The organism is Photorhabdus luminescens subsp. luminescens, assembly GCF_001083805.1.
In the GTDB taxonomy this organism is placed as follows: domain Bacteria; phylum Pseudomonadota; class Gammaproteobacteria; order Enterobacterales; family Enterobacteriaceae; genus Photorhabdus; species Photorhabdus luminescens.
On the sequence record NZ_JXSK01000014.1, the window covers coordinates 1 to 57,671 of the forward strand.

Here is a 57,671-nt window from a genome sequence, read left to right on the forward strand (position 1 = left end):
GACATCATTCCGTCCTCTGTCTTCTGAAATCTGTCCTCTGAATGCCGCAGCTTCGGCGCATGGTTTAGCCCCGTTACATCTTCCGCGCAGGCCGACTCGACCAGTGAGCTATTACGCTTTCTTTCAATGATGGCTGCTTCTAAGCCAACATCCTGGCTGTCTGGGCCTTCCCACATCGTTTCCCACTTAACCATGACTTCGGGACCTTAGCTGGCGGTCTGGGTTGTTTCCCTCTTCACGACGGACGTTAGCACCCGCCGTGTGTCTCCCGTGATGACATTCTTCGGTATTCGCAGTTTGCATCGGGTTGGTAAGCCGGATGGCCCCTAGCCGAAACAGTGCTCTACCCCCGAAGATGAACTCACGAGGCGCTACCTAAATAGCTTTCGGGGAGAACCAGCTATCTCCCGGTTTGATTGGCCTTTCACCCCAGCCACAAGTCATCCGCTAATTTTTCAACATTAGTCGGTTCGGTCCTCCAGTTAGTGTTACCCAACCTTCAACCTGCCCATGGCTAGCTCACCGGGTTTCGGGTCTATACCCTGCAACTCATTTCGCCCAGTTAAGACTCGGTTTCCCTGCGGCTCCCCTATGCGGTTAACCTTGCTACAGAATATAAGTCGCTGACCCATTATACAAAAGGTACGCAGTCACCCCACCCCAAAACGCTCCACTGCTTGATGATTGTGTTGGGCGTCGCTGTCGCTCCGCCAACCGCGCATCAGTGATGTCGTTACGCATTTTGTGCGCCACGCAAAGCGAAACGCTTTGGTGGTGGGGCTCCCACTGCTTGTACGTACACGGTTTCAGGTTCTCTTTCACTCCCCTCGCCGGGGTTCTTTTCGCCTTTCCCTCACGGTACTGGTTCACTATCGGTCAGTCAGGAGTATTTAGCCTTGGAGGATGGTCCCCCCTTCTTCAGACAGGATTTCTCGTGTCCCGCCTTACTCGTCGAACTCACAACCACGCCATCTTCGAGTACGGGGCTGTCACCCTCTCTCGCCGGCCTTTCCAGACCGTTCCTCTGATGCTGTGGCTGATGCAGGTTCTGGGCTCCTCCCCGTTCGCTCGCCGCTACTGGGGGAATCTCGGTTGATTTCTTTTCCTCGGGGTACTGAGATGTTTCAGTTCCCCCGGTTCGCCTCATTAACCTATGGATTCAGTTAATGATAGTGCAACGTATTGCACTGGGTTTCCCCATTCGGACATCGCCGGCTATAACGCTTCATATCAGCTCACCGACGCTTTTCGCAGATTAGCGCGTCCTTCATCGCCTCTGACTGCCTAGGCATCCACCGTGTACGCTTAATTGCTTAACCTCACAACCCGAAACTGTCTCGGATTGCTCAGCTTGAGAGACTCGTCAATAATACCTCGGCGATATTATCGACTGTTTCAATTTTTCAGCTTGTTCCAGATTGTTAAAGAGCAAAATCATTCGCAGCATACTGTCGCCAATATACTCTGAATGACTTTTAGTATGGTGGAGCTAAGCGGGATCGAACCGCTGACCTCCTGCGTGCAAGGCAGGCGCTCTCCCAGCTGAGCTATAGCCCCATACAGAATCTTCCGCTATCACACGGTGTTATCCAAACCTTTTCATCACCGCCAGTTTCAACGCGAATCACGCAGTGTGCGCAAGCACATGAGTAATGCAGCGTTTAAAATGGCAAAGAGGAAAAGCGTTTGGTAGGCCTGAGTGGACTTGAACCACCGACCTCACCCTTATCAGGGGTGCGCTCTAACCACCTGAGCTACAAGCCTATCGCGATAACGTCATTCTCTTCTTTCATCAGACAATCTGTGTGAGCACTGCACTCAACGCATCTCAGGTAAGGAGGTGATCCAACCGCAGGTTCCCCTACGGTTACCTTGTTACGACTTCACCCCAGTCATGAGCCACAAAGTGGTCAGCGCCCTCCTTGCGGTTAAGCTACCGACTTCTTTTGCAACCCACTCCCATGGTGTGACGGGCGGTGTGTACAAGGCCCGGGAACGTATTCACCGTAGCATGCTGATCTACGATTACTAGCGATTCCGACTTCATGGAGTCGAGTTGCAGACTCCAATCCGGACTACGACAGACTTTGTGTGTTCCGCTTGCTCTCGCGAGGTCGCTTCACTTTGTATCCGCCATTGTAGCACGTGTGTAGCCCTACTCGTCAGGGCCATGATGACTTGACGTCATCCCCACCTTCCTCCGGTTTATCACCGGCAGTCTCCTTTGAGTTCCCGCCATTACGCGCTGGCAACAAAGGATAAGGGTTGCGCTCGTTGCGGGACTTAACCCAACATTTCACAACACGAGCTGACGACAGCCATGCAGCACCTGTCTCAGAGCTCCCGAAGGCGCAACCTCATCTCTGAGGTCTTCTCTGGATGTCAAGAGTAGGTAAGGTTCTTCGCGTTGCATCGAATTAAACCACATGCTCCACCGCTTGTGCGGGCCCCCGTCAATTCATTTGAGTTTTAACCTTGCGGCCGTACTCCCCAGGCGGTCGATTTAACGCGTTAGCTTCGGAAGCCACAGCTCAAGGCCACAACCTCCAAATCGACATCGTTTACAGCGTGGACTACCAGGGTATCTAATCCTGTTTGCTCCCCACGCTTTCGCACCTGAGCGTCAGTCTTCGTCCAGGGGGCCGCCTTCGCCACCGGTATTCCTCCACATCTCTACGCATTTCACCGCTACACATGGAATTCTACCCCCCTCTACGAGACTCCAGCCAACCAGTCTTAGATGCCATTCCCAGGTTGAGCCCGGGGATTTCACATCTAACTTAATTGACCGCCTGCGTGCGCTTTACGCCCAGTCATTCCGATTAACGCTTGCACCCTCCGTATTACCGCGGCTGCTGGCACGGAGTTAGCCGGTGCTTCTTCTGCGGGTAACGTCAAAATCCAGCTCTGTTCAAGCTGAACCCTTCCTCCCCGCTGAAAGTACTTTACAACCCGAAGGCCTTCTTCATACACGCGGCATGGCTGCATCAGGCTTGCGCCCATTGTGCAATATTCCCCACTGCTGCCTCCCGTAGGAGTCTGGGCCGTGTCTCAGTCCCAGTGTGGCTGGTCATCCTCTCAGACCAGCTAGGGATCGTCGCCTAGGTAAGCCGTTACCCTACCTACTAGCTAATCCCATCTGGGTTCATCCGACGGCGTGAGGCCCTTTCAGGTCCCCCACTTTGGTCTCGCGACATTATGCGGTATTAGCCACCGTTTCCAGTGGTTATCCCCCGCCCTCGGGCAGATCCCCAGACATTACTCACCCGTCCGCCGCTCGTCAGCAAAAGCGCAAGCGCTTTCCTGTTACCGCTCGACTTGCATGTGTTAGGCCTGCCGCCAGCGTTCAATCTGAGCCATGATCAAACTCTTCAATTGAAAGCTTGATGCTCAAAGAAACTGACTGTTAGTTCGTAATGAATTAACTGTTGTTCACTCTTCAAGACTTTAAAACGTATTTTTTTGTGATACGGTCTTGTGAGTGCCACACAGATTGTCTGATTAATTGTTAAAGAGCAGGCCGAATCAAAAATTAACATTCTCGTTCAGCCGGGCTGCGTATACTACGCTGTTCGCCCGCAGAGTCAAGTATTTATTGGCTTTTCTCTGCCTGGCCTGACAACGTTTATCAGCGTTGTGTCGGTCAGTGGTGGCGCATTATAGGGAATTCTTTGGTGCTGGCAATAATTATTTTGAAAAAAATTGATCGTTTGATTAATCCCACAGCAAAGCTCTACTTTATACCCACTTACCAACAGATTTATCCACATATGGCTAGTTGAATGAAAATTTATCGAGCATCACGCAAACGTTTTCGTTACAATTCGGTGGTTAAAATCATCAAGTGATTTTATCTGACTATATTGAAATGTTATTGCAGTGCCCATTTTTTATGTCCTGATTATAGTGGGTTCTTCCCAATGACATGTTACTGCCTGACAAAATCCAAGGGATCAAATCAATGCAACAGCTTCGTCCAATCCGTCGTGCCCTGCTTAGCGTTTCCGATAAATCAGGGATTGTTGAATTTGCAAAAGCCTTATCTCAACGCGGTGTCGAATTGCTTTCTACTGGCGGCACAGCTCGTTTACTCGCTGAATCAGATCTAAAGGTTACTGAGGTTTCAGATTACACCGGCTTTCCTGAAATGATGGATGGCCGTGTTAAGACGTTGCATCCTAAAGTGCATGGCGGAATCCTTGGCCGCCGTGGACAAGATGATGAAATCATGGCGCAGCATCAAATCTCACTGATCGATATGGTGGTTGTGAATCTATATCCATTCGCTCAGACCGTCGCCAAACCGGATTGTACTTTGGCAGATGCCGTTGAAAACATTGATATCGGCGGTCCAACTATGGTTCGCTCTGCGGCTAAGAACCATAAAGATGTCGCAATTGTGGTTAATAGTAATGATTACGAAAAAATCATTGAAGAGATGGATAACAATCAGGGGTCACTAACACAACCGACTCGCTTCGATTTAGCCATTAAGGCTTTTGAACACACTGCTGCTTATGACAGCATGATTGCTAACTATTTTGGCAAACTGGTTGCTCCTTATTATGGTGATACAACTCAACCATCAGGACGTTTCCCTCGTACTCTGAATTTGAATTTCATTAAAAAGCAGGATATGCGTTACGGTGAGAACAGCCATCAGGACGCTGCTTTCTATATAGAAGAGAATCTCTCTGAATCATCTATTGCAACTGCAACTCAGTTACAAGGCAAGGCTCTTTCCTATAACAACATTGCCGATACCGATGCAGCGCTAGAATGCGTTAAGGAATTCGCGGAGCCTGCATGCGTTATTGTTAAGCACGCTAACCCATGCGGCGTAGCAATTGGGAAAGATATCCACGAAGCTTATGATCGCGCATTCAAAACAGATCCAACCTCCGCTTTCGGCGGTATTATTGCTTTCAACCGCGAACTTGATATTAAAACTGCACAAGCGATTATCGACCGCCAATTCGTCGAAGTCATTATCGCCCCCTCAGTGAATAAAGATGTATTACCGGTGCTGGCTACCAAGCAAAATGTCCGCGTTCTGGTATGTGGTGAATGGCAAACCCGAATTGCTGGTCTTGATTTTAAACGAGTTAATGGCGGTCTACTGGTACAAGATCGCGATCTTGGTATGGTAGCAGCAACTAACTTACGTGTGGTTTCCAAACGTCAACCCACAGAGCAAGAAATGAAAGATGCTCTGTTCTGCTGGAAGGTTGCTAAGTTTGTCAAATCCAATGCCATTGTTTACGCAAAAAATGATATGACCATCGGTATTGGCGCAGGCCAAATGAGCCGTGTCTATTCCGCAAAAATTGCAGGGATCAAAGCAGCCGATGAAGGTTTGGAAGTTCAGGGATGCGCAATGGCGTCTGACGCCTTTTTCCCATTCCGTGACGGCATTGATGCCGCCGCGGCTGTCGGCGTGAGTTGCATTATCCAACCCGGCGGTTCAATCCGTGACGACGAGGTGATTACCGCGGCTGATGAACACGGTATTGCTATGATTTTCACCGGCATGCGCCATTTTCGCCACTAATCAATAGCAGGAGTTAATCTGATGAATATTTTAATTGTTGGTAGCGGTGGACGCGAACATGCTCTGGCATGGAAAGCAGCTCAATCTCCTTTAGCTGGTAAAATCTATGTCGCTCCAGGAAATGCAGGAACTGCTCTGGAAAGTAATCTCGAAAATGTTGACATCTCAGCGACAGATATCAACGGTTTGTTAGTATTTGCTCAAAGCCATGATATTGGACTAACTATCGTTGGCCCCGAAGCGCCATTGGTGATGGGTATCGTCGATGCATTCCAAAAAGCCGGATTGACTATTTTTGGTCCAACTCAAGCTGCCGCTCAATTAGAAGGTTCAAAAGCCTTTACCAAAGATTTTCTGGCACGCCATCAAATCCCAACGGCGGCTTATCAGAATTTTACCGAAATCGAACCCGCTCTTGCCTACCTGGATAAAGTCGGCGTTCCTATTGTTATAAAAGCTGACGGGCTGGCTGCGGGTAAAGGTGTGATTGTTGCAACAACACTGGAAGAAGCCCAATCCGCGATAAAAGATATGCTAGCCGGAAATGCATTTGGCGATGCAGGCCACCGTATTGTTATTGAAGAGTTTTTAGCCGGTGAAGAAGCTAGTTTTATCGTTATGGTCGATGGCAAGAATGTTATTCCAATGGCAACCAGTCAGGATCATAAGCGCGTAGGTGACGGCGACACGGGCCCAAATACCGGCGGTATGGGAGCCTATTCTCCCGCTCCAGTCGTCACCGATGAAATCCACCAGCGTATTATGGAAGAGATTATTTATCCTACCGTTAATGGTATGGCTATTGAGGGCCATGTCTATACTGGTTTTCTTTATGCCGGTTTGATGATCAACCAGAATGGCGAACCGAAAGTGATTGAATTTAATTGTCGCTTTGGTGATCCGGAAACGCAACCCATCATGATGCGTATGCGTTCTGATCTTGTTGAACTCTGTCTGGCCGGAGCAAAAGGCGAGCTTGCTGGTAAAACTTCTCATTGGGATGAGCGCCCTGCTCTGGGTGTGGTACTCGCTGCCGGCGGGTACCCTGCTGATTATCGCAAAGGGGATATTATTCATGGCTTGCCCCAACAAGAAAATGAAAGTAGCAAGGTTTTCCATGCAGGTACGGCAATGCAAGGCAATGACGTGGTTACCGCCGGTGGGCGCGTTCTATGCGTTACAGCATTGGGCGAAACTATTATAGATGCACAGAAAAATGCTTACCAACAAGCAGAAGAGATTGAATGGAATAGCTGTTTTTACCGCAAGGATATCGGATATCGGGCAATTAACCGCTTGAAGTAATCATAAAACTGACGAAGGTCAGAGGCTGTCCTTCGTCGGTTCCCAACGACAAAAGTCATTATTAGCCACCAATAATAATTCACGGCCGACAGGCGCTTCCAACCAGGCAATGGTTAATTGGCCGTAGCTGCTTTTTTCGCGCTGCTCAAGCCATGACCTCGCGTAAGGCTCAAACTCAACAGAAATCGTTTCACCTGCACAAGTAGTGACTTTACCGTTATTCCAGTGCCCTTGCATCAAACGCACATTTCCCACGATCAAAGCATCGCTTAATTCAAGCGTTCGTTTAGCGTCAAACTGCATACGAACAATATCATCGCTGGAAAGTAGTTCACGTCGCGTTTTCGACTGTTTTTGCATAAAAATCACATCACCGGATTTATCCAAACGAAGCTGTTCAGACAGTGGATTTTTATCATTCAAAATCTCACGACGAATTTGGCGCAAATCGCCCTGCTTATATTCATAAAAAGTCACGACAGTATTGTTATTACGGTAAGGGCTGTAAACACTCATTAGCACCCGAGGTTTACTATTCTGATCGTTGAGACGCCACAAGCGGACAACGCCATCATCTGCAATGAATCCACTTGCGCTGAAAGAAGGTTCTTTAGGTTGATTGGTACAGGCGCTGAGCGCGAAGACGAATCCTAGTGTCATCAGCCCCTGACGAACCAACAAAAGGGGATAAATCATACCCCTTCTATTTTTTCTTTTTTGCAATGAAATTATTTAACTGCGTCTTTCAGAGCCTTACCAGCAGAAAATGCAGGTACGTTTGCAGCCGCGATTGTAATTTCTTTACCGGTTTGCGGGTTACGCCCAGTACGTTCTGCACGGTGGTTAACTTTGAAAGTACCAAAACCGACCAGTTGTACTGAATCGCCCGCTTTCAGGGATTCGGTGATTGCATTCAAAGTTGATTCCAGAGCAGCTTTTGCCTGAGCTTTAGTCAGGTCTGTGCTTTCTGCGATTGCATCAACTAATTCAGTCTTATTCATAGATTATCCTTACAGTGTGTTTATCGTTTGCAAAGCATCGAGTGCGACGGATATGCCGAATGACAGCACCCCTGCATACACGCACCGATAGCCACTTCTTTTCACCCCCCAAATGTAGAACAGAGTGGGGGCAAAAGTGAAGCCTTTGGACATGGCATTTAAAGCATTAAATCACGTTTTTTCACTTTACTGCGTTAAATTTATGCCAATGTTACTCGTTCCTGACTCCCGGAGGTCAGCTTTCAATCCTTTAATCAACTCAATATCCCGCTCTTCGCAGCTAACCAATAAGCGATAAATTTCCCATTGGATATCCCACTCTTGTTCAATAGCAGGTAACATTTTCAGTTCTTCATCGGTCATTTCTTTCCCAGCCTGAGTCATTTCAAGCATAGCGACAGTGCGGATTGAAATTTCACTCACTGCAATTGCATGCTCCAATGTTTCACCACTCAGACGAGCATGAATAGTTTCCCCTAATGCAATACATGCATCAATTGCCGGGTACACACCGTAAATATTGTAATCATCCGCTGCGGGAATAACTTGTTCCAACTTTTCCAGCTGATTATCAAAATTCACCTTGGCATCTTTTACAACTAATATTTCCCACACCAAATCCAGAATACGGCGGTAAAGAGCAGGTTCTGCAAACGCTGTCTGGCGACAGAACATCTGGTAATTTGGATACATCCGCTCGCACAGACTTGCCATAAAGGTCAGATGCTGCCAGCCTTCAAGTTTTTCCAGCCGTAAATGTATCGGGTTTCGTAACATTAGTTTTTACTCATTATGCACAATTTGCTCCGCAGTTTACCTGAAATTCAAGAATATCCACACGCTTACACCGAATTTAAGGATTTTTCTGTATCATTTGTTCAAAAAATGGCCTATTTGAGGCTACGCCATCTGCCCAACGGGTTGTTTCAGGCAAGCGATAACCTTTCATACAACGTTCCACCCATAGCAATGCACTATCAAGACTGACTCGGTGCCCTGTAGAAATATACAATGGATTACAACGTTTTTTACTTCGCCATACCCAACCAATCTGTTCCTCTTTATCAAACAAAGGTTGGCAACTGCCGGGCTGTTCTCCCAATGGCTCACTTTCACCACATAAACGACGTTTCGCCACACCAATGGTAGGTACATTCGCCAATAAACCAAAATGGCTGGCAACACCTAAACGGCGTGGATGAGCAATGCCATGACCATCCACCATCACCAGATCAGGTATGTGTTTCAACAACTGCCAGGCAGCCATCAATGCTGGGTATTCACGGAAAGAGAGTAAACCGGGGATATAAGGCAGCGTAGTATCAATGCGGGCTACCTGATATTCCACCAGTTCAAGGGTAGGATAAGAAAGAACCGCTATCGCTGCGCGAGTAATCGCCCCCTGTTGTTCGAAACCCACATCAGCGCCAGCAATCAATTTAGGTGGGGAAAAATCATCATAACGGATAACTTGTTGAGCTTTTTCTATTTGTTCCTGACGTAGCGCTTTCGTATTAATCATATTTTTACTGATGATATTTAGCTGAAAGTTTATGTACCGCTTCGACAAATACACCCGCGTGTTCCGGCAGCACATCCTGATGGATACCATGACCAAGGTTAAAGACATGACCAGAACCCGCGCCAAAACCTTGCAAAATTGTCGAAACTTCCTGCTCAATCCGCTCTGGAGAAGCGTATAACATAGATGGGTCCATATTACCCTGCAAAGCGACTTTATTCCCCACACGACGGCGCACATCGGCAATATCTGTCGTCCAGTCCAAACCAAGCGCATCACAACCGGTTTCAGCCATTGCTTCCAGCCATTGCCCGCCACCTTTAGTAAACAATGTCACCGGCACACGACGACCTTCATTTTCACGGATCAGGCCATCAACAATTTTGTGCATATAATGCAAGGAAAACTCCCGATAATCCTGCCCCGTCAGTACCCCGCCCCAAGTATCAAAAACCATCACAGACTGAGCGCCTGCTTTAATCTGAGCATTGAGATAAAGAATAACGCTGTCTGCCAGCTTATCCAGCAACAAATGCATTACGGCAGGTTCGGCATACATCATTTTTTTAATTTTAGTGAATGCCTTACTGCTGCCCCCTTCCACCATATAAGTCGCCAGTGTCCACGGACTACCGGAAAAGCCAATCAAAGGAACCTGACCCGCCAACGCCTTACGAATCGCGCGTACTGCATCCATCACATAACCCAACTCCATTTCCGGATCAGGCACCGACAGTTTTTCCACATCAGCACGGCTGGAAACAGGAGATTTAAAACGCGGGCCTTCACCTGCTTCAAAATAGAGTCCCAGTCCCATAGCATCAGGAATGGTGAGAATATCAGAGAAGAGAATTGCCGCATCCAGCGGATAACGCCGCAAAGGTTGTAAAGTCACTTCACAAGCGAGTTCAGTGTTTTTACACAAAGCAATAAAATCACCGGCTTCAGCACGAGTAGCTTGATACTCAGGTAAATAGCGGCCAGCCTGGCGCATCATCCAAACAGGTGTAACATCAACGGGTTGACGTAGTAAAGCTCGCAAATAACGGTCGTTTTTCAGCTCATTCATGACAGGCTCCATCTATTTATTGGCCGCAATATAATCTGACTACAATGATTAGACGCCATTGTAACATGATAGGTAGATCTCTCCCGTTGAATTGCGCAACTGTACATTATGTATTTCGGCACAGAACAATCGTATCTTCAATCAACCGACGGGCAATAGTATTATGTGGCGGAATCAATGGCAGTTGATCATAATGATACCAACCTGCGCTAATTAGCTCTTTCGGATCATGACGGATCTCACCACCATCATAATCAGCCAGAAATGCCATCATCAATGAATGAGGAAAAGGCCACGGTTGAGAAGCCACATAACGTAAGTTGCGAATTTTAATATTACTCTCTTCCATCACTTCTCGGGCCACAGCTTCTTCGAGTGTTTCACCGACTTCAACAAATCCCGCCAGTACGGTGTAAATACCTCCACGATGACGCTGATGTTGAGCCAACAAAATATGATCATCCCGACGAATACCGACAATAATACAGGGTGCAATTTGCGGATAATAACGTTCATGGCAGTGATGACACAAACAAGCCCATTCATTAATACTATGGCGCATTTCACTACCGCAATAACCACAATATTGATGAGAGCGATAAAATTCCGCCAATTGCACTCCCCGGCCAGCTAATTGAAATAAACCGCGCTCACTTGAAATAATGTTTCGTAAAGAAACCATATTTGCAGCCATTTTCTGACGAATAAGCCAAACTTTCTCACCTTGCCACTCACCAATAAGCAAGGCTATTTTTTCTTGCAGTGACCATTGAGTTGCCATTCCAAAAGGTAATTCGCCTTTAGGGAGCCAAATACGATTTTCATCGCTGATAACCCACCAGCCACTTTCTGTACCTGTAATTTGTTGTTGCATCATCACTATGACATCTTAATTTTAATATCTGTATAAATCATACTCTTTTTAATCAAAAAAGCGTGCTTTATTACTATTGCCATATACCATATTGCTCGATTTAACTGTAATAAGCATTATTCTCAACTATTAATATACTTTGACCCGAGGAACATAACACCATGTCACAATTGCTTGCCGTGTTTGATCTAGATGACACCTTAATTTCCGGGGATTCCAGCACTATCTGGACAGAATTTTTATGGGAAAAAGGCATCATTACTGATCCAAGTTTTATCGAGGCAGATAAAAAAATGATGGCTGATTACAGCGCAGGCTCATTGGATATGAGTGGTTATCTGGCATTTAGCCTGCAAACACTGCATCAAATTCCACAAGAACAAGTTGATCTTTGGCTGACTGAATTTATTAACGAAAAAATCAAACCTCGATTTTATCCGCAAGCCAAAGCGCTTATTACTGAGTATCAACAACAGCAAGTCCCAGTTATTATCATCTCAGCCACAGTCTCTTTTATTGTGAAAAAGATTGCCATCGAATTAGGTATTCACACTGCTCTGGGCATTGATATGGTGGTGGAAAATGGCTGTTATACCGGTCAAATAGACGGTATTGCGACTTTTCGTGAAGGGAAAGTTAAACGAATAAAACAGTGGCTGGAACAACAAAATAATTATCCTGAAATTATTCGTTTTTACAGTGATTCAATTAATGATCTACCAATGTGTCAATTCGCCGACGAAGTCATTACGGTCAATGCCGATACCCGTTTAAAAGCCCAAGCACAACAACATGACTGGAAACAATTAACCTGGTCACTGTAAATACTTTCAATCAGTAAGGGTTGTAGTTTTCACAATCCCTTCTATACTACTGCTTACTTTCTTGTCGGAGTGCCTAGCGTAAGCTGTCTTATCGCAGCATACACAGGCTGAGACCGTTAATTCGGGATCCGCGGAACCTGATCGGGTTAATACCTGCGAAGGGAACAAGAGTAATCAACCGCTGTCAGCCCACCCAATTTTTCACGGGTCTGTCCAGCCATCAATTATTACTCCTGCGAGCTCCAGACAAGCAACTTTCCCAATAACACAGTTAGGAATTTGCTATGTCTCACAACACTATTATCCCTGCAACTGATATTTCACCCAAACTCCCGCCTGCACGCCCACGTAAAGCACAACGCGATGCCGCTCAAGAATTTATTAATTCTATTCAAGGAGTGACATTCCCAAATTCACGACGAATTTATCTTCAAGGTTCCCGTGACGATATCCAAGTTCCAATGCGTGAAATCCAATTATCGCCCACGTTAATTGGCGGCACCAAAGAAGAACCTCAGTATGAAGAAAACGAAGCCATCCCGGTTTATGATACTTCCGGCGCTTATGGCGATCCTGATGCCAAACTGGATGTACATGTTGGGTTAACCAAACTACGCCAACCGTGGATCGATGAACGCCAAAATACTGAACCTGTTGCTACCCTCAGCTCTGATTTTACGCAGCAACGCCTGACGGATGCCGGTCTCGATCATTTACGTTTCAACCATCGCCCCCATCCATTAAAAGCCCGTAAAGGCAAATGCGTTACTCAACTGCATTACGCCCGTAAAGGCATCATCACACCAGAAATGGAATTTATCGCACTACGGGAAAATATGGGACGAGAGCGTATCCGCGGTGATGTGTTACGCCAACAACATGCTGGACAAAGTTTTGGCGCTCAGTTGCCGGAAAATATCACGCCAGAATTTGTCCGTCAGGAAGTCGCGGCTGGTCGAGCAATTATTCCCGCCAATATTAATCACCCTGAATCAGAACCGATGATTATTGGTCGCAATTTTCTGGTGAAGGTTAACGCTAATATCGGTAACTCTTCTGTCACCTCTTCTATTGAAGAAGAAGTAGAAAAATTAATTTGGTCTACTCGTTGGGGCGCAGATACGGTAATGGATCTCTCTACTGGCCGTTATATCCACGAAACCCGCGAATGGATCTTACGTAATAGTCCAGTTCCCATCGGTACAGTCCCTATTTATCAGGCACTGGAGAAAGTCAATGGCGTAGCGGAAAATCTCACCTGGGAAATGTTCCGTGATACCTTGCTGGAACAAGCAGAGCAAGGGGTAGATTACTTCACCATTCATGCCGGTGTATTACTGCGCTATGTACCGATGACAGCCAAACGCCTCACTGGAATTGTCTCCCGCGGTGGTTCCATTATGGCGAAATGGTGTCTGTCTCATCATCAAGAAAACTTCCTTTACCAACATTTCCGTGAAATTTGTGAAATCTGCGCTGCTTATGATGTTTCCCTCTCATTGGGGGACGGTTTACGTCCCGGCTCTATTCAAGATGCTAATGATGAAGCGCAGTTTGCAGAACTGCACACATTAGGTGAACTGACTAAAATTGCCTGGGAATATGATGTTCAGGTGATGATCGAAGGCCCCGGACATATTCCTATGCAGATGATCCGCCGTAATATGACGGAAGAATTGGAACATTGCCACGAAGCCCCTTTCTATACCCTTGGCCCACTCACAACAGATATTGCACCCGGTTATGACCATTTCACTTCCGGTATCGGCGCAGCCATGATCGGCTGGTTTGGCTGCGCCATGCTCTGTTATGTAACGCCGAAAGAGCATCTCGGCTTGCCAAACAAAGATGATGTTAAACAAGGGCTGATTACCTACAAAATCGCTGCTCATGCCGCCGATCTCGCTAAAGGCCATCCGGGCGCACAAATCCGCGATAACGCCATGTCTAAAGCACGTTTTGAATTTCGTTGGGAAGATCAATTTAATCTGGCGCTCGATCCCGATACTGCTCGCGCCTATCACGATGAAACCCTACCACAAGCCTCCGGTAAAATTGCGCATTTCTGCTCTATGTGCGGACCTAAATTCTGTTCTATGAAGATTTCTCAGGAAGTACGCGATTACGCCGCGGGTATGGAACAAATGTCCGAAGCATTCCGCGCCCACGGCGGCGAGTTGTATCACAGCGTAGAGGATGTATCCCATGAACAATCTGCCTAACGCGCCATTTGCCCCAACTAAATATAAATTGGGCCTGTATCCGGTCGTGGATTCGCTAGAGTGGATTTCCCGCTTGTTAAAAGCAGGCGTCACCACAATTCAGTTGAGAATTAAAGATCGACCAGAAGATCAGGTGGAGGAAGAGATTCAGCAAGCTATTATGCTCAGCCGCCAATACAACGCTCGTTTGTTTATTAACGACTACTGGCGACTGGCAATAAAGCATGGCGCTTATGGTGTCCATCTGGGGCAGGAAGATTTAGTTATCGCTGATCTGAACGCCATCCAAAAAACAGGATTGCGGTTAGGAATCTCTACCCACGATGAACAAGAGCTAGCACGAGCAAAATCCCTATGTCCGTCTTATATCGCTCTCGGCCACATTTTCCCAACCACGACCAAAGAGATGCCATCTTCTCCACAAGGACTGGAAGCGCTGAAACGGCAGGTAGAAAACACACCAAACTATCCCACTGTCGCCATCGGCGGAATTTCTCCTGAACGTGTATCGGATGTCATTGCAACCGGAGTCGGCAGTGTGGCGCTGGTGAGCGCAATTACCAAAGCAAAGGATTGGCGTCAGGCAACCGCACAACTGCTTCATCTGGTTGAAGGTATTGAGTTGAAGGGATAGAGAGGTTCTTATGCTGAATGATCAAGAATTTATGCGTTACAGCCGACAACTGTTACTCGAAGATATTGGCCCGGAAGGGCAGGAAAAACTGAAATCCAGCCGCGTACTGATTGTCGGACTGGGGGGGCTAGGCGCTCCCGCCTCTCTCTATCTGGCCGGGGCAGGTGTGGGAACAATTTATCTCGCTGATGATGACCAATTGCACATCTCCAATTTACAACGGCAAATACTTTACCGCACCGAAGAGATCCCTGCCGCAAAAGCTGAACTTGCAGCCAATCAACTCAACGCATTGAATCCGTTGATAAAAACAGTAGTCCTTAATCAACGTCAAAACCGGGAATCTCTGACAACAATCGTGAAGCAGGTCGATCTGGTTCTCGATTGCAGTGACAACATGACAACCCGCCACGCGATCAATGCCGCTTGTGTGGCAACGCGAAAACCATTAATCAGCGGCAGTGCTGTCGGTTTTAGCGGCCAACTTATGGTATTTGAACCCCCTTATCTTCATGGCTGCTATAGCTGCCTCTACCCTGAGCAGGAAGAACCACTACGAAATTGCCGGACTGCGGGGGTATTAGGTCCGGTAGTCGGTATTATCGGCACATTACAGGCATTGGAAGCCATCAAAATGTTAACTGGGCTTCCCTCTCCGTTAAGCGGCAAACTTCGACTGTTTGATGGTAAACAGCAAAGCTGGAGCACACTACAACTTAACCCGTCGCAGCAATGCCCGATTTGCGGAGATATGGCATGAAAATTACGGTAAACGACCAGCCGATGGAGCTTATGGCTCCTCTGGCTATACAGCAATTGCTAGAACAACTTGAACGAACACAACCGGGAATGGCGCTGGCTATTAATCAAGCCATTATTCCGCGTTCAGAGTGGAATACGCATCAAATTAATGATGGAGACAATATCCTTTTATTTCAGGCTATTGCTGGAGGTTGATATGTTAAAAATTGCTGATACGACTTTTAATTCCCGTCTATTTACCGGTACAGGCAAATTCGCCAATGCAACTTTAATGACTCGGGCTATAACCGCTTCCGGCAGCCAGCTTGTCACGATGGCAATGAAACGTATTGATTTGCAGAGTGGTAATGACGCTATTTTGGCGCCATTGCAAAAACTTGGCGTCAAATTGCTGCCAAATACTTCCGGGGCCAAAACCGCAGAAGAAGCCCTGTTTGCTGCTCGTCTGGCCCGTGAAGCACTGGCGACCAACTGGATCAAATTGGAGATCCATCCTGATGTGAAATACTTATTGCCTGACCCGGTTGAAACCCTCAAAGGCGCAGAGATGTTGGTCAAAGATGGGTTTGTCGTTCTGCCATATTGCAGTGCTGATCCCGTTTTATGTAAACGTCTGGAAGAAGTGGGTTGCGCGGCAGTCATGCCTTTAGGAGCGCCGATCGGCTCTAATCAAGGGCTGCTCACCCGAGATTTCCTGCAAATTATTATCGAGCAAGCACAAGTGCCGGTGGTCATTGATGCCGGCATCGGTGCGCCAAGCCATGCATTGGAAGCGATTGAACTGGGTGCGGATGCCGTATTAGTCAACACTGCCATTGCCGTTGCGCGTAATCCAGTCAAAATGGCTCAAGCCTTCAAAATAGCGATTGAAGCGGGTGAATTATCCTATCAAGCCGGACTGGCAAGTCCAAAACAACATGCTGTCGCATCCAGTCCACTGACCGATTTTCTAGGGGTATTTTGATGATTCATCATCTTATGAGCGGTAGTTTTAGTTACCGCTGGCAGCAATTGGACTGGGATGATATTACCCTTCGTATTAATAGCAAAACTGCGCAGGATGTTGAACGGGCATTAAACAGTAACAAATTAAATCTGGACAATTTCATGGCTTTGCTCTCTCCGGCAGCGAAACCCTATCTCGAACCACTAGCGCGACGAGCACAGAAACTGACTCGTCAACGCTTCGGTAACACCGTTGGTTTTTATGTACCGCTTTATCTCTCCAATTTGTGTGCCAATGACTGCACCTATTGCGGGTTCTCAATGAGTAACCGCATCAAACGCAAGACACTGAATAAAGATGAAATTATTGCCGAATGTCAGGCGATTAAAGCGCTAGGCTTCGACAATCTGTTATTAGTCACCGGAGAGCATCAGGGCAAAGTTGGTATGGATTATTTCCGTCGCCATCTGCCAGTTATCCGGGAACATTTCAGCTCAATAATGATGGAAGTCCAGCCCATGACGCAGGAAGAATACTCAGAATTAAAAACTCTGGGGCTAGATGGCGTCATGGTTTATCAGGAAACCTATCATGAGCCAACTTACCTGTTGCATCATCTACAGGGTAAGAAACGGGATTTTCATTGGCGATTAGCAACACCCGATCGCCTTGGTCGGGCAAAAATCGACAAAATCGGTTTAGGAGCACTGATTGGCCTCTCTAGTCATTGGCGAACAGACTGCTATATGGTGGCTGAGCATTTATTCTTTCTGCAACGCACCTACTGGCAGAGCCGTTACTCTATTTCATTCCCACGTTTGCGACCTTGTGCTGGGGGCATAGAGCCCGCATCGCTGATGAGTGAAGCAGAACTGGTGCAACTGATTTGTGCTTTTCGTCTATTTGCGCCAGATGTTGAGCTTTCTATTTCTACCCGAGAATCTCCATTTTTCCGCGATCACGTCATACCATTGGCAATCAACAATGTCAGTGCCGGTTCGAAAACCCAACCCGGTGGTTACGCAGATAGTAGCCGCGAAGAATTGGAACAATTTATGCCACATGATAACCGTTCTGTTTATCAGGTCGCGGACGTATTAATTAAAGCCGGGTTACAACCTATTTGGAAAGATTGGGATGATTATTTAGGTCGATAATTTAATTTTCTCTCTTCTCAAATAATTCAATTTTAGATAAAAGCCATTTACAGGCAATAATTCCAGGAAATAGGTTTAATATAAATAACTGTCTGGTACTGATACCAGACAGTAATATAGCCCAACTAGACACATGAAATATTATATAATAATTATTCACATCACCATTAACCATAAAATAATTTCCATTTAAAATATCTCTTCTGAATATAAAACTAAATCTTTTATCTCTATCAATCTAACCAACATCATAAAATTTATTGCCATCATTAATACCCTATTACAATAGAACCATTTTATACATGGTTTATTTTTCCGTCATCCACATATATTCCCAAAGAATATAAGAATATAAGAATATAAGAATATAAGAATATAAGAATATAAGAATATAAGAATATAAGAATATAAGAATTCAATTTATACCTATATCGAATAAAGAGAAAATACTATATTTAATGTATATTTCTGAATATACCTAAACTTTCTATTATTTATTCTCTATTAATTTATACAAAATATAATTCTTAATTAATAAAAAACACGATTGAATATTCTCCTGTCATTGATAAAGTGCACACCGAGCAATAAAATGCTTAATAAAAATCAAATTTATTACCATTCAAAGAGAACTAATATATGAATATAAAAGAAATTCTGGATAATATAGACTATTCTGGTCAGGTAAATTCAAATAAAGAATTGGTTAATGGTTCATTTAATGAAGGATATAAAGGCTGGATAATCCCAGCCCCCGAAACAGTAAAAATCTTATCTGAGAATGGAATTAACTTTCTTAGAATCCAAAGCGGATCTGTTTCTGGCTACATTATGCAAATTATAGAAGGATTGGAGCCTAACACTAAATATAAACTGACAGGTAAAGCACGCGTATCAACACCACAGTACCTGGAAGATGGCTTCCCCGCTATTTTTGGTTTACATAATGATACATTTAATCATAACACTTTTGTTGTAGACTCCACCGATTTTATAACCGGTTCTGTAACATTAAGTACAGATACAGAAGGATATTTACGCGTTTTCCTGGCAAAAACCGAAATGGGAATTCATACTCCACCAGCAGAAGTCACCGCTGATTTTACTGGTTTCATTTTCGAGAAAGCTTAATATAGCTAGCTTTGATATCGTTTGACATCTTAATGCCCTAAGCTCACTACTCAGGGCATTTTAATAATGTAGTTTCAATACAATAGCCTTTAATACTATAGCCTTTAATACTACAGCCATTAATACTACGGCCATAGATATGACTTCATTATTCACTCTATTTTTTCTCTCAATGTGACTAATATTTCAACATAACATTCCAGCTACAAATTTGCCACAAGCGACTAATTGATCTACAGAAACACCTATCAGGATAAGCGCTTATAACTCATTTATTCTTGTATTAATTTATACAAATTACAACTCACCACCAACAAAAAATACAATTGAGTATTACCCCATTATTGATAAAGTGCCCTCCCGAAAAACAAAGCGCTTAAAGAAATTAAATTTATTTCTATTTACTTAAAAAGGACTAATATATGAACGTACAAGAGATCCTGAATAACGAAGATTATTCTGATAACAAGAAAAACTCTCATAAAGAACTGGTTAACGGTTCATTCGAAGAAGGATATAACGGCTGGAGAATCCCCGCCCCTGAATCAGTAGAAATCTTATCTGAAAATGGCATTCACTTTATCAGAATTCAAAGTGTTACTGGTTCTGGCGTCATTGATCAAATTATAGAAGGATTAGAACCCAACACTAAATATAAACTAACAGCTACAGCTCGCGTGTCAGCAGAATGGGCCTCATCAGCTTATTTTGGTTTACAGAGTCGCACCGATGGCCCTAATTCTTTTGCTGTGAACAGCACCGATTTTACAACCGGTTCGGTAGAATTAAGTACAGATCAAGAGGGACTTTTACGCGTTTATTTATTGAAAGACCAAGTTGGCCATCGCCCAGATGGAGAAACCGCTGACTTTACCGGTTTTGTTTTAGAAAAAGCCTAAATATTTAACTTAGAAGTAGTTTGAAATTAAAACACACTCGGAACAAGGAAGATCCGGGTGTTTTAATATTGGTTGAAAAAATAAAATCATAAATTAATATTTTAACTGGAATATAGTTCAATTATTTTAAAAAAAACTCTCATAGAAATAATTTATCCACCTCATTTATTTTCACATTAATTATCACAGACATAATATTCAATCAAAAAACATGATTGAATATTTTTTCATTATTGATAAAGTGTTTACAGAAAAAACCATTAAGAAAAATTAAATTTAATTGTTATTCATTTAAAAGGACTAATATATGAATATAAAGAAAATGCTACATAGTGCAGATTATTCTGATGCAAAAAACGCCAATAAAGAACTGATTAATGGTTCATTTAACGAAGGATATCATGGCTGGAGAATCCCAGCCCCTGAAACTGTAGAAATCTTATCCGAGAATAGCATTAACTTTCTTAGCATCCAAAACTATTCCAGCTCTGGTGTCATTGATCAAATTATAACAGGGTTGGAACCTAACGTTAAATATAGACTGACGGGTACAGCACGCTTATCGACTCAACAAATACCACAAAGGGCCTTGCCCGCTTATTTTGGTTTACAGAATCGCACATTTGGCCCTGAATCCTTTATTGTAAATAGCTTCAATTTTACGACCGGTTCAGTTGAATTAAACACAGATGAAGAAGGACTTTTACGTGTTTACATGCTGAAAGACCAATTTATAGAACTTCCAGAAGAAGCAACTGCTGACTTCACGGGTTTTATTCTAGAAAGAGTTTAAACATCGGGCCTTGATACATAACACCCGAAGCACATTGCTCCGGGTGTTTTAAATAGAGATAATTCTCCGAAAACCATTCTGGCTAACTTAAATCATGCAAGGGTTTTTTTATTGGCGGCGTCAATTGGAAATCAGAAAACCGCACCTGTAATCCGTGCCGTTCTGGAGAACAACACATTGCGCCAACAAAGACAGGTTGTTTATCTTCAAAAAAAGGAGACAACCTCAACAAGGGCCACCGCAAACCATCGGTGGAATATTGCAGTCTTAAATATCCCTCTTCACGGGTCAAACGTAACCAGAATTTACTAGAATCACCAGGAAATACTCCCATAGACCAATCAGAATGGTTACGTGTCAGTACACTACCAATCGTGGCATGACCATCAGAATATTCAATTCCGCCTTTCAGCCAATGTTTCTCATCGACTAATAGCATGACTCCCGCTTGATCGTATAAATGTTCAAAACAGCCTTCAATACAGAGTTGAAAGGTGAAATCATCCTCAATATAACGCCCAAACACATGACCATTATGACGTTCAAAGCCATACCATGTTCGTTGCCAAAAGTCAGTTTTATGCTCTGTAGTGACATTAAGCCAATCGCTTCCACATTGCCAATCAGATGGTTCATTAAGCCAATGATATTGTGACAAACCCATAGGAATTCCCTCTATTATCTTCCGCTTGAATTAATTAATTTATATCCTGCAAGTAAGGAAATAGAGAGTAAAGCAATACAAGCAAAAGCGCCGTGTAATGTCACAATATACGCTAATCCGCCAATAAGCGCAGGTCCCAGCAAAATCCCTGAATATCCCATTGTAGAAACCGCGGCAACGGCCAGCGAATCAGGCATAATTTTCTGTTGACCAGAAGCGGTAAAAAGCATTGGCGCTATATTGGATAACCCCGCCCCGATCATCAGGAAAGAAAGCCCTAGCATTATTGCCGTTGATGCTGAGTAAATAAGGATAAACCCGGAAGTGGCCAATAAAGCACTGCTGATAAAAACCCGTCTGTGTCCATAAAGGGCAATGATCTTATCACCGAGAAAACGGCCCGATGTCATAGTAATAGCGAACAGGGTATAACCAATCCCCGCCTGATGGCTATTGATATTATGTACGCTGGTTAATAATATACCGCTCCAGTCCAACATTGATCCTTCCATGATATAAGCGACAAAACAGAGAAAGCCCAATAAAATCACGATCCCGTGAGGCACAGCAAAGAATGGCGTATTACCCGCTTCGGCTTCGTTCAATAACCCATTCCATACCGGCAATAGCAGTAAAATAATCAGTAATACCGCCATTGCCATCACCTGGAGAGGTGATATTCCCACAGATAATAATGCACTCACCGACCCTGCACCGGCGATCCCGCCCAAACTAAATAACGCATGGAAGCCAGACATAATTGGCCGCCGAGCCATTTTCTCGACCATGACAGCATGGATATTGACCACAACATCCATTGCGCCAATACCTGCGCCAAAGATAAATAAAGCGCAAGCCAATGTTAGCGGTGTCGGTAATACACTTAACCCTGGCAACATCACTAGCACGATCAAAGCACATAAAGTGAAAATTTGCCGGCAACCGAAACGTGCAGCTAACATGCCGGCCATTGGCATCATGATGAAAGAACCTATACCAAACGCCAACATTAGTAGCCCCATAGCGCCATTATCAAGTTGCAGCCGTTCCTTAGCTAAAGGAATAAGAGGAGCCCAACTTGCAAGACTAAAACCAGCAATAAAAAAAGCGGCGCGCGTCGCCATAATGGGTTGTTTTACCAAAGAGATAATATTCTGATCAGACAACTCATGTTCCTTCTATATAAATAAAATGCCCTCCGCTATGACTAACAGAGGGCATTAAGTTACACAAAATTAATTTTAGAAAATTGCGGAATATCGGTCAGCGCCCCGATAATACGAGTTGCCTGTTGATACTGTTCCGCAACCGATAAAGCATGGGGCCAAGCATACACATAGGGAATACCTGCCTGCGTTGCTGCTGTAATCCCCAAATCAGTATCTTCAATCACTAATGTCTGATGAACATCCATAGACTTCAATTTCAACATAGCAAGATAGGGATCAGGATGAGGTTTCGTCCTCGCAACATCATCACCCGAGATTAAAGCCGGGCTTTCACTCAACTCCAGTAATCCAATATTCGCCAAACACACTTCCCGCGGCGCAGTAGAGACAAAGCCAAAAGGGATACGGTGCTGCTGTAAGGCTGCTATCAACCGGGAAATCCCAGGCCGTAGGTAACTTTTAGACAGCTTATCTTTGTAAACCGAGACGATTTGCGCAGTGATCTCTTTCTGCTGTTGAACTGGAACCCCAATATAATCTAACGTTTCTGCCAAACTCAGGCCAATAAGTTGCTGTGGTTGTATATGCTGTGTGTAGTCAGGAGCCAAATCACAAAGAACATCAAAGTGCAGTTGTTCGCTGTCAACAATGACCCCATCAATATCAAAAATCACATTAAATCTATCCATGTGAAACATTCCATTATTTTAGATCGGAAATGCGGATAAGCACTTTACAGTTCGGAGTAAACAGTGGTTTTTGAGTTTTGCACGCAATATCACAACCAACAGTGAGAAAAGCCTGCAAGTAATCATTAAAATCAAAAACTTGGCTGACCAGACGACCGGCTGGAATAACACCATCACGGATCATGGCATAAGCACGCTCAAAACTATTATTCAGAGAATCGATGGAACCAATCACTGAAAGGCTCTTATCCGCAATTTTCAAGATATCAAGATTGGCATGCTTATCTTTAAGCGCGACATTTAACAATTTCCCGCCAGGCGCCAAATGTTCAAAAATGTATTCGGTTAACTGCCCGGTCGTATCCACACATAGATCGATAAGCGCTAATTTATCGCCATATTGTTGCGTCAATGCCTCATCAAAATCAGTATATAGCTCACATTCCGGCGGCAAATTTTCTTTGGCGAATTGAACACGACTTTCGTTTTTCTCGACCATGAAAGCCTTAACGCCTCTGGCATGTAAAGCCCAAATGTAGAGCATCCCCATTGGACCCGCGCCAGCTACCGCTGCACGAATATTAGTATGAGTAATGCCCAGTTTATCAACCCCGGTCAGCGTGCAACTGAGTGGCTCAGTCAGTGATGCCTCTTCCATACTGACATGATCATCAAGCTTTATCAGTGAACTCTCTTTAGCCAGATATTGCTCAGCGAATGCCCCATCATAGGAAACCCCCGCTTCGGTTCCCAATTTTTTCTCGCAATGATTTGGACTGCCGGTCTGGCACATCCGACAATGCCCACAAGAATAGGTTGGATTGATGACAACACGGTCACCCACATTAAAACGCGTGACTCCCTTCCCTATTTGCGTAACAACTCCCGTTGTTTCATGGCCCAACGTAGTTCCCGGAATAGCGACAGGATAAGATCCGGTGATAATCCCAACATCTGTACCACAAACGCCACACACCGCAATATCAACGACCACATCATCAGGCTCAATACAGCGTAACGGTTCAACATCTTGGATTTGAACATCCCACACCCGATTAAATTTAAGTGCTTTCATTACGCTACCTCCTTGGTATCCAGCATATTTAATGTCATATCAGCAAAAGTCAGATCAAGCTTATACAGAATTTCGTTTAAATGTTCCTGAGTACAAATCAACGGTGGACGAACTTTAAGCGCACGACCTTTACCATAACGAGAGCCGCGGATGATTAAATTATGAGAATTCGCTACTGCAATCGCTTGTGCTGCAAATTCTGGGGATGGCGTATCAAAGCCGAACATATAACCGACGCCCCTGACGCCCGTAATTTCTGGGTATTTATGCTGTAATGTTAATAAGCCATCACGTAAATAAGCTTCATTACGCTGCACATTCTCCAGAACTTGTTCGTCTTCGATAATATCGATAATTTCGTTGAGCGCTGTTAATGAAAGAGGGTTAGCGCCTGATGTACTGGAATGTTCGAATGACTCTAATACATCTAATGAACTCCGCATCAACACGCCGCCGGTAGGAATACCAATACCACCAGCGCCCTTAGCGAAAACAATAATATCGGGTTCTAATTCTTTAGCGTAACCGGTTGAAGCGAAAAATGTCCCGGTACGGCCAAACCCAGTTTGTACTTCATCGGCGATAATAATAATGTCATGTTGATGGCAGATATCTCTGATTTTACGGAAAAAATCGACAGGGAAAACGTTATTTCCGCCGTTTCCTTGGATAGGTTCAATGATAAGACAAGCAATATTGTCATTTGAACCTAATTGAATAAATTGTTCCAAGTCAAAATATTGATTAGGCTCTGTATTCGGTTCAAATTCTGACATGACGCTAGCAGGGGTCGGAATTTTTAAAGAACCATCAATATTGACATGGAAATCTTTAATCCTAAAAGCATTACCCGAAATTTGCGCTGTGGCTAGAGACTGACCATGATGAGCCAGAAAGAAAGAGATAACGCCTGAACGCCCGGTTGCTTTTTGCGCGATACGAATTGCACATTCAACCGCCCCAGAACCGGAAACATCACGCAACCATATCCTATCAATACCCTCTGGGGTATGTTTAACTAATTTAGCCAAAATATATTGTGACATTTCATGGGTATAAGCTGAACTTAGATGTGTACACCTATCGATCTGCTGTTTTAATTTTTCTGTTATTCTGCGATTAGTGTACCCAAGTGGAAGGTTAAATGTCCCCGAAGCTGCATCGATATACTTTTCACCATCAATTTCCAAGTAAGGACCGTTACCAACAAAGCGAGAAAGCATATCTTCGAACCGTTTGCCATTTTCCATTATTTTATTACCTTAATTAATCATTTCTAGCTATAAGAAAGCATAATAATCTTTAACAGGTAAGAGAATATTTACTAAAAATTAATTTAGATCAACAAATAACCCATAAAAACCCAAAAAACATTTAAAAAATTAAAGTATTTTGTATAAAATACATTATTATTTTGAATGATTAGCTAATGGCATGCAGAACTGCTGGTCTATTGGGTTAATGACAAGAAATTATGCGCAAACTCCTGCAAAACTGCACCTAAAATCTCTCATCTTCCGATTTTTGCGCTGATGATAAGAGCATTTATATCTCTCGTGGTTATTTTCTGACAACTGATAAAATGTCATGAAAGATTCTCGATAATTTCTGATTTGTCAGAAAAAGTGTGCTTTTTCATACTGAAAAGATAGTCAGACTCTCAACTGACATGAAAATACCCACACAAGCTAGTCGGTTTACACCAGTGAATAGCTCGTATAAAGTTCAGACTTTAAAAAAAGTAAAGGGTTTTGTCCGTGCGCGATCCTTGAACACTCCTATCACCGGCTTGAAATGACTTACCAGTAGGATTGCTGGTGTATCCAAGATCTTTGGTCGCACTAAAGAATGAATTCCACTGAGCCTATTCGCCAATAAAACCACTACCATTATTGAAATATCAAAAGAACACACATGCAAAATTATATTCTACTACTACTTAGCCTGGCGCTTTTTGGACCTTTGGGTGTCGATGTATTCTTACCTACAGTCCCTGCCATCGCCGAGGATTTTAAAGTTAACAATGAAGTTATTCAGTCAACGATTTCTTTGTTTTTATTAATTATGGGGCTAGGCCAATTAGTCGCCGGACCACTAGTGGACAAATTCGGCCGTCGGCCCGTGGCCTTAACGGGTATCACCTTATATATCATCGGTTCTGTGATTGCCGCGCTTTCTACTTTTCCCGAAATTTTTATTGCCGCGCGAATTATTCAAGGATGCGCTGTCTGCTGTACCAGTGTCGTCTGCATTAGTGGTGTGCGTGATCGCCTAAACGGTGATGAGGCGGCCAAAGCCTATGGCTTTATTAACGGTACGCTAAATATCGTTCCTGCCCTCGCTCCGTTACTTGGCGGTATTCTGGCCGAAATGTTCAACTGGCGTGCGCCATTCTGGTTTTTGACTTGCTACTCGGTTATTACACTATTGATCATTGCTACCTGGTTACCAGAAACGCGCCCTGCCAACACCAAACCAATTCGCGGGCTACCGCTAAAGCAATATTTTCAAATCCTTAGCAATGCCCAGTTTATGCATTTTGCCTTAGTTAATGCCGGCGTTATGGGAATAGTCGTTACCTATGTGTCATTTGCGCCAACAGTACTGATGATCGAAGGCCATGTTTCGCCGTTAGCATTTTCATTAATTTTTGGCGGCAACGGACTCTGGACGATGATCGCCTTCCTAACCGCAACTAAAATCATTCCCCGAATTGGCCGCCCTTCCTGCCTGCTGTTAGGCGCAATTCTAACGGCACTGGCTAGCCTGGCCCTGTTCTCTGGTATCTACTTGCTGCCAAACGCCGTCAGCTCTCACTGGTTAAGCTATATGTTGCCGGTTTCTTTAGCCTGCACAGGTATGGCATTTGTTATGGGGCCTGCGACCAGTTATGCACTGGAACCTTATTCTGACGAAGCCGGCGTCGCTTCCGCCCTGATAGGATTCGTCCAGATGGCTATCGGCTCCGCCCTATCGCTTATCGCGATGGCGTTACCATTTGCGCTCAAACAGTCACTCGTGTTAGTCATGCTACTCGGCACCACGCTAATCCTGTCAGCACATATAGTCAGCCGTAACCTGAAAGGACGGGTAGTTTCACTAGAATCTTAAAATATCCGTCACACACCTAACCCCATCATCTGCATCAGTTGCTGTGCTTGCTGAATCGCCTCCTGGCGATTCGCAATTCCTAGCTTCTGATACAGATTCCGTATATGCGTCTTGATCGTTGTCGTCGCTACATCCAACTCTGCGGCAATCTGATCATTACTGTAGCCTGAGTAAATTAATCCCAACACCTGCCATTCACGCTGTGTAAGCGGACTATTGCGAATAAGCTCTGGAACATCAGGATGTGTTAGCAACTGTGCGACAAAACTTTCATCAAAATGGGCGAATTTATGACGATGTTGACGATTAATATCCCGCAAAATACGCTGCGCCCGATGCAACTCCAGTTCAGACAAGGTGTTGAGCTGAATAAGTTGACGTAGCTGTTGAGCCATCAACTCACCTTCAATGACAAAATGGCTGATAAATCCTGTGCGGTTAGCCAGAGACAATGCCTCAATGAGCGCACTCTGCGCTTCGCTTTTGCGTCCGATATGCCAGTAAAGCAAGTTACATAACAGTAAATTACGGTTCAGATCGCTGATTAATTGCAATTTTCTCGCATGTTGATTCAGTGTATCCAAAATGGATTCAGCTTCATCATACAAACCAAGCAGAATCTGAGCGCGAGCAATATTGCGCCACTGGCCCTGATTAAAATGATTACTGACGCTTTCCGGCCGCTCGGTCTGTGTCAACCACCGAATAGCGGCGCTTTTGTCGTCCATATTCTGCCAAATGATGACTCGCAGTTTGTCAGTATTCGTACGCCAATCTCTATGATATTGCCCATTATTTAGCAGGTTTTCACAACGCGCCAGATAACGGCGGGCATTATCAACATCTCCTCTGGTCAACGAGCATTTAGCCAACTGAGTTAAACACTGCAACTGCTGCTGAGGTTGGAAGTTAGACAACACTTCCAGCCCACGACGCGCTGCATCTTCAGCTTCATCAAGACGAGACCAGCACCACAAAAGCTGTGAACGAATACGCAACAAAAATTCATGCATCGGAAGTTGCTCCAAATGCTGTTCACGGATCAATTCAAATGCCTTGTTCTGCGTTTCATAAGCCGTCTGCAAATATCCCTGAGCTAATAAAATCTCACTTTGCTGCAACAGCGCCCACAACGCATAGTGGTGAACATGGAAACGACGCGCAAGCTGCTCGGTTTGTTGCATCCGCGTTAAGGCATCAGCCAACTCACCTCTACAATGCAATACCTCGCCTTCCACGGAAGTCGCAACAATACAACTGTATTCATTCTGAGGAAGCAGTGCCGCCAAAGCTTGTTTCGCCAACTTATCCGCCATCTCCGGCTTGCCGCTGTTCATCGCCACTTGAGCTCGTAAAGCGTCAAATTCAGCCAGTAGATCCGGTTCAATCGCAATTTGTTTCTGTTGTAGCGCCTGTTCCGCCTGATTTAGCAGTGTATTGACTTCTGAATAACGATGTTGGCTCTGGGCCAACCAAGCCTGGAGCAGCACCAGACGCGGACTCTCCAATAGCTGTTCATAAGGCAGCGCATTCATACACTCTTCCAACAGCGATAATTCACTGTGGTTAAACAGCGACCAAGCATGTTGCAACAAAATATCGCGTAGCATGGCAGTATCACCCGCAGCTAAAGCATGATGAATCGCCTCGCCCGGATACCCCTGCGCTAACCAACCTTCTGCGGCTGCACGGTGCAACTCCGGCAATTGCAACGCCATTTCCCACTGACAGCGTTGACGTAGAAATGAAGCAAAAAGCGGATGAAAATTAAACCATTCGCCAGAGTCATCCATACGCTGGATAAACAACCCTTGACGTTCGGTTTCTTCAAGACGCTGCTGACCATTCTCTTCGCCGGTTAGACGAACAATCAAACCATCATTCATGGAACGTAAGATAGAGCTGCGCAACAAAAATTCACGCGTTGAACTATCCACCTGATTGAGTACTTCATCTACTAAATAATCGGAAAGATGGCTGGCGTTAATGCCCGACAAGCGTTTAGCCGACAATTCAGCCGCATCGCACGACTGCCGCGCTGAAAGCGCAATAAGCTGGAGCGCCGTTGCCCAACCCGCGACTTCATTGCATAGGCGCTTACAATCGTCGGCATCAAGGGATGTGGTTAAACGCTTATCAAAAAATTGCTGCGTTTCTTGATAATCAAAAGCCAGTTGCTGACTGTCAATTTCCAGCAATTGCTCACGCACGCGCAGATTAGCCACCCCAAGAGAAGGCAGATTACGCGACAAAATGGTGAACGTCAGATTCTCAGGCTGGTGACGCAGGAAAAACCGCATCGCCTCATGAATAATGTTATTTACAATCAGATGGTAATCATCAATCACCAAGAAAATAGGCCGCCGCCACTCACTAAGTTCAATAAATAATTGAGCGAAAAGCGCGGGTAAATTGGCATATTGATGTTTTTGAGCCAACACTTCGCTTTTGACACAATGTCCCTGCGTCGCCTGCTGCAACGCCGCAATAAGATAGCTGGCAAAACGTTCCGGCTGGTTATCGCTCTCATCCAAAGAATACCACCCCAGATTATCCTGTCCTACTGCCCACTGAGAAACCAATGTGGTTTTACCATAACCAGCAGGGCTAGTTATTAACACAAGACGATAATTAGACGACTCATTCAATCTGACTAACAGGCGCTTACGCAAGACCGTATTATTCAGACGAACAGGACGACTCAGTTTTGATGGGATAAGCATTAATTTCCGTAATTTCCGTGCCCAATAAGAAGTAATAAGTGAAACCTGCGCCGGAACCATGAGTGATATTAGTTAGATGATTTATTTCACGGTCCGTAATACATCCCAACCAAATTTAGTGAAATAGATGGCTTTTGCAAATATGTTTGCGACCCCCATAGTATTAAGTTGCGCACCCTATCACATTCCTGAACAGCAAATTCCATTTTCTACGTATAAGTTTTGGAAGCGATTGGCAAATTATCTCATCAGTTCTCAAAAAGAAAATGAACTCAACGGGTGCAAAAATGATGCGAAATAGGGTTATTGGCTACGCCCTTCTACTCCTCCCTGACTAATACCTCTCCAGGATGATGCTTTAGATCCTGAGAGCATTCAGCATAGTGGCTAAATTTTCCTTTTCAGCTACAGGATGAAGACTCCATGCAACAGTCAAGATTAGATAAAGCCCAGTTTCAGGCTGCGCTGACACGTCAATGGCAGCGCTTTGGCCTCGGATCAGCACAGGAAATGACTCAACACCAATGGTGGCAAGCCGTTAGCGCGGCCCTGTCAGAGTTGTTGCCCGCATGCCCTGTCATCAATCATTCCGACCAACAACGCCATGTGAACTACATCTCTATGGAGTTTCTGATTGGCCGCTTGACCGCAAATAATCTGCTTAACCTTGGTTGGTATGAAGACGTTCAGGCTTACCTGGCAGAAGAAAATATCATTCTAAGCGATCTTCTGGAGCAGGAAACCGACCCGGCTTTAGGCAATGGTGGATTGGGACGGCTTGCCGCCTGTTTTCTTGACTCTATGGCAACCGTCGGTCAGCCGGCAATTGGCTATGGTCTGAATTATCAATACGGCCTGTTCCGCCAATCCTTTGAACAAGGGCAACAAATTGAAGAACCAGACAATTGGGAACGAGAATCCTATCCTTGGTTCCGTCACAACGCTCAGTTAGATGTTGAGGTGAATTTTGGCGGCAAAATCGTCATAACAGATGATGGACGCGAAACCTGGGCGCCTGAATTCACCTTGATTGGAGAAGCCTGGGATCTACCCGTCATTGGTTATCGCAATGGTGTTACTCAACCATTACGCCTGTGGCAAGCAACCCATGCTTCGCCATTCGATCTCGACAAATTCAACGCCGGACAGTTTCTGGCAGCGGAACAGCAAGGCATTGAAGCTGCTAAACTAACGAAAGTTCTCTATCCGAATGATAATCATCAAGAAGGCAAACGCCTGCGTCTGATGCAACAATATTTCCAGTGTGCCTGCTCCGTCGCTGATATCTTGCGTCGCCATCATCTGGCGGGCCGCAAAATAGAAGATCTGCCTAAGTATGAAGTTATCCAGCTTAACGACACTCATCCAACGATTGCCATCCCTGAAATGATGCGCATTCTGCTGGATAAACACCAGATGAGTTGGGAAGCAGCATGGGAGATAACCAGTCATACTTTCGCCTATACCAACCACACCCTGATGCCAGAAGGTTTGGAACGCTGGGACGAGGATCTCGTCAGCCGCCTGCTGCCGCGCCATTACAGCATCATTAAAGAAATTAACTACCGGTTTAAAAAGCTGGTGGATACAGCCTGGCCTGGCGATCAAGCCGTATGGGAAAAATTAGCTGTACATTATGACCATCAGATACGGATGGCGAATCTTTGCGTTGTCGCGGGCTTTGCCGTAAATGGGGTAGCAGCGCTGCACTCGCAACTCATCGTTAAGGATCTATTTCCTGAATACCATCAACTATGGCCGAATAAGTTTCTCAACGTGACAAATGGCGTTACCCCACGTCGCTGGCTCAAACAGTGTAACCCGGCACTGTCAGGACTGCTTGACCGGACGCTTAATCGTGAATGGGTTAACGATCTTGATGCTCTTAAAGCACTTGAACCCTATGCAGATGACGCCGCCTTCCGCGAAGAATACCGAGCTATCAAACAAGGCAATAAGACCCTGTTATCCAATTACGTCAATAAAGTAATGGGACTCAAGCTAGATCCAAACGCCATTTTTGATGTGCAAATTAAACGCTTACATGAATATAAACGCCAGCATCTGAACCTGTTGCATATCTTATCGCTCTATAAACAAATTCAGGAAAATCCGGCGCTGGATATCGTGCCACGTGTATTCCTGTTCGGCGCAAAAGCCGCGCCTGGCTACTATTTGGCAAAAAATATTATCTCTGCGATTAATCAGGCTGCGGAGAAAATTAATAACGATCCAATCGTCGGTGATCGCATCAAGATCGCGTTTATCCCCGATTACAAAGTTTCTGTCGCAGAACTCATGATACCGGCTGCCGATGTTTCAGAACAAATCTCCACAGCCGGCAAAGAAGCTTCCGGTACCGGCAACATGAAACTGGCACTGAATGGGGCGCTGACCATCGGCACATTAGATGGAGCGAACGTTGAAATTGCCGAACAGGTAGGAAATGACCACATCTTCATTTTCGGGCATACCGTAGAAGAAGTGAAAGCCTTAAAAGCTGCCGGTTATGACCCACTGAAATTACTCCAGGAAAATCAGCACCTAGACAACATCCTCAAGGCGCTGGCTAGCGGCGAGTTCAGCTATAGCGATAAACGAGCATTCGATATGCTGCTACATAGTCTGATTGAAGGTGGCGATCCTTATCTGGCGCTAGCTGATTTTGCCTCCTATTGTGATGCGCATAAACGGATCGATACCTTGTACCGCGACACTCAACATTGGACACGTAGCGCCATTCTGAATACCGCCCGGATGGGCATGTTCAGCTCTGACCGAACAATCCGTGATTATCAACAACGTATCTGGCAAGCAAACCGATAAGGAAAAATCATGGAGGAGAAGAGCCTCGATCATTTAGCGACCGAGGCTGGCATTGTCGCCAGCTACATTAATGCTTATGGCAAACCACAAGCGATTCCAACGGAAACCCGACATCGCTTGCTGGATGCGATAAACGTAAACAAACCGGCCAACGCGCCGGTTTCACCCTTGCCGACAGTAAAAGTTTTTACTCAAGGTGAACACTTCACTATCACCCTCAAAGATGAAGAGCACTATCAATGGCAGATACGGACAGAACAAGGAGAAGAGTTTCAGGGGCATTGCTGCCGTCAGCTAATGCTGCCTGACACGCTCGCTTTGGGATATCATCGCCTCACTTTGACGCAAGGGAACCAATACTGGTCTATGCAAATTATCGTGGCGCCCAAACGCTGCTACGAACCCGATGCTCTGCTAAGGGGAGAAAAACTCTGGGGCGCCTGTGTGCAACTCTACACTCTGCGCTCAGAAAACAACTGGGGAATCGGCGATTTTGGCGACCTGAAACACATGCTGAAAGAGATAGCAGTACGCGGAGGCGCCTTCATCGGGCTGAATCCGTTGCATGCGCTGCATCCAACCATGCCAGAAAGCGCCAGCCCCTATAGCCCCTCTTCACGCAACTGGCTTAATGTGATTTACATTGATGTTAATCAGGTTGAGGATTTCAAACACAGTGAAGAAGCACAAAGATGGTGGCAAGAAGCGACCACTCAACGCATGTTACAAGATGCCCGTAACGCGGAATGGGTGGATTACACCACAGTTATGGCGTTGAAAATGGCAGCATTGCGTCTGGCTCATCAACAATTCAGCACCCGCCCAGAGCATGATTCGCTAAAAATTTCTTTCCGCCAATTTGTCATTCAGGGTGGCGAGTGTCTCTACTATCAAGCCGCCTATGATGCTCTGCATTGCCAGCTATATGTTGAAGATAACTCTTGTTGGGGCTGGCCGGTATGGCCGGAAAAGTATCGCGATCCGCATGGTGAAGCGGTACAAACATTTTGCCAATCTCACCCGCAGGAAGTGGAATTTTTCCTCTGGTTACAATGGCTGGCCGATACTCAACTTGCAGACTGCTTTGCGCAAAGCCAAACAAGCGGCATGTCCATTGGAATTTACCGTGATTTAGCCGTTGGCGTGGCCGAAGGAGGATCAGAGACTTGGTGCAACCGGGAGGTCTACTGCACCAAAGCATCCGTGGGAGCGCCGCCAGATGCTCTGGGACCACTAGGTCAAAACTGGGGACTACCGCCAATGAATCCTCATGTTCTGCAAACTCAGGCTTACCAACCGTTTATTAATCTACTGCGCACAAATATGACCCACTGCGGCGCCTTACGCATTGATCACGTTATGTCGGTACTCAGGCTCTGGTGGATTCCTTATGGAGAAACCGCCGACAAAGGGGCATATGTACACTATCCAGTTAATGATCTGCTGGCGATTCTGGCATTAGAAAGTCAACGCCATCGTTGTCTGGTCATTGGTGAAGATTTGGGTATCGTACCAGAAGAGATTGTGGGCAAACTGCGCGATGGCGGTGTCTATTCTTATAAAGTGCTCTACTTTGAGCGTCATGGCAATGGGGAATACCGAGCACCGGAGGATTACCCGATACAAGCAATGGCGACCATCACCACGCACGATTTACCTACCTTGCGTGGATTCTGGCAAAGCGACGATTTGACACTTGGAGAATCACTTAAGTTATATCCTGATAAAAACCTGCTTCAAGGGTTACATACCGAACGTCAAGCTAGCAAACAAGGGTTATTAGAAGGCTTACATCGCTACGGCTGTATCCCGCAACATATCGGCGACACAGCAAAAGAAATAGCCATGTCATCGATAATAAACCAAGGGTTACATCGTTACATTGCCCACAGTGCCTGCTCACTGTTAGGGTTGCAACCCGAAGATTGGCTGGATATGGATAAACCGGTCAATATTCCAGGTACGATAATGGAATACCCTAACTGGCGACGTAAACTGAATACCACATTGGAAACCCTGTTCGATGATGATCATGTCAACCAATTACTGAAAGATGTGGATAGACACCGTAAAAAAGCGGGAACGGACAGAGGCTAAATGCCGTAATGCCTATTTCTCCTGCACAGGTGTTATCCTGTCCAGTTTAAAGGATGGTTTAAATCCATAAACCATCCTTCACATTACTTACTGAGTTTTCACCAATGATAAACACAGGTGTTAAGAAAAACCGCTTTTTGTCTGTCAGTATGGTTTTAAAAGCTGGAAAAGAGGCTAGGCTAACCACGAAAAAACAGGTAAAAACTTTAATCATCAAAAGTAAAAAAGTAGTGATTAAGGATTTTTTAAAACGGGTAAAAAATCCGATACCATACTGACATTAGAGGAGAAAGCATCAGAAAAAACAGGTTTTAAATCGATTAAACAAGGTGGAAAAAATGACAGTGTTAACCCAATAATAAGAATATATCTTATCAAAGCATTTAACCGTATTAAATAAGACTCCAAAATAGTGCTACGTCTTATACCACTCTCAACTCTAATATATAACGATGGGTTAAGTAGGACTATGTGTAGCAGAATTATGAAACGTTATTTAACCACATTAAACCAATTTTCTTAAATAAAAGATTCTGCCTGACTGCAATAAGTTTACGAAAATCAGAGGCTATAATTGTAGAAAACCGAGAGGCATTTTAGGTTAACCCAAAAAAGCAAAAATGTTTAGCAGCATTAAAAATGATTAAAGAAACTAGCGTTAACCCTAATACCACTAGCTAATCTGCTACCTTCACTAGTTTTAAACCTAAAAAATCAAATACAGAAAATGGAGAAACGAACAAAACCTAAATATCAGTTTAATGAAAATAAGGGCATTAAATACGACTCAGAAAATGTAAAAGCCATTAAACCTACCACAGTTAATCATTAAAAATCATTTATTAAGCAGATTTCCAATTAAAAAAACAGCCTGTAAGAATGAAACCACAGCTCAAGCATATCATGTTTTTAATATTATTTTTTTACTTACATTTCCCTTTTACCGGTGATTAACCAGATAAGGATTAAGAAAATAAGCACCTCATTAATGCCAGTTTTTTAAAAGGTATAGGGTGACTGAAAACAACCTATTCCTTGCTATGTTTAAACATTTATACCCTATGGATTTCAAGATGCATCGCGACGGCAAGGGAGTGAATCCCCGGGAGCATAGCAAACTATGTGACCGGGGTGAGCGAGCGCAGCCAACAAAGAGGCAACTTGAAAGATAACGGGTATATCAGCAATACTACCCCTCACTTACTGTATATTTACCTAACCAACCATGACTATTTAAAAACACAAACAGATAGAGATTAAATATTTCACTCAACAAACTGATTTAACACAACGAATCAAAATTTTCAGTAACGTGATTAATTACATTTAGTCGAAATTCACTAACCATTAACCGAGAGTTGAAAAGAAATAATCACGTAAAATAACATTAATAGAATAGATTAACGCTCAAATGTTTTCTCACCATCGTTTTACGAAAAAATCAATAAAAAATGCGATAAAGAAAAAACAAAGCGATTAATTTAGCAGGATTTAAATGCTAAAAAGTAGCTATCCTAAAAAACATTAACGGCATTTTTATACTATTAATCCATTTATCAGTAATTTATAAAGAAAAAACAAAAGGTGATTGATTTATAAAAACTCGCAGAATTGCCAGTAAAACAATATTTGTAAAACAATGTAGGTAAAACAGTGTCAGTCAAAATAAATCGGATATGATTAACGTTCGTTTAAACGTAAAACCACGATATATCATAATGTTTAAATTTAGCAAAAAGCTGATATCCAAAAGATAAAAAACGATTAAAACCAGATACCGATTAAAATCATACGTTAAAAAAATAACTTTTAATCACAGTTTAAAACCTGCTCTGGTTTTATGGGGATTTCAATTAAGGGCTTTGGAATTTGATATTTATGACCGTACCTTTAATCGACAAGCTCCGGTCGGGCAACCACAATTAACCAAGTGTCCCTCAAGCGCGGCAGGTATTCCTTGTATATTGAACAAGTTAGAACCTTCCGCAATAGCGCCGGTTTGTTTACAGGCGGGACAAAACACCGGGTCACCTTTACAGGCAACCGATAGTTGTTGGTTTACCAAATCGGAACCATTTAAAACATCGCCTCCGGTTGTTGTGGTATCACCTTTCAGGATAACTTTTTTTCCTTCCACTACACTTCGCATGATTTACTCCGTTATATTTTCCGTTTCTCGTATTAAATGCCATACAGTTGTGCCCGTCTCTGCACCTTCAACATCAAAAGCCATCGCCCCCTGAGCAAAGAAGTACTGCCGACCCGGCAGGCTATCGGTTTGCCAGATCCCGCATCAGATAGCGAGGGGCTTCATAGAGATTTTTTGCGTCACTGACTACCCAACTAGAGGGTTGGTTTTTTTTCTGATTAAGAATGCCTTCTTCCACTTTGGTAATATTTTCCGGTGAATATTTTTTTAATCCCTTCAGTGAATGACGATGAAAACGCAGGTGGGTACCAAATTCTTCGCGAAAACGGTGATAACAGGCCAGAATGCGTTGCTTTTTCTCTAGGATGTAACCCTGTTTAAAAAACAGGGTGATAGAAATCCCAAGACGAGAAACGGTTAGCCCATCGCCATTGAGGAAGGTAAACGCGGTCAGTTGTGATTTCAACTGGGCAAAGTAATCTGAAGTATCCATATTCTCTCCGTTAATTATGAAGCGGTGGATAATTTGTTATTCCCACATATTTGCCGCTTCCCGTATCAGATGCCATACGGTTGTGCCCGTCTCTGCGCCTTCAACATCAAAAGCCGTCGCCCCCTGAGCAAAGAAGTACTGCTGACCCGGCAGGCTATCGGTTTGCCAGATCCCGCTGACCAGTGCCGGATGGTTACCTCTCAAAGGGGTCACTTGCAGCGGCCCACGGTCATAACGGGCATACCAGGCTAGGGTGGAAGTTGAATTAAAATGACCTTCACCATAGAAGTGCAATGAATGGCCTTCACGAGGTATCACCCGTATCGGACGTATCAGTTGGTTAATAGCAAAATAACTTTCCGGGACACTGCCCGGTAGCGGCGTTAAGTCCGGGTATTGACCGGCCCGGATCATCAGACCATTGGAGTAAGGCGTAATCACCACATCCGGGTAGAGGTGGCGGGCCAGCACATGACGTATCCAGAATTCCCCACCCAGTCGGTTTACAAAGCGTTTGGACAGTAAGGTGATCCAGTTAATGCCACGGATAGAATGCCCATACTGTAATACCGCAGTATGAACCGCAGAATTGACTTGCAGGGAGGGATAACGTTGCGCTAGCTGGTACTCTAAGGGAAAGTAGTCATGGTAATCTCTGGGGATGACTAGGCTGTAGCCACAGTCCCCACTGTCCGGTTCGAGTTGTTCACACAGAAAGTCCAGCCAGGCCATAAACTGGGTCATGCCCTCTTGTTCTTTCAGATAATCCCAAGGCAGTGTCAGGCTTAGGTAAGAGCTGCCATCGTCACCATCAATTTCTCGGGAATCCAGATAACGCATCAGATAGCGAGGGGCTTCATAGAGATTTTTGGCGTCACTGACTACCCAACTAGAAAGCTGGTTTTTTTTCTGATTCAGAATGCCTTCTTCCACTTTGGTAATATTTTCCGGTGAATATTTTTTTAATCCATTCAATGAATGACGATGAAAACGCAGGTGAGGGCCAAATTCTTCGCGAAAGCGCCGGTAGCAGGCCAGAATGCGTTGCTTTTTCTCTAGGGTGTAACCCTGTTTAAAAAACAGAGTAATCGAGAGGCCCAGACGAGAAACGGTCAGCCCATCGCCATTGAGGAAGGTAAACGCGGCCAGTTGTGATCTCAACTGGGTAAAGTAATCTGAAGTATCCATATTCTCTCCGTTAATTATGAAGCGGTGGCGAATGTCACACTCGCCAGTATTGCCAGGACGGCGGCTAACGCAGCGGCGCTTACCGCAGCAGCCGCGGCTAAAATTTCCACCAACGCAATCAGGGCGGCAGCGACAGCAAGAGTGACCAGGACAACAACGGCAACACCAGCAATAATCACCACCATTTCCAGCATGCCTTCACCCACCTCTTTTAATATCTGCATCCAGCTAATGTTTTTTAGCTCTTCCAGGGTGATATCTGAGCCTTGTTGCACAATCTGCCACCGGGCTTTTATCTCACTCTCCGTCCAGGTCACGATTTTCCCCGTTTGTTCATTAACCCAGGAAAACGCATAGCTGACTTGATGAGTGACCGGATCAATAATCTCTTCACACACCCACTTGCCGGCTTGATTGAACCAGGTACCAAACTGGGCAAGGAGCTCCCGGGTACTATCGCGGACATAATTCAACCCATTTTCAGCCAGACCCGCCACCTCCTGCCCGAGGACAACCCAGTCTTCATAGCTGGGTAAGAAAGACCAACGGGAAGTGCTGAGAAGCGGTGGATTTTTTGTCAGGGGTTGCGGAATGGTCCCCGGTACACCCTCTACGGGAGGGGTGGGTAAAGCTTCATCATCAGGCGGCGAACCCGGTGGCAACGGGGCCAATGGGATGGGGTTTTTATAGTGTTGGGAGCCGGGTTGGTAATGTTTTCGCCACACTTCATCATACTGTTTTTGCTCCTCAGTGCGATTATCTATGACGCGCATTACACCAAAACGTTTTTCTGTCGCAATCTGGATATAATCTCTTTCTTGATCGTCAGAGAGATCATCTCCCGGAAATTTCACCTCAATCAACATCTTTAGATTATCAGGGTGCACAGAACCATCGAAATAGGTGGCATTTCTGCCCGGCCAGCGAAGAGCCTCATCTTTAACCAGAATAATATCGGGCCGACGGATACCAACAACCCCAAATTTCTCTGCATCTTCGGCAGAAGGCCGGGCAAACGGATTACTGGACTGCGGCAAATTACCACCATAACGCTGTTTAGAGTCTTGGCTAGTCGCCAGCATGGGCAGAGGGACATCTTGCTCTCCTCGGATAGCAAACACCACTTCCGCTTTATAGGGCCACAGGAAGTCATGCTTAAGTTCCTCAACCTTAATCAACCCACTCATAATGACTTGATTAAGAAAGCGGATAGCCCCCAGTTTGGTAATAATCATTGCCGGCAGGCGCAGAGCGTATTCGGCTTTTCTCGCCAGATAACAGGGATCTTCATCAGCAGGAAAGACGCCTATTTCCATCGTACAGGTGATTGATGTGACAGCCGGGCACATCTTGCCGTTGTTGGATATTGCCATACTTATTCCTCCGTAAATTCCATAACATGCTCTACCGGTGTGTTATCACTGACCTGATATAAGGTTTGCTTCGGTTTAGGTGGGTTTTCTGGTGAACTCAGTTGCAGATTTTCTTCTGCCGCACTCTGTACGGTCATCGTTCTGCCCAGCGCGTCAGTTTTACCCGGGATGACCTGGCCATCGCCAGTGGTAATGGTGTAGGGGACATCCACCAACGGCTTATCGCTTTGCTCGCTGAGCAGGGTATAGCGGGCGGAGTAGTCAAACAGCGCACCGGCGGATTTCTTGCCGGTGATATGGTCGGTCATCGTGATGCTGACGCCTTCAATACGGATATTGCCCATTGGGTCAATAACTATCTGCCCGCCTGCGTTCCCAATGATGATTTGCCCGCTTTCAGAGTGCGCCGTGATATGTTTACCCACGGTAATTTGCTGGTTATCGGCGACGTTCAGTTGATGACTTTTACCAATGGAAACGGCTTGCTGACCTTTAATCGTCACCGTCTGATTTTGACCCACTTCAAGCGTCTGGAAGCCCTGCACGGCTTCATCATCATCGTTTTTAATTATCGCCGTGCGGTTATGCGCCACTTCTGTTTTCTGGTCATTACCTATCTGCGCGGTTTTATCCCAGAGGATCTGCGTTTTCATATCCCGTTGAGCATGAATAAACACTTCCTCGCTTCCTTTGGCATCCTCAAAGCGCAGTTCATTAAATCCCTGTCCCCGGTGAGTCCGGGTTTTAAAGGTGGTACGGGTTTTCTCCAGCGGTAAATTAAGCGGCGGGTGGTTGAGGCCGTTATAGGTACACCCCGTCACAATCGGGCGATCGATATCGCCGTTGAGATAGCTGACTATCACTTCCTGCCCGACGCGAGGGATCGCCATAAAACCGAAACCGTTGCCGTTCCAGCCCTGTGCCACCCGTACCCAGCAAGAAGCGCCGTCATCCGCTTTATCGTAACGGTTCCAGTGGAAATGAATCCGTATCGCGCCGTGTTCGTTCACATAAATCTCTTCGCTTCCCACTCCGACCACCGTGGCGACTTCATCACCGTCCGCCAGAGGTTTGTAGCGATAAGGCGGCCGCCAGTCCTGATGACCGGGAATAAAGGCGACCTCGTTTGTCAGGGTTGTCCCTTCGCCCCCGTCGCCTGACGCGACAGGTTGCCATCCATGATGCGTGACCGAGATCACCTGCCAACGGGCGTTCATGGTTGCTATGGGATGGGATTGCAGGGTAAAAATTTTGCCCGGCCGAAGCCGGATGCAGTTAGTTTTGGCGGTGCCGACTTTGCTGTAGTTTTGTAACTGCTCCAGCCGCAGTTGGGTGAAAGATTCTCCTTCCGCATCCCGCTGGAAACGCCCGTAACTTTCAAACACCGAATCGTACCCGCTATCGTCGTCGGCTTGCTTCTGATGCTCGAGCGCATATTTGGGGTTCAGAAAGTTATGGTCTTTCTGAACCGTGCCATTCGGGCACAGGTATTCGCCATAACTCCACTGGTACGCCGTGGTATCGGTCTCATCGGTTTCAGGGTGAGTATTGTACGTAAGCTGGATATCTGCCTGCATGCCCAGATGGCAATCACAGAACAACATCTGTTTTTCCTCAAACCAGAAGACCATGCCTTCTTCCGCCGCCAGCCGGCACCAAAAATCATAGGCCGATTCGCGTTTTTGCGTGGTGTATTCCCGTTCGGTATAGTGTTTATAGAGCGTATCGCGGACAAAGAGAATACCGTGCTCTTTCAGCAATTTCGTTAAGATTTCCGGTACGGACTGCCAATGGAAAATACGGCTGTCCTGATTCAGCGTCATCAGCCACATTTCGGGGCGGATAGTGAAAATATAAAAAGTGCGGCGGCCGTCGGTATTACCCTGTTCAGCACCGGCTATCAAACCGTTAATGGTCCGTTCGGCCACGCCATTACGGGTAATAGTCAAGGATGCACGGCGACCCAGTTGGTCATTCAGGGGAATATCGTCACGTGAACTCGCCACCTTTAATGTCAGGCTATAAAGCTGTGATAGCTCTTCCTGCAAGGTAAATTGCGATACCTGAAAAGTTGTCTGGGATAGTGCGCCAATTCGGCAGGTGAAAACTAATCCATCCATATTTGAAACCTTACACAATTGAACCATGATCCTAAAACGGGGATAACGCCAGAGGCTATTAAACACGTCATGACATGCCGCTTCCGGCCTGTTCCGCAGTAAAAAAATGACAGCGTAAAATCGCCATCATTTAATACGTGGCGTTAGCGAGAACAATAGACCGCGTCCAACTGAGTAGGATGGAGTGGAGACAAATAACAGAGAGTTTCGCTCTCTCAATGTTATGACCACAAGATCACGATATTTATCATACGAACATAAAAAAACGTGACAAATATCACACAAAATGGCTAATTAATCGCGATCAATAATAGGGAATGAATAAAAATCGCCGTCAATATCGACATTCCTCTTCTGCCTTATGTCGGCTAGAGTGCCTTTTCTAGATAAAGATGATTTGCAGCCTGAACATTCTTCAACCTCTTCTATCTGTCATCTGTCATCTGACCAATGACTACTCTACTGCAAAAAACAGCAAATAAAATAACCTAATGGGATAGGCAGTAAATTGCTGAATAAGATAGGATCTTGACCTGATAAATATTAAATTAACCTTATCAATCTATTACAATAAGAAGGCATTATGTGGTTCTCCAGATTTAAACAAGCTTTTATCGCGCTGTTACTTCCCTGGCTGCTAACGGTAGTAACGCAAATGGCGGGAAGAATTTATCTCCTCTTCACTTATGGCAGTTATCAACTTTTTACTGACTCTACTCAAGACGTGGAACGAATGTTCTGGATCGGCGGGCTGTTTGATATTCGTATTGCCAGTTTGCTGTTTGTGCCTTGTCTGCTGATTGCTAGCTTATTTGCCATTAATAAAAACAGCTTCAACATATGGCAACACGCCTATCCGTGGTTGGCAACCACACTCAATACCGTGGTCGGCGCTTTGACGGTAAGTAATGTTTACTACTATGCCACTTATGAACGGTCATTCGATATTTTCATCTTCGGCTTAGTGGAAGATGATACTCAAGCCGTGCTGCACACCCTATGGAATGACTATCCCGTTATCGAAAGTTTGCTCTGTTTAGCGCTGTTCTCAATCGCTGTTTTCTGGTCCTGTCTGCTCTGGCAACGTTACCTTATTTCACGCACAGAGCGCAAAACCAGTCTGCCCATTTCTGCTATCGCAACGCTGGTTATTTTGACTGTTTGCTTCGTTGGCATGCGTGGCTCCATAGGTACCTTTCCACTACGTCAGGCCAATACACAGGTTTCAGAAGTCAAAATGCTTAATATGCTGACACCTAATGGTCCAATGGCGTTGAACTGGGCATTTAATGATCATTACAAAAATAGCCACTTCCCAGAAGCAACAGACGCACAAGGTAGCTGGTTGTTAAAACATTTCCTAGAGAAACCAACCCCCGCAAATCTGTCACCGTTTATGGCTAAAACTGCCGATAATCCCACTGCTCAAAAAAATCCACCTCACGTCATATTTAACGTCATGGAAAGTATGGGCTATCACCTACAAAGCCTGGATCGCCCAGACCTTGATATTTTTGGTACTCTACGCCAGCACTGGCAAAACGACTGGCGTTTTGAACGTTTCGTCTCCGAAGGAGATGGCACCATTGACAGTTTGAGCCGCTTCTTGATTCGCAGCCCGAACAGCGCAATTAGCCAATCCACAGCGCAGAGTATTGATTTCACCAGCAATATGTTTAAACCCTATCTGGCGAATGGTTACAAAATCATCTTCGTCACATCGGGTAATGGAGCATGGCGTAATTTGAATCAGTTCCTGCCAAACCTGGGAGTCAGTGAATTTATTGATCAGAATGGACTGAAAAAACGCTATCCAGAAGCCAAATTTGATACTTGGGGTGTGCCTGATGAGTTCATGTTCCGTTATATCGAAGATCGTCTGACTCAGGCAGAAAAGCATGGGGAACATGTTCTGATTATGTCATTGTCTACTACCCATCACCCACCATATAGATCACCGGAAGGCTATCAGAAAACCGACATCAAGCTGAGTGATACCGAGAAACAACGTTTAAGTCATTTGGCTAGTGGTAATGAATTACAAGAGGTTTTTCATACCCTACGTTACGCCAATGATCAATTAGGGCAATTTATTAGTTGGGTAAAATCTCAGTCATTAGCTTCTCATACTATTATTGCAGCAACCGGTGACCATAATATTCGGGGTATCAGCTATCCAGATGCTCACGAACTGGCAATCGGCCACGGTGTACCGTTTTATCTCTACGTACCACCCGCTTATCGCCAAAACACGTTTTTTGATGCTACCAGAGTCGGCAGTCATAAAGATATCTGGCCAACCCTCTACCATTTAAGTTTGTCAGATACGGCTTACTACCGTACCGGCTGTAATTTGCTGGCTGAACATCTGGACCCTATCTGGTGTCAAGGATACAACCCAGAAGTCACTATTACACCGCAAGGGGCGTATGTCATGATAGGCAAAGGTGAATTTCGACCGTGGGCACAGCAAACGGGATTGTTACTCGGTGACCCCCAACCAATGACAGCAGACCAAACCAAACAGTTCCAACGTTGGCAGGTATTTACCGATCTCCTGTCATGGCAATTAAATCGTCAAGTTCACCATCAACAATAATTGATACTTCCATGAATCCCTTTAATCTCAATCTATTAAAGGGATTTATACCCGTCCTCTTTCAAGTTGCCTCTTTGTATATACTGGTGAATATTGCGATTAACCTTTTACTCCCCCGGCGGTCAAACCATTGACCAGCCAGCGCTGAGCAACCAAGAAGACGATGGTAATAGGAAGTGCGGAAAGCACCGCGGCGGCGGCAAAATCGCCCCAAAGATAGTTCTGTGGGTTAAGGTACTGTTGCATGCCCACCGCCAAAGTGTAATTGTTCACATCTCGCAGCAGCAGCGAGGCAACCGGCACTTCCGTAATGACACCAATGAAGGAAAGAATGAATACCACTGCCAGAATCGGTACCGAAAGCGGCAGCAGCACCATGCGGAAAGCTTGCCACGGCGTCGCGCCATCAAGCGCGGCCGCCTCTTCCAAAGAGCCATCAATGGTTTCGAAATAACCTTTAATCGTCCAGACATGCAACGCAATGCCCCCCAGGTAGGAAAAAATCACGCCGCCGTGGGTATTAAGGCCGATAAACGGCACATATTCCCCCAAACGATCAAACAGGGCATATAGCGCCACCAAGAATAGGACTGCCGGGAACATCTGAAAAATAAGCATGCCTTTCAGTAAGGCACTTTTACCGCGAAAACGCATACGGGCAAAGGCATAAGCACAGGTAGTCGATAATGTAACGATACCTACGGCGGTAATAAAGGCGACCTTAACAGAGTTCCAGAGCCATAACATAACGGGGAAAGGGGGTGGTGTAACATGACCATCCGGTGACACCACACTGTAGCCAAGCGCTAATTTCCAATGCTCCCAGGAGATACTTTCCGGGATCAAACTCCCTGTCGCAAAGTTCCCCGGCCGCAGGGAGATAGTAATCACCATCAACAGCGGGAATACGATCATGGCAATAAAGGTTAACATCAACAAATGCGTCGCCAATACACGCCATTTCTGTGATTTGGGTCGAACCATCGCCATTGCATTCCCTCCTTAGTCAAATTTAATACGGGTAGCTTTCAGGTTAATAATCGCCAGCGCACCCACCAGCAAAAAGATCACGGTGGCAACCGCCGCAGCCAAACCAAAATCCTGACCACTACCACCATCGAAAGCAATACGGTAAGTATAGTTCACCAATAAATCGGTATAGCCTGCCGGTGTCGTGGTGCCAATGCGATCCGGCCTGCCAAGAGTTAGCAACTGAATCAGAACAAAGTTGTTAAAGTTAAAGGCAAAACTGGCGATCATCAGCGGCGTCAGCGGTTTAATCAGCAATGGGAAGGTAATCTTGAAAAAATTCTGCAACGGCCCCGCCCCATCCATTGCCGACGCTTCATACAAATCGTCTGGTATTGCTTTTAACAATCCCATGCAGAGGATCATCATGTAGGGATACCCAAGCCAGGTATTCACTATAATCAGCATGGTTCGGGCCATCGTCGGATCGGCAAACCAAGCAGGTTTAATACCAAACAGACCGTTAAGCAACAGATTGATCTCGCCGAAACTCTGATTAAATAATCCTTTAAAAATCAAAATGGAAATAAACGATGGCACTGCATAAGGCAGAATCAGCAGCATGCGATAAACACCACGGCCTTTCAGCGCTTCCCACTGCACAATGCAAGCCAGAACCATGCCAACAGCTACAGTCAGCACCACAGTGAACAGAGAAAAGACAACCGTCCAAACGAAAATAGCAAGGAACGGTTTCTGAATACCTTCATCCTGTATCACCCGCAGAAAATTTTTCCACCCGATGGCAACAGTAAATCCCGGCGTCAGAGTCTCATTGCCCCATTTCCCCTCAGCATTAATCGACTGATAGAAACCGGTATCAATATTGGGACGATAAAGCGTACCTGTTTGATTGTCGGTAAGGGTCTTACCATCTTCCCCAAGAGAGTATAGAGGATTCACGCCAGCGAATTGACGTAGTGAACTCATTCTCAACCAGCTACCATCCGGTAGAACAGCAACCAACTGGTTCAACGCCTGTCGATTCTGGGTGATAATGCGCAATGTCGCGGCTTCACCGTTCTCAATGTTGTCCTGCTCGTGCAAATGTAAAGCCGTCTCTTTTGTTACTGACAGAGAAAATGGCTCGGACACCAGTTGTTTAGTCTGGCCCGGTGCGCTCAGCGCCAAAACCCACAAGTCCGATTTTGGGTAGAGCTTAAAAGTAAATGTTTGCCCTGATTGATACTGACGGCTCATCAGGACCGATTGTGCACGTTCAAAAGTCAGTTGATTGGTACTGCTATAGTTGGTAAAGGCGATGGCAATGGTGCAAATAAGCGGAAACAGTACAAACAATCCCATTCCGGCTATACCCGGATAGACATAGCGCCAGGCATAAGTATTGCGGTTGGCAAAAACGTAAATCCCTATTCCTAACAATACCAGTGTCAGTATTGCGAATAGATACTCTCCCTGTGAGTACATCAATACCACCAGATAACCGGTAAAGAGTATACACAGGCTCACTGCAAACCATTTCAGAGCAGAATGCTGCCACCATGATGTTTTTTCGAGCGTCGCTGACATAATGCTCTTCCTTTTTACTACGACGTAACAGCTTTGCGGATAGCTTAATCAATCTTCCTGCAAACAGGCATCCTTACTGGTTGCAGGAAAGAGACACCCTTCTCGGGAGAAGAGCGCCCACAGGTCACTTGGTTATACGGGCTTCTGCATCACTGAGCGCAGCCTCAACGGTCTGACGGCCGGTCAACGCATTAACCACAGCGCTGCGCATGGCATACCAAAAACTGCTCATTTGTGAGACATTCGGCATGATTTCGCCTCTTTGAGCATTTTCCATCGTGGCAGCAATACGCGGGTCCTTGGCTAGAATATCCTGATAGGATTTCAGCGCCACAGCGCCCAACGGTTTATCCTTATTCACCATCTCAAGACCTTCGTTGGTCAGCAAATAGTTTTCCAGAAACTCCTTCGCTAGCTCTTTATTCGGGCTGGCGGCATTAATACCTGCCGTCAGTACGCCGACAAACGGTTTAGACGGATGACCTTTAAAGGTTGGCAACAACGCCACGCCGTAATTTATGTTATTTTTGTCGATGTTGGACCACGTCCACGGACCGTTGATGGTCATCGCCGTTTCACCTTTGTTGAACGCGGCTTCGGCGATGGAATAGTCAGCATCTGCGTTCAGATGCTTATTTTTCACCAAATCGATAATGAAATTCAGCCCTGCCTTGGAACCTGCATTATTCACGCCGGCATTTTTCACATCGTATGCGCCATTTTCCAACTTGAAAGCATACCCTCCGTCCGCGGCAATCAACGGCCAGGTGAAATAAGGCTCTTGCAGATTAAACATAATGGCGCTTTTGCCTTTGCTCTTTAGTTCTTTATCCAGAGCCGGGATCTCTTCCCAAGTTTTTGGCGGGGTCTTCACCAAGTCTTTATTATAGATAAGAGAGAGAGCTTCAACGGCGATAGGATAACCGACCAGTTTACCGTCGTAGCGCACCGCATCCCAAGTAAATGGAAATAACTTGTCCTTGAAGTTCTGATCCGGCGTGATTTCCGCCACCAAACCAGACTGGGCGTAGCCGCCAAAGCGGTCATGCGCCCAGAAAATAATATCCGGCCCATCACCGGCTGCTGCAACTTGTGGATACTTCTCTTCAAACTTGTTTGGATGCTCAACCGTAACATTGACACCCGTATCTTGTTCAAATTTCTTACCAACTTGCGCCAGGCCATTATAGCCTTTATCGCCGTTGATCCAGATAACTAGCTTACCTTCTTCAATTTTTGCGAAAGCAGAAGCAGAAAGCGCCAGTGAGGCTAAAACAGAAAGCGCCAGGGTACGAGCGCCTACTTTTAAGGTTGTTTTTATCATCATTCCGTCCTTATAGTAGTTTGAATAGGTTCAGGGTGAACTGTTTTGTTACATTGGCGGAGAATGCTGGCCTAGTGTGCGATCAACAATGGAAAGACTCATCCTCCCCTACTCTACGCCCTGCCCGGAATGGCTGTGATCTCTATTCCAAAAACAACAGAACCGTGCCGTTGACCACAAAAAGGGGCATCTCTTTTTGCGAGAATTATCACAAATTATCCATTAGCCCGTACCTCACCAGCTCAGTAACGCTTATCTCATCCTCCTGATTCCTCCCCCATAAAAAACTTGGGTATGGAGGATTTACTCACCCGTCATCTTAAACACACTCTGGTTTATTATTTTTCACCGCGAATTGCGGTGATAAGTCCGGGGGAGCACATGTCAAGCGTCACACTACATAATGTATCGAAGGCTTATGGTGAAACTATTATTTCCAAGAGCATCAACCTTGAGATACAAGAAGGCGAATTTATTGTTTTTGTCGGTCCATCAGGTTGTGGGAAATCGACAATACTAAGAATGATTGCAGGTCTGGAAGATGTGACTTCCGGTGATTTGCTGATCAATAACATCCGAATGAACGATGTGCCACCTGCCAAACGCGGCGTTGGAATGGTTTTTCAGTCTTATGCACTGTATCCCCACCTGTCTGTCGCAGGCAATATGTCATTCGGCATGAAGCTGGCTGGCGCCAAAAAAAGTGATATTCAGCAACGGGTAAAGCAAATTGCCGAGATGCTTCAACTCGCTCACCTGCTTGATCGCCGCCCTAAAGCCCTATCAGGCGGGCAACGTCAACGTGTTGCTATTGGCCGCACTCTGGTCGCTGAACCCAGTGTTTTTCTGTTAGATGAACCTCTTTCCAATCTGGACGCCGCGCTGCGGGTCCAAATGCGCATTGAAATCTCGCGTCTGCACAAACGATTGCAACGCACGATGATTTATGTCACCCACGATCAGGTTGAAGCGATGACGCTGGCCGACAGAATCGTGGTACTGGATGGTGGAGATGTTGCCCAGATCGGCAAACCTCTTGAACTTTACCATTACCCGGTCAATCGCTTTGTCGCCAGCTTTATTGGCTCACCCAAAATGAATTTCCTGCCAGTTAAAGTCACGGCTACCGCTATTGATCAGGTACAGATTACTCTGCCCAACCGACAGCAAATCTGGCTGCCCGTAGAAAGCAAGGGTGTAAAAGTAGGCAGTAATGTCTCTCTGGGGATACGTCCTGAACACCTCCTGCCAAGTGATATTGCTGATGTCACGCTGGAAGGCATAGTGCAGGTTGTCGAACAGTTAGGAAATGAAACCCAGGTTCACATTGAAATCCCGGCCATTCATCAGAATCTGGTTTATCGCCAGCCTGATGTTGTGCTGGTAGAAGAAGGATCGACCTTCACCATCGGATTACCTCCCCACCGCTGCCATTTATTCCGGGAAGACGGAACAGCATGTCAGCGTCTGCATCAAGAACCCGGTGTTTGAGCCTGAGCTAATCAAAAAACGACAGGAGAACAACTGATGAAATCAATGCGTATATTACCTATCTCACTAACCATTATGGCCGGATTACTGTCTACTCAGGCGTCAGCCGTAGAATTCCACGGCTACGCCCGTTCTGGTATTGGTTGGACCGGCAGCGGCGGTGAGCAACAGTGTTTCAAAAGCACCGGCGCACAGAGCAAATACCGTTTAGGTAATGAATGTGAAACCTATGCTGAACTTAAGTTAGGTCAAGAGTTATGGAAAGACGGTAATAAGAGTTTCTACTTCGATACCAACGTGGCTTATTCCGTGGCGCAACAAAATGACTGGGAATCCACCGATCCCGCGTTCCGTGAAGTCAATGTTCAAGCGAAGAACGTCATCGATTGGTTACCGGGTTCAACACTGTGGGCAGGTAAACGCTTCTACCAGCGCCATGACGTGCATATGATCGACTTCTATTATTGGGATATCTCTGGTCCGGGCGCTGGCCTGCAAGATATCGATCTCGGCTTTAGCAAGCTCTCTCTGGCTGTTACCCGCAATACCGAATCTGGCGGTTCTTATGGCTGGATTGCTAGCCAGCGCAAAGAAATTCCCACCTCCAATGATGTCTACGATATACGTCTATCCGGTTTGGAAGTTAACCCAGGCGGTAGTCTGGAACTTGGTTTTGACTATGGGCGAGCCAATGCGCGAGAGCATTACCACCTTGACCGTAATGCTTCCAAAGATGGCTTCATGTTTACTGCTGAGCATACACAGAGCATGTTAGGAGGCTTTAACAAATTTGTCGTACAGTACGCCACCGATTCTATGACCTCCTACAACAGTGGTCATTCTGAAGGCGCTAGCGTAAACAATGACGGTTACATGTTACGTATTCTGAATCATGGCGCGATTAATCTCGCAGAAAAATGGGATCTGATGTACGTCGCGATGTATCAAGACACTGACCGTGATAACAACAATGGCAACACATGGTACACGGTTGGGGTACGTCCAATGTACAAGTGGACGCCAACGATGAGCACCCTACTGGATATTGGTTATGATAACGTCAAATCCCAACGTACTCATGACACCAATGATCAGTACAAAATCACTCTGGCCCAACAATGGCAGGCAGGTGACAGCATTTGGTCCCGTCCGGCTATTCGCCTGTTCGCCACCTATGCAAAATGGGATGAAAAATGGGGTCATGCAAACAACAACGACGGTTACATTAATGGCATGGCCTACCGTGATACAGCAACGCATAAATTCAGCCGTGGCGACGATGATGAATTCACCTTTGGGGCGCAATTCGAAGCTTGGTGGTAATGCGGTTATAACGACTTAATCTCAGATCCATCAAATTATTTGTAATTATTAACGCCTTTTAGACTCTATGGATTTCAAGATGCGTCGCGACGGCAAGGGAGCGAATCCCCGGGAGCATAGAGAACTATGTGACCGGGGTGAGCGAGTGCCGCCAACAAACAGGCAACTTGAAAGATAACGAGTATAGACTGATATGCCTTTTGCCCGTGGGTATCAGTCTCTTTCTTTTCAACCGAACAAGGGAAAGGTAAGAAATGAAAACTAAACTACTCTCATGTTGCCTTAGTGCTGTACTTTGTAGCACGGCGCCTCTGATAAGCTATGCAACATCTATCACTACAACAACTCAAACAACCACGACACAGGCTATTGTTGCACCTTCCCTCTCAGCAACAGCATTGCAAAAACTGAGCTGGCAACCGATTAATACCAGTGATACTCAGACCATTATCCTCAATGCCACATCCCAACATCTTAATGAGGGAGATATTCAGGGGCCGATAGCAGCATTCGCGCTGCCGGCAAACCGAGGCTCTCTGGATATTACCCTGAGCAGCTTGGTACAAGATAAACAAGTTTACGTACCCAATGTTTTAGTACTGGATCAAGGGTTACGCCCTGCCGCATTTTATCCAAGCAGCTACTTTCCATATGAACGTCCCGGGGTTATGTCCACCGACCGGCTGGAAGGCACATTAAAGCTAACGCCAGCACTGGGGCAACAACAAATTTATATACTGGTCTACACCACTCGCACCGATTTGCAGCAATCCACACAAATGGTTGATCCCGCCAAAGCTTACGCTCAAGGCGTCGGTAATGCCGTTCCCGCTATTCCAGATCCCGTTGCCCGCCATACGCAAACAGGTACGTTGAAGCTGAAAGTAAAATCAGAACAAAACGCCGGCAACATCACGATTGGTCAAGTTTTCTCAACTCCAGCACAAGAACCGATCATTATCGGGCCAACACAAGCCACCGTAACCTCATCTATGCCGCAAAAAGTCAAACCGGTCTTGAGCGATACAGAACGTTATTTCAGTGATGCAATTAAAAAGGAAATTAATAACGGCAACATTGATAAGGCGCTAAAATTGCTGGATGAAGCGGAACGTCTTGGATCTTCAACGGCACGAGAAACGTTTATCAACAGCATCAAAAACAAAGGGTAAACCACCGCAAAACAAATGCTCTCCGAATGAGGAGGGCATCAGGTTTCACTTTCATTACATTTTCTGGGCGGCAATATTTATGGCTAGAGAGATAAAGCTTTAGTGATTCTTAACAGGAAATTATCTTCGTAAAGAAAGGCAATAGAATTTTTTATTGCTTGATGATCTCTTATTTTACGTTCATCAATAATGAGTTGTAATTTTTTAGACAACTCAAAAATACGGCCTGATTTATAAAGTTCACCGTTTAAATCATTGACGATATCATTCGGGCCACACTCACAATCTGAACTTATACAATAAATGCCATAAGATATAGCTTCCGCTAATACCATGCCAAAACCTTCATATTTTGATGTTAAAATAAAAGCTGACACTTCTTTTATATTATTTACAACAAATTTCCACGGTTGTTCTTTCCAACCGTGCCAAATAATATTGTTATTTATATTAAACTGTGAAGATAATTCTTTTAAATAACTTTCATCATCACCAGAACCTATCATATGTAACTCCCAATCACCATGTAACTGTGAAAGAGCTAAAAATAGTTCAGTTAGATTTTTTGACTGGTAAGCAAGAATTCTTCCAACATATAAGAATCTAGCTGTATGTTTTGGTTGAGGAATTATCAAGGAGTTCATCTTGATAGGATTGAAAATAAGATGAAGCTTATCCGCTTTTACCCCAAAGGATAACATTTGATCTCTTAAACCAGAACTGATGACAAGGTGCTCATCGACACAGCATAAATCTTTAATTTTCTGTGGGGTAGGATTTCTAATGGAAGTATGCAGCCAAGAGTAAGTTTTTACTGGGAAATTAATTTTTTCACCGGAAAGTTTAGCAATATTGCAAGATGTTATATCTAAGCTTATTAGAATTTCTGGGCGAAATTTTTCTAACATCAAGGACAGTTCGCACACAATATCCTGGCGAGATTCGTAATTACTTGACGCTAAGGAGATATGTTGAGCATTAGATAACCACGCCCGATTTTCAATTCTGTTTTTATCATTTAGAGATACGAAAATGAAATCAATTTCAATGTTGGCACAGCCAATTAGATTTATTAAATTTGAACATACCGTTTCTACCCCACCATATCCATTCAAAAAAAGATCATGATATATTATAAATACTCTTTTCATTGTGAACCTTTTAATTAATTAACCAAAAACGCTCTTGGATTTTTTCTTTATTAATAGAGTGATGATATTTTTCCAATGAAATTAAAATATTTGATTTGTTACCAAACAGAGGTTCTAATTGAGATTCATAAAATAAGATATTTTGCATTTTTTCTTTTAAATTAATATCTACCAATATAGCGTGCTTATCAAATTTGTTATTTCTTAATAAAGCATTCTCCAAACTATCTGGGTTAACAATAGGGTATTCACCTAAAACATAGGGGAAATCTTCATAAAGTAATATTTTAAATTTATGTGAACCTCTTATATTATTTACAAGATTATTTATTATGATGTGGTCTACATGTTGACCTATTCCCAAAGGAGCATATATATAATCAGGTTGATAATTTAACAATGTTTTGTCGATGAGATCTTGAGCCATATCGGATGCATAATCTGATTTATGTATCAAGCCACTATAAATCATGGCGGAATTTGTATACATAGGTTCACTATATTGATCGGTTCTGTAAATACAATCTAAAATTTTACCATGTATTGGAATCGCTGATAGTTTATTGCAAAAAGCGATATCCTCATTAACTCGCTTTGAATAAAATTTTATAAATGAATTCATATTATCATTACCAGCAGAGTGTAAGTAATGAGATGTAAGATTTTCGTCATATCCAGTAAAAAATGTTAAAACAACCACCTTTTGATTTTCTAAAACTAATTTATGTATTAAACCGCCAGCACTTAAAGCCACATCATCTAAATGCGGTGAAAAAAATAGATGTATCATTTTAAATTTCCATATAAAGGCTGTTATATTTTATCTCCATGAGCACAATATAAATAGCGGCGAGATCAATGCGTATCCCATCCCTATTTTTTATAAAATCTGAGGCGTCAATATTTGGCTTTTCTTGGAATTGAACTCTTTCATCATGGGCATAAAACTCTTTCATTATATCAAACCAGCTAGCATGAATTCTTTTTGCTGCAACTTCTATTATGCTGTCACTGTGGCCTAATATTGTCATTAAATCAGAAAAAATAGTATCGTTTGTAGAAAGTAATGTCTCATAATTAAAATCATCAGATATAATATTATCATCGTATAAATAAAGATTTTTTATTACTTCTGATATAATACTCAGGTCACTTATTATTAACCTTTTCTCAAATTTTTTCTCTTTTTCAGTGAATGCTTGATAAGGTTTTAAAAAATTAACTTGCAAGTTGTACTCAATTTCGAGTTTTGTTACTGAGTCTTGCATAGCCGTTTTATTATCGACTAAATATTTTGCGCACCATAGATCGTGTATGCAAGAAGCAAGAATATCTAAATTACTATCCCGCTCCAAGAACGCACATATTTCAGAAAATAATTTAATTTGTGAACTATTTAACTGGCAATTTAAATTGCTATGACCAGGATTAAATATAAATGAAGCTTGCTTTAATCTTCTCTGAATCTCTTTGGTTAAATATGTTGAATTTAAATTAAGTTTGCTACCCAGCAGCTCTTTGTTATTTTCTTTACTCATGATCTATCTCCTATCCTTTGTTCATTAACCTTATTTCCGTTGATGATATATCTAAGCGAAATAAATCTTCAGGAATAGATTCAAATAAGAATCGATATTCCTTGCTAATATTCATCAAATCATCAACGGTATGATATTTATTTTTAAAAAAACGTCCGGCCACCAGAAATCTACAATCATTACTCTTAATTGTCATAAGAGATTTTTTTAATCCTTCCTCACCTTCATAATAAATAGGATTATTAATTTCTTGGCATAAATCAGCTCCAATGACAAAAATTGCCCCCTGATAAATATGCGATTTTTCAGTAAAAAATTTAGCATCACTTAAAACTATATCACTTTTCCCCTTAAATTGTCTTATCCTCTCAAAAATCTCATCGGTTGAAATTGTCAGTTTTACCGCATTCTTGATTGACAGTTCATAATATGGCTTTCTTTTAGTCATCGCTGTAGCGATTTCTTTTAATTTTTCATGGCCTTTATGAAGTGGATTGAAAGAACCAGATAGAATTAAAGTATCTTTCCAGTCTATGTTTGTATTATTAAAATCTCCGTCTCTATTAATATGTATATAATTCAACTTACCATTAATTAAATCAATTAAATAACTCTCATTCTTGTTATATATATTCATCTATATTCTCATATGCTTATTATTAATTAAACACATATCACTTCCTTATATAATAATATATTTATCAAACTTCATTATTATATTATTTACCAATGGTAATTAATGATATATTTTCATTCTTTTTAAATAAATATAAAATTAATTTCCCTAGTGATCGCCAAACCATTTATTAACGGTAATTTATTGTTTTTTTTAACATTAAAATCATGAACTATAAATGTTTACTCACAGCTCAGCTTATTACTAAATCTCCCAAATTTCCTGAACTATTCTCATTAATTATCAGTATTATCTTTATAATTTTCCTCAGTAATTTTCACTAAAGCAGATTTTATTTTCAAAATATCTTCCATTGTATGCGACATATCAAGGCTAACCCGAACAGCGCCATCAGGATAAGTACCAAATTTTTTATGAGCTAACGGTGCACATTGTAACCCTGGACGAGTAATAATATTGTATTTGTCTTCTAGTATATAAGAGACTTCTCCGGGATGATAACCTTCTACTGTAAAAAGAATTGTTGGTAACCCGACTTTATGTTTACAGATTAATTTGATCTTCTTTAATTGTGATAGCTCATCTATCAGATTTATACGCAGAGTTTGTAATTGATTTTGAATATTCTCTATCCCAATTTTTTTTAAACGCCTTATGGACGCCAGCAATGAAAGTATGCCAATAGTGTTTTGTGTTCCTGATTCATATTTGTATGGTATTCCAGTTGGTTGTGTTGTTAATCTTGATAATACACCTGTCCCACCCTGAATTAATTCACTATGAGAAAATCCATTATCAAGAATAAAGTACCCGCCAATACCTGATACTCCTCCTAAGCTTTTATGCCCGCTAAAAACAAGGTAATCAATATTGCCTTTCGATAAATCAATTTCTTGTGAGCCAAAAGATTGTGAGCCATCAACTAAAAGCATCGCACCGTATAAATGTGCCAGTTTTCCTATCTCATCTATATTACAAAATGTACCAATAGTATTGGAGCAACTATGAACCACCAATAACTTAGTTTTCTTATTCTTTAATAAAAACTCCAAATGCGACATATCAATTTCACCATCTGTCACATCGATCAATTGACTACTTACCCCAATATCTTTTAAGTGGTTTATCGGTCTAAGTACCGAATTATGTTCTAAATGGGTCGTAATGACATTATCACCCGGCTTAAGTGTACCTTTTATACATTCGTTGAGTGAATACGTTGCTCCTGAGTTAAAAATTACTGTCCCATGACCATTTAATTTTGTTTGCTCAATGAATTCATGTCGGCACTCTTCAACGAGCTCAGTCACCTTTTTAGATTGTTGCGATAAAGATCGCCCTGGCGTTACCCCAAGAGTGTCTAGATACATATTTATCATGTCTTTCACTTCTTGTGATTTTGGCCATGAAGTAGAAGCTACATCTGCATATAACATTATGCAATCTCCATATGGTGACTAATATATAATTTGAATTTTTTAGCAGCCTCATCCATCTCCTTTATTCCTTC

Annotated in this window: 45 protein-coding genes, 2 tRNA genes, 2 rRNA genes, 1 pseudogene and 1 riboswitch (1 of these 51 running past the window's edge); of the genes and pseudogenes, 20 read left to right on the top strand and 30 right to left on the bottom strand. The window is 44.2% G+C overall.

Annotation, left to right across the window (positions count from 1 at the left end; translation table 11 throughout):
- From TI10_RS25745 to TI10_RS22565, 4 genes are all read right to left on the bottom strand, one after another.
- Nucleotides 1-1,319 (bottom strand): 23S ribosomal RNA (locus tag TI10_RS25745); the annotation flags it as partial.
- Nucleotides 1,320-1,481: 162 nt separating this feature from the next.
- A tRNA-Ala gene (locus TI10_RS22555) sits at nt 1,482-1,557 on the bottom strand.
- A 130-nt stretch (nt 1,558-1,687) separates the two neighbouring features.
- Nucleotides 1,688-1,764 (bottom strand) — tRNA-Ile (locus tag TI10_RS22560).
- A gap of 69 nt (nt 1,765-1,833) precedes the next feature.
- Nucleotides 1,834-3,378 (bottom strand): 16S ribosomal RNA (locus tag TI10_RS22565).
- Nucleotides 3,379-3,961: 583 nt separating this feature from the next.
- Here TI10_RS22565 and purH point away from each other — a divergent pair.
- On the top strand, nt 3,962-5,551 hold the full coding sequence (purH, locus tag TI10_RS22570; protein ID WP_049585668.1) for a bifunctional phosphoribosylaminoimidazolecarboxamide formyltransferase/IMP cyclohydrolase: 1,590 nt from the start codon (nt 3,962-3,964) through the stop codon (nt 5,549-5,551).
- Between the two features lie 21 nt (nt 5,552-5,572).
- On the top strand, nt 5,573-6,856 hold the full coding sequence (gene purD, locus TI10_RS22575) for a phosphoribosylamine--glycine ligase (protein ID WP_049585670.1): 1,284 nt from the start codon (nt 5,573-5,575) through the stop codon (nt 6,854-6,856).
- Nucleotides 6,857-6,874: 18 nt separating this feature from the next.
- Here purD and TI10_RS22580 read toward each other — a convergent pair whose 3' ends face one another.
- The 6 genes from TI10_RS22580 to nudC form a co-directional block, all read right to left on the bottom strand.
- Nucleotides 6,875-7,552 (bottom strand): DUF1481 domain-containing protein, encoded by a 678-nt coding sequence (locus TI10_RS22580; RefSeq protein ID WP_049585672.1) that lies wholly within the window; start codon nt 7,550-7,552, stop codon nt 6,875-6,877.
- 32 nt (nt 7,553-7,584) lie between these two features.
- On the bottom strand, nt 7,585-7,857 hold the full coding sequence (gene hupA / locus TI10_RS22585; protein WP_012776594.1) for a nucleoid-associated protein HU-alpha: 273 nt from the start codon (nt 7,855-7,857) through the stop codon (nt 7,585-7,587).
- A gap of 186 nt (nt 7,858-8,043) precedes the next feature.
- The gene (locus TI10_RS22590; protein ID WP_049585675.1) at nt 8,044-8,634 is read right to left on the bottom strand and encodes a YjaG family protein; all 591 of its coding nucleotides are present in this window, start codon (nt 8,632-8,634) and stop codon (nt 8,044-8,046) included.
- Between the two features lie 76 nt (nt 8,635-8,710).
- Nucleotides 8,711-9,379, bottom strand: a complete 669-nt coding sequence (gene nfi / locus TI10_RS22595) for a deoxyribonuclease V (protein ID WP_049585676.1) — start codon at nt 9,377-9,379, stop codon at nt 8,711-8,713.
- Between the two features lie 4 nt (nt 9,380-9,383).
- On the bottom strand, nt 9,384-10,448 hold the full coding sequence (hemE, locus tag TI10_RS22600) for a uroporphyrinogen decarboxylase (protein WP_049585678.1): 1,065 nt from the start codon (nt 10,446-10,448) through the stop codon (nt 9,384-9,386).
- 106 nt (nt 10,449-10,554) lie between these two features.
- A complete protein-coding gene (gene nudC, locus TI10_RS22605) occupies nt 10,555-11,322 on the bottom strand; it encodes an NAD(+) diphosphatase (protein WP_049585780.1) in 768 nt (255 codons plus the stop codon).
- A gap of 161 nt (nt 11,323-11,483) precedes the next feature.
- On the opposite strand from nudC, the gene TI10_RS22610 reads away from it, so the two are divergent.
- From TI10_RS22610 to TI10_RS22655, 10 genes are all read left to right on the top strand, one after another.
- The gene (locus TI10_RS22610; protein WP_049585680.1) at nt 11,484-12,146 is read left to right on the top strand and encodes an HAD family hydrolase; all 663 of its coding nucleotides are present in this window, start codon (nt 11,484-11,486) and stop codon (nt 12,144-12,146) included.
- Nucleotides 12,147-12,201: 55 nt separating this feature from the next.
- Nucleotides 12,202-12,327, top strand: a riboswitch (TPP riboswitch).
- A 103-nt stretch (nt 12,328-12,430) separates the two neighbouring features.
- A complete protein-coding gene (gene thiC, locus TI10_RS22615) occupies nt 12,431-14,368 on the top strand; it encodes a phosphomethylpyrimidine synthase ThiC (RefSeq protein ID WP_049585682.1) in 1,938 nt (645 codons plus the stop codon).
- Nucleotides 14,352-15,002: a thiamine phosphate synthase gene (thiE, locus tag TI10_RS22620; RefSeq protein ID WP_049585683.1), complete on the top strand. Its 651-nt coding sequence runs from the start codon at nt 14,352-14,354 to the stop codon at nt 15,000-15,002. The genes thiC and thiE overlap by 17 nt, the downstream gene beginning before the upstream one ends.
- Before the next feature lie 10 nt (nt 15,003-15,012).
- Nucleotides 15,013-15,762, top strand: coding sequence for a HesA/MoeB/ThiF family protein (locus TI10_RS22625; RefSeq protein ID WP_049585685.1), 750 nt, complete (start codon nt 15,013-15,015; stop codon nt 15,760-15,762).
- The gene (thiS, locus tag TI10_RS22630) at nt 15,759-15,959 is read left to right on the top strand and encodes a sulfur carrier protein ThiS (protein ID WP_049585687.1); all 201 of its coding nucleotides are present in this window, start codon (nt 15,759-15,761) and stop codon (nt 15,957-15,959) included. The genes TI10_RS22625 and thiS overlap by 4 nt, the downstream gene beginning before the upstream one ends.
- A 1-nt stretch (nt 15,960) precedes the next feature.
- Nucleotides 15,961-16,728 (top strand): thiazole synthase, encoded by a 768-nt coding sequence (locus tag TI10_RS22635; protein ID WP_049585688.1) that lies wholly within the window; start codon nt 15,961-15,963, stop codon nt 16,726-16,728.
- Nucleotides 16,729-16,742: 14 nt separating this feature from the next.
- The gene (gene thiH, locus TI10_RS22640; RefSeq protein ID WP_049585782.1) at nt 16,743-17,867 is read left to right on the top strand and encodes a 2-iminoacetate synthase ThiH; all 1,125 of its coding nucleotides are present in this window, start codon (nt 16,743-16,745) and stop codon (nt 17,865-17,867) included.
- Nucleotides 17,868-18,506: 639 nt separating this feature from the next.
- Entirely contained in the window at nt 18,507-18,998 is a 492-nt protein-coding gene (locus TI10_RS22645; RefSeq protein ID WP_049585690.1) for a hypothetical protein, read from the top strand.
- A gap of 422 nt (nt 18,999-19,420) precedes the next feature.
- Entirely contained in the window at nt 19,421-19,897 is a 477-nt protein-coding gene (locus TI10_RS22650) for a carbohydrate binding domain-containing protein (RefSeq protein WP_049585692.1), read from the top strand.
- A gap of 307 nt (nt 19,898-20,204) precedes the next feature.
- The gene (locus tag TI10_RS22655; protein WP_049585694.1) at nt 20,205-20,690 is read left to right on the top strand and encodes a hypothetical protein; all 486 of its coding nucleotides are present in this window, start codon (nt 20,205-20,207) and stop codon (nt 20,688-20,690) included.
- Between the two features lie 82 nt (nt 20,691-20,772).
- Here TI10_RS22655 and TI10_RS22660 read toward each other — a convergent pair whose 3' ends face one another.
- The 5 genes from TI10_RS22660 to TI10_RS22680 are packed head-to-tail and all read right to left on the bottom strand — an operon-like array spanning nt 20,773 to nt 25,537.
- Entirely contained in the window at nt 20,773-21,354 is a 582-nt protein-coding gene (locus TI10_RS22660; protein WP_049585695.1) for a DUF1349 domain-containing protein, read from the bottom strand.
- Between the two features lie 14 nt (nt 21,355-21,368).
- Nucleotides 21,369-22,520, bottom strand: a complete 1,152-nt coding sequence (locus TI10_RS22665) for an MFS transporter (RefSeq protein ID WP_049585696.1) — start codon at nt 22,518-22,520, stop codon at nt 21,369-21,371.
- 59 nt (nt 22,521-22,579) lie between these two features.
- A complete protein-coding gene (locus TI10_RS22670; RefSeq protein WP_049585698.1) occupies nt 22,580-23,212 on the bottom strand; it encodes an HAD family hydrolase in 633 nt (210 codons plus the stop codon).
- A gap of 13 nt (nt 23,213-23,225) precedes the next feature.
- Entirely contained in the window at nt 23,226-24,287 is a 1,062-nt protein-coding gene (locus TI10_RS22675) for a zinc-dependent alcohol dehydrogenase (RefSeq protein ID WP_049585700.1), read from the bottom strand.
- A complete protein-coding gene (locus TI10_RS22680; RefSeq protein ID WP_049585702.1) occupies nt 24,287-25,537 on the bottom strand; it encodes a class-III pyridoxal-phosphate-dependent aminotransferase in 1,251 nt (416 codons plus the stop codon). The genes TI10_RS22675 and TI10_RS22680 overlap by 1 nt, the downstream gene beginning before the upstream one ends.
- Nucleotides 25,538-26,201: 664 nt before the next feature.
- Between TI10_RS22680 and TI10_RS22685 the strand changes: the two genes are divergently transcribed.
- On the top strand, nt 26,202-27,398 hold the full coding sequence (locus TI10_RS22685; protein WP_049585704.1) for a multidrug effflux MFS transporter: 1,197 nt from the start codon (nt 26,202-26,204) through the stop codon (nt 27,396-27,398).
- A gap of 8 nt (nt 27,399-27,406) precedes the next feature.
- Here TI10_RS22685 and malT read toward each other — a convergent pair whose 3' ends face one another.
- Nucleotides 27,407-30,121, bottom strand: a complete 2,715-nt coding sequence (gene malT, locus TI10_RS22690; protein WP_049585705.1) for an HTH-type transcriptional regulator MalT — start codon at nt 30,119-30,121, stop codon at nt 27,407-27,409.
- Nucleotides 30,122-30,544: 423 nt separating this feature from the next.
- Between malT and malP the strand changes: the two genes are divergently transcribed.
- From malP to TI10_RS25325, 3 genes are all read left to right on the top strand, one after another.
- Nucleotides 30,545-32,947, top strand: coding sequence for a maltodextrin phosphorylase (gene malP, locus TI10_RS22695; RefSeq protein WP_049585707.1), 2,403 nt, complete (start codon nt 30,545-30,547; stop codon nt 32,945-32,947).
- Nucleotides 32,948-32,956: 9 nt separating this feature from the next.
- Nucleotides 32,957-35,044: a 4-alpha-glucanotransferase gene (gene malQ, locus TI10_RS22700; RefSeq protein ID WP_049585709.1), complete on the top strand. Its 2,088-nt coding sequence runs from the start codon at nt 32,957-32,959 to the stop codon at nt 35,042-35,044.
- Between the two features lie 104 nt (nt 35,045-35,148).
- Complete coding sequence (locus tag TI10_RS25325) at nt 35,149-35,322, top strand: hypothetical protein (RefSeq protein WP_155416502.1); 174 nt, start codon at nt 35,149-35,151, stop codon at nt 35,320-35,322.
- A gap of 1,598 nt (nt 35,323-36,920) precedes the next feature.
- Here the strand turns inward: TI10_RS25325 and TI10_RS22705 are convergent.
- From TI10_RS22705 to tssI, 5 genes and pseudogenes are all read right to left on the bottom strand, one after another.
- The gene (locus TI10_RS22705; protein ID WP_049585710.1) at nt 36,921-37,193 is read right to left on the bottom strand and encodes a PAAR domain-containing protein; all 273 of its coding nucleotides are present in this window, start codon (nt 37,191-37,193) and stop codon (nt 36,921-36,923) included.
- Nucleotides 37,194-37,317: 124 nt separating this feature from the next.
- A pseudogene (locus TI10_RS22710) lies at nt 37,318-37,686 on the bottom strand (type VI immunity family protein); the annotation flags it as partial.
- 36 nt (nt 37,687-37,722) lie between these two features.
- Nucleotides 37,723-38,874, bottom strand: coding sequence for a DUF3396 domain-containing protein (locus TI10_RS22715; protein ID WP_049585712.1), 1,152 nt, complete (start codon nt 38,872-38,874; stop codon nt 37,723-37,725).
- Between the two features lie 14 nt (nt 38,875-38,888).
- Nucleotides 38,889-40,247, bottom strand: coding sequence for a VRR-NUC domain-containing protein (locus TI10_RS22720; RefSeq protein ID WP_049585714.1), 1,359 nt, complete (start codon nt 40,245-40,247; stop codon nt 38,889-38,891).
- Between the two features lie 2 nt (nt 40,248-40,249).
- Entirely contained in the window at nt 40,250-42,367 is a 2,118-nt protein-coding gene (gene tssI / locus TI10_RS22725) for a type VI secretion system tip protein TssI/VgrG (protein ID WP_049585716.1), read from the bottom strand.
- A 583-nt stretch (nt 42,368-42,950) separates the two neighbouring features.
- On the opposite strand from tssI, the gene TI10_RS22730 reads away from it, so the two are divergent.
- Nucleotides 42,951-44,966, top strand: coding sequence for an LTA synthase family protein (locus tag TI10_RS22730; protein WP_049585718.1), 2,016 nt, complete (start codon nt 42,951-42,953; stop codon nt 44,964-44,966).
- A gap of 99 nt (nt 44,967-45,065) precedes the next feature.
- Here the strand turns inward: TI10_RS22730 and malG are convergent, their stop codons facing one another.
- The 3 genes from malG to malE form a co-directional block, all read right to left on the bottom strand.
- The gene (malG, locus tag TI10_RS22735; protein ID WP_049585719.1) at nt 45,066-45,956 is read right to left on the bottom strand and encodes a maltose ABC transporter permease MalG; all 891 of its coding nucleotides are present in this window, start codon (nt 45,954-45,956) and stop codon (nt 45,066-45,068) included.
- Nucleotides 45,957-45,968: 12 nt separating this feature from the next.
- Nucleotides 45,969-47,525: a maltose ABC transporter permease MalF gene (gene malF / locus TI10_RS22740; RefSeq protein ID WP_049585721.1), complete on the bottom strand. Its 1,557-nt coding sequence runs from the start codon at nt 47,523-47,525 to the stop codon at nt 45,969-45,971.
- Nucleotides 47,526-47,649: 124 nt separating this feature from the next.
- Nucleotides 47,650-48,849, bottom strand: a complete 1,200-nt coding sequence (gene malE / locus TI10_RS22745) for a maltose/maltodextrin ABC transporter substrate-binding protein MalE (RefSeq protein ID WP_049585723.1) — start codon at nt 48,847-48,849, stop codon at nt 47,650-47,652.
- A gap of 381 nt (nt 48,850-49,230) precedes the next feature.
- Here malE and malK point away from each other — a divergent pair, with 381 nt between their 5' ends.
- From malK to malM, 3 genes are all read left to right on the top strand, one after another.
- On the top strand, nt 49,231-50,340 hold the full coding sequence (malK, locus tag TI10_RS22750; protein WP_049585724.1) for a maltose/maltodextrin ABC transporter ATP-binding protein MalK: 1,110 nt from the start codon (nt 49,231-49,233) through the stop codon (nt 50,338-50,340).
- A gap of 36 nt (nt 50,341-50,376) precedes the next feature.
- Nucleotides 50,377-51,663 (top strand): maltoporin, encoded by a 1,287-nt coding sequence (locus TI10_RS22755; protein WP_049585725.1) that lies wholly within the window; start codon nt 50,377-50,379, stop codon nt 51,661-51,663.
- 254 nt (nt 51,664-51,917) lie between these two features.
- A complete protein-coding gene (gene malM / locus TI10_RS22760) occupies nt 51,918-52,835 on the top strand; it encodes a maltose operon protein MalM (protein WP_049585727.1) in 918 nt (305 codons plus the stop codon).
- A gap of 83 nt (nt 52,836-52,918) precedes the next feature.
- Here malM and waaB read toward each other — a convergent pair whose 3' ends face one another.
- From waaB to TI10_RS22790, 6 genes are all read right to left on the bottom strand, one after another.
- Nucleotides 52,919-53,986, bottom strand: coding sequence for a lipopolysaccharide 1,6-galactosyltransferase (gene waaB, locus TI10_RS22765; protein ID WP_049585729.1), 1,068 nt, complete (start codon nt 53,984-53,986; stop codon nt 52,919-52,921).
- 10 nt (nt 53,987-53,996) lie between these two features.
- Nucleotides 53,997-54,776, bottom strand: a complete 780-nt coding sequence (locus TI10_RS22770; protein WP_049585732.1) for a PIG-L family deacetylase — start codon at nt 54,774-54,776, stop codon at nt 53,997-53,999.
- 1 nt (nt 54,777) lies between these two features.
- Nucleotides 54,778-55,524, bottom strand: a complete 747-nt coding sequence (locus TI10_RS22775; RefSeq protein WP_049585733.1) for a hypothetical protein — start codon at nt 55,522-55,524, stop codon at nt 54,778-54,780.
- Between the two features lie 10 nt (nt 55,525-55,534).
- Entirely contained in the window at nt 55,535-56,161 is a 627-nt protein-coding gene (locus tag TI10_RS22780) for a nucleotidyl transferase family protein (RefSeq protein ID WP_049585735.1), read from the bottom strand.
- A gap of 275 nt (nt 56,162-56,436) precedes the next feature.
- On the bottom strand, nt 56,437-57,597 hold the full coding sequence (locus tag TI10_RS22785; RefSeq protein ID WP_049585737.1) for an aminotransferase class V-fold PLP-dependent enzyme: 1,161 nt from the start codon (nt 57,595-57,597) through the stop codon (nt 56,437-56,439).
- On the bottom strand, nt 57,597-57,671 hold the 3' end of the coding sequence (locus TI10_RS22790) for a hypothetical protein (RefSeq protein WP_049585743.1). 582 nt of this gene lie beyond the right edge of the window; 75 of the gene's 657 nt are visible here — the last part of the coding sequence; its start codon lies beyond the right edge, outside the window; the stop codon is at nt 57,597-57,599. The genes TI10_RS22785 and TI10_RS22790 overlap by 1 nt, the downstream gene beginning before the upstream one ends.

Excerpts from the sequence above, each read along its gene's own strand:
- malK (WP_049585724.1), top strand. The coding sequence starts at position 49,231 with ATGTCAAGCGTCACACTACATAATGTATCGAAGGCTTATGGTGAAACT.
- TI10_RS22675 (WP_049585700.1), bottom strand. The coding sequence starts at position 24,287 with ATGAAAGCACTTAAATTTAATCGGGTGTGGGATGTTCAAATCCAAGAT.
- malG (WP_049585719.1), bottom strand. The coding sequence starts at position 45,956 with ATGGCGATGGTTCGACCCAAATCACAGAAATGGCGTGTATTGGCGACG.
- nudC (WP_049585780.1), bottom strand. The coding sequence starts at position 11,322 with ATGCAACAACAAATTACAGGTACAGAAAGTGGCTGGTGGGTTATCAGC.
- TI10_RS22590 (WP_049585675.1), bottom strand. The coding sequence starts at position 8,634 with ATGTTACGAAACCCGATACATTTACGGCTGGAAAAACTTGAAGGCTGG.
- malT (WP_049585705.1), bottom strand. The coding sequence starts at position 30,121 with ATGCTTATCCCATCAAAACTGAGTCGTCCTGTTCGTCTGAATAATACG.
- TI10_RS22755 (WP_049585725.1), top strand. The coding sequence starts at position 50,377 with ATGAAATCAATGCGTATATTACCTATCTCACTAACCATTATGGCCGGA.
- TI10_RS22775 (WP_049585733.1), bottom strand. The coding sequence starts at position 55,524 with ATGAGTAAAGAAAATAACAAAGAGCTGCTGGGTAGCAAACTTAATTTA.
- TI10_RS22780 (WP_049585735.1), bottom strand. The coding sequence starts at position 56,161 with ATGAATATATATAACAAGAATGAGAGTTATTTAATTGATTTAATTAAT.
- malQ (WP_049585709.1), top strand. The coding sequence starts at position 32,957 with ATGGAGGAGAAGAGCCTCGATCATTTAGCGACCGAGGCTGGCATTGTC.
- waaB (WP_049585729.1), bottom strand. The coding sequence starts at position 53,986 with ATGAAAAGAGTATTTATAATATATCATGATCTTTTTTTGAATGGATAT.
- TI10_RS22685 (WP_049585704.1), top strand. The coding sequence starts at position 26,202 with ATGCAAAATTATATTCTACTACTACTTAGCCTGGCGCTTTTTGGACCT.
- thiS (WP_049585687.1), top strand. The coding sequence starts at position 15,759 with ATGAAAATTACGGTAAACGACCAGCCGATGGAGCTTATGGCTCCTCTG.
- TI10_RS22730 (WP_049585718.1), top strand. The coding sequence starts at position 42,951 with ATGTGGTTCTCCAGATTTAAACAAGCTTTTATCGCGCTGTTACTTCCC.
- TI10_RS22635 (WP_049585688.1), top strand. The coding sequence starts at position 15,961 with ATGTTAAAAATTGCTGATACGACTTTTAATTCCCGTCTATTTACCGGT.
- hemE (WP_049585678.1), bottom strand. The coding sequence starts at position 10,448 with ATGAATGAGCTGAAAAACGACCGTTATTTGCGAGCTTTACTACGTCAA.
- TI10_RS22715 (WP_049585712.1), bottom strand. The coding sequence starts at position 38,874 with ATGGATACTTCAGATTACTTTACCCAGTTGAGATCACAACTGGCCGCG.
- malM (WP_049585727.1), top strand. The coding sequence starts at position 51,918 with ATGAAAACTAAACTACTCTCATGTTGCCTTAGTGCTGTACTTTGTAGC.
- TI10_RS22655 (WP_049585694.1), top strand. The coding sequence starts at position 20,205 with ATGAATATAAAGAAAATGCTACATAGTGCAGATTATTCTGATGCAAAA.
- TI10_RS22645 (WP_049585690.1), top strand. The coding sequence starts at position 18,507 with ATGAATATAAAAGAAATTCTGGATAATATAGACTATTCTGGTCAGGTA.
- malP (WP_049585707.1), top strand. The coding sequence starts at position 30,545 with ATGCAACAGTCAAGATTAGATAAAGCCCAGTTTCAGGCTGCGCTGACA.
- TI10_RS22785 (WP_049585737.1), bottom strand. The coding sequence starts at position 57,597 with ATGTTATATGCAGATGTAGCTTCTACTTCATGGCCAAAATCACAAGAA.
- nfi (WP_049585676.1), bottom strand. The coding sequence starts at position 9,379 with ATGATTAATACGAAAGCGCTACGTCAGGAACAAATAGAAAAAGCTCAA.
- TI10_RS22660 (WP_049585695.1), bottom strand. The coding sequence starts at position 21,354 with ATGGGTTTGTCACAATATCATTGGCTTAATGAACCATCTGATTGGCAA.
- TI10_RS22680 (WP_049585702.1), bottom strand. The coding sequence starts at position 25,537 with ATGGAAAATGGCAAACGGTTCGAAGATATGCTTTCTCGCTTTGTTGGT.
- TI10_RS22705 (WP_049585710.1), bottom strand. The coding sequence starts at position 37,193 with ATGCGAAGTGTAGTGGAAGGAAAAAAAGTTATCCTGAAAGGTGATACC.
- purH (WP_049585668.1), top strand. The coding sequence starts at position 3,962 with ATGCAACAGCTTCGTCCAATCCGTCGTGCCCTGCTTAGCGTTTCCGAT.
- TI10_RS22770 (WP_049585732.1), bottom strand. The coding sequence starts at position 54,776 with ATGATACATCTATTTTTTTCACCGCATTTAGATGATGTGGCTTTAAGT.
- thiH (WP_049585782.1), top strand. The coding sequence starts at position 16,743 with ATGAGCGGTAGTTTTAGTTACCGCTGGCAGCAATTGGACTGGGATGAT.
- malF (WP_049585721.1), bottom strand. The coding sequence starts at position 47,525 with ATGTCAGCGACGCTCGAAAAAACATCATGGTGGCAGCATTCTGCTCTG.
- TI10_RS22580 (WP_049585672.1), bottom strand. The coding sequence starts at position 7,552 with ATGATTTATCCCCTTTTGTTGGTTCGTCAGGGGCTGATGACACTAGGA.
- thiE (WP_049585683.1), top strand. The coding sequence starts at position 14,352 with ATGAACAATCTGCCTAACGCGCCATTTGCCCCAACTAAATATAAATTG.
- thiC (WP_049585682.1), top strand. The coding sequence starts at position 12,431 with ATGTCTCACAACACTATTATCCCTGCAACTGATATTTCACCCAAACTC.
- TI10_RS22720 (WP_049585714.1), bottom strand. The coding sequence starts at position 40,247 with ATGGCAATATCCAACAACGGCAAGATGTGCCCGGCTGTCACATCAATC.
- tssI (WP_049585716.1), bottom strand. The coding sequence starts at position 42,367 with ATGGATGGATTAGTTTTCACCTGCCGAATTGGCGCACTATCCCAGACA.
- TI10_RS25325 (WP_155416502.1), top strand. The coding sequence starts at position 35,149 with ATGATAAACACAGGTGTTAAGAAAAACCGCTTTTTGTCTGTCAGTATG.
- hupA (WP_012776594.1), bottom strand. The coding sequence starts at position 7,857 with ATGAATAAGACTGAATTAGTTGATGCAATCGCAGAAAGCACAGACCTG.
- TI10_RS22670 (WP_049585698.1), bottom strand. The coding sequence starts at position 23,212 with ATGGATAGATTTAATGTGATTTTTGATATTGATGGGGTCATTGTTGAC.
- TI10_RS22625 (WP_049585685.1), top strand. The coding sequence starts at position 15,013 with ATGCTGAATGATCAAGAATTTATGCGTTACAGCCGACAACTGTTACTC.
- purD (WP_049585670.1), top strand. The coding sequence starts at position 5,573 with ATGAATATTTTAATTGTTGGTAGCGGTGGACGCGAACATGCTCTGGCA.
- TI10_RS22610 (WP_049585680.1), top strand. The coding sequence starts at position 11,484 with ATGTCACAATTGCTTGCCGTGTTTGATCTAGATGACACCTTAATTTCC.
- TI10_RS22650 (WP_049585692.1), top strand. The coding sequence starts at position 19,421 with ATGAACGTACAAGAGATCCTGAATAACGAAGATTATTCTGATAACAAG.
- malE (WP_049585723.1), bottom strand. The coding sequence starts at position 48,849 with ATGATAAAAACAACCTTAAAAGTAGGCGCTCGTACCCTGGCGCTTTCT.